This is a genomic window from Pseudarthrobacter polychromogenes (genome assembly GCF_014644495.1).
Classification (GTDB): domain Bacteria; phylum Actinomycetota; class Actinomycetes; order Actinomycetales; family Micrococcaceae; genus Arthrobacter; species Arthrobacter polychromogenes.
The window spans coordinates 228,444-277,442 of sequence record NZ_BMKU01000004.1 but is presented as its reverse complement, the minus strand read 5'-3'; the positions used below and the strand labels follow the sequence as shown (position 1 = coordinate 277,442).

General features: G+C 65.1%; 41 protein-coding genes and 1 pseudogene (1 of these 42 cut by a window edge). 23 read left to right on the top strand and 19 right to left on the bottom strand.

From position 1 onward, the window contains the following. The 5 genes and pseudogenes from IEX43_RS20235 to IEX43_RS08790 all read right to left on the bottom strand — a co-directional run. Positions 1-151, bottom strand: a pseudogene (locus IEX43_RS20235) (SDR family NAD(P)-dependent oxidoreductase); the annotation flags it as partial. A gap of 54 nt (positions 152-205) precedes the next feature. Beyond that, on the bottom strand, positions 206-2,071 hold the full coding sequence (locus IEX43_RS08805; RefSeq protein WP_188810245.1) for an IucA/IucC family protein: 1,866 nt from the start codon (positions 2,069-2,071) through the stop codon (positions 206-208). Continuing rightward, positions 2,068-2,658 (bottom strand): GNAT family N-acetyltransferase, encoded by a 591-nt coding sequence (locus IEX43_RS08800; RefSeq protein WP_188810243.1) that lies wholly within the window; start codon positions 2,656-2,658, stop codon positions 2,068-2,070. The genes IEX43_RS08805 and IEX43_RS08800 overlap by 4 nt, the downstream gene beginning before the upstream one ends. Then, positions 2,655-4,130 carry a lysine N(6)-hydroxylase/L-ornithine N(5)-oxygenase family protein gene (locus IEX43_RS08795; protein WP_188810241.1) on the bottom strand — a complete coding sequence of 492 codons (1,476 nt, stop codon included), beginning with the start codon at positions 4,128-4,130 and terminating at the stop codon, positions 2,655-2,657. The genes IEX43_RS08800 and IEX43_RS08795 overlap by 4 nt, the downstream gene beginning before the upstream one ends. Then, positions 4,127-5,728 (bottom strand): pyridoxal phosphate-dependent decarboxylase family protein, encoded by a 1,602-nt coding sequence (locus IEX43_RS08790; protein ID WP_188810425.1) that lies wholly within the window; start codon positions 5,726-5,728, stop codon positions 4,127-4,129. The genes IEX43_RS08795 and IEX43_RS08790 overlap by 4 nt, the downstream gene beginning before the upstream one ends. Before the next feature lie 283 nt (positions 5,729-6,011). Between IEX43_RS08790 and IEX43_RS08785 the strand changes: the two genes are divergently transcribed. Beyond that, positions 6,012-6,356, top strand: coding sequence for a hypothetical protein (locus IEX43_RS08785; protein ID WP_188810239.1), 345 nt, complete (start codon positions 6,012-6,014; stop codon positions 6,354-6,356). 195 nt (positions 6,357-6,551) lie between these two features. Then, positions 6,552-6,863 (top strand): hypothetical protein, encoded by a 312-nt coding sequence (locus tag IEX43_RS08780; protein WP_188810237.1) that lies wholly within the window; start codon positions 6,552-6,554, stop codon positions 6,861-6,863. Between the two features lie 88 nt (positions 6,864-6,951). Here IEX43_RS08780 and IEX43_RS08775 read toward each other — a convergent pair whose 3' ends face one another. The 6 genes from IEX43_RS08775 to IEX43_RS08750 all read right to left on the bottom strand — a co-directional run bounded on the left by IEX43_RS08775 (position 6,952) and on the right by IEX43_RS08750 (position 12,838). Next, entirely contained in the window at positions 6,952-7,281 is a 330-nt protein-coding gene (locus tag IEX43_RS08775) for a GNAT family N-acetyltransferase (RefSeq protein WP_104185583.1), read from the bottom strand. Positions 7,282-7,437: 156 nt separating this feature from the next. Further along, positions 7,438-7,842, bottom strand: a complete 405-nt coding sequence (locus IEX43_RS08770) for a DUF1304 domain-containing protein (RefSeq protein WP_188810235.1) — start codon at positions 7,840-7,842, stop codon at positions 7,438-7,440. 99 nt (positions 7,843-7,941) lie between these two features. After that, positions 7,942-8,793 (bottom strand): class II fructose-bisphosphate aldolase, encoded by an 852-nt coding sequence (locus IEX43_RS08765; protein WP_188810233.1) that lies wholly within the window; start codon positions 8,791-8,793, stop codon positions 7,942-7,944. Beyond that, complete coding sequence (locus tag IEX43_RS08760) at positions 8,793-10,211, bottom strand: GntP family transporter (protein ID WP_188810231.1); 1,419 nt, start codon at positions 10,209-10,211, stop codon at positions 8,793-8,795. The genes IEX43_RS08765 and IEX43_RS08760 overlap by 1 nt, the downstream gene beginning before the upstream one ends. A 211-nt stretch (positions 10,212-10,422) precedes the next feature. Next, a complete protein-coding gene (locus IEX43_RS08755; protein WP_188810229.1) occupies positions 10,423-11,322 on the bottom strand; it encodes an NAD(P)-dependent oxidoreductase in 900 nt (299 codons plus the stop codon). A gap of 40 nt (positions 11,323-11,362) precedes the next feature. Further along, complete coding sequence (locus tag IEX43_RS08750; RefSeq protein ID WP_188810228.1) at positions 11,363-12,838, bottom strand: four-carbon acid sugar kinase family protein; 1,476 nt, start codon at positions 12,836-12,838, stop codon at positions 11,363-11,365. 164 nt (positions 12,839-13,002) lie between these two features. Here IEX43_RS08750 and IEX43_RS08745 point away from each other — a divergent pair, with 164 nt between their 5' ends. After that, entirely contained in the window at positions 13,003-13,707 is a 705-nt protein-coding gene (locus IEX43_RS08745) for a FadR/GntR family transcriptional regulator (RefSeq protein ID WP_188810226.1), read from the top strand. A gap of 26 nt (positions 13,708-13,733) precedes the next feature. Here IEX43_RS08745 and IEX43_RS08740 read toward each other — a convergent pair whose 3' ends face one another. Genes IEX43_RS08740 through IEX43_RS08730 form a run of 3 tightly spaced genes read right to left on the bottom strand, consistent with a single transcriptional unit; the run spans position 13,734 to position 17,241 of the window. Further along, positions 13,734-14,750 (bottom strand): LacI family DNA-binding transcriptional regulator, encoded by a 1,017-nt coding sequence (locus IEX43_RS08740; RefSeq protein ID WP_229666374.1) that lies wholly within the window; start codon positions 14,748-14,750, stop codon positions 13,734-13,736. Between the two features lie 17 nt (positions 14,751-14,767). Beyond that, entirely contained in the window at positions 14,768-16,345 is a 1,578-nt protein-coding gene (locus tag IEX43_RS08735; protein ID WP_188810222.1) for a glycoside hydrolase family 43 protein, read from the bottom strand. Continuing rightward, the gene (locus IEX43_RS08730) at positions 16,342-17,241 is read right to left on the bottom strand and encodes a DUF6807 family protein (RefSeq protein WP_188810219.1); all 900 of its coding nucleotides are present in this window, start codon (positions 17,239-17,241) and stop codon (positions 16,342-16,344) included. The genes IEX43_RS08735 and IEX43_RS08730 overlap by 4 nt, the downstream gene beginning before the upstream one ends. Positions 17,242-17,545: 304 nt before the next feature. Here IEX43_RS08730 and IEX43_RS08725 point away from each other — a divergent pair, with 304 nt between their 5' ends. From IEX43_RS08725 to IEX43_RS08700, 6 genes are all read left to right on the top strand, one after another. Continuing rightward, on the top strand, positions 17,546-18,853 hold the full coding sequence (locus IEX43_RS08725) for an ABC transporter substrate-binding protein (protein WP_188810217.1): 1,308 nt from the start codon (positions 17,546-17,548) through the stop codon (positions 18,851-18,853). Between the two features lie 46 nt (positions 18,854-18,899). Next, the gene (locus IEX43_RS08720) at positions 18,900-19,850 is read left to right on the top strand and encodes a carbohydrate ABC transporter permease (RefSeq protein WP_188810215.1); all 951 of its coding nucleotides are present in this window, start codon (positions 18,900-18,902) and stop codon (positions 19,848-19,850) included. Between the two features lie 9 nt (positions 19,851-19,859). After that, positions 19,860-20,759: a carbohydrate ABC transporter permease gene (locus tag IEX43_RS08715; RefSeq protein ID WP_188810213.1), complete on the top strand. Its 900-nt coding sequence runs from the start codon at positions 19,860-19,862 to the stop codon at positions 20,757-20,759. Between the two features lie 112 nt (positions 20,760-20,871). Then, positions 20,872-22,890 carry a pectinesterase family protein gene (locus IEX43_RS08710; RefSeq protein WP_188810210.1) on the top strand — a complete coding sequence of 673 codons (2,019 nt, stop codon included), beginning with the start codon at positions 20,872-20,874 and terminating at the stop codon, positions 22,888-22,890. A 36-nt stretch (positions 22,891-22,926) separates the two neighbouring features. Beyond that, positions 22,927-24,213, top strand: a complete 1,287-nt coding sequence (locus tag IEX43_RS08705) for a pectate lyase family protein (RefSeq protein WP_229666373.1) — start codon at positions 22,927-22,929, stop codon at positions 24,211-24,213. Between the two features lie 124 nt (positions 24,214-24,337). Continuing rightward, the gene (locus tag IEX43_RS08700) at positions 24,338-24,547 is read left to right on the top strand and encodes a dodecin (protein ID WP_104185595.1); all 210 of its coding nucleotides are present in this window, start codon (positions 24,338-24,340) and stop codon (positions 24,545-24,547) included. An 81-nt stretch (positions 24,548-24,628) separates the two neighbouring features. On the opposite strand, the gene IEX43_RS08695 is transcribed toward IEX43_RS08700, so the two are convergent. Together IEX43_RS08695 and IEX43_RS08690 are read right to left on the bottom strand one after the other, a co-directional pair. After that, a complete protein-coding gene (locus IEX43_RS08695; RefSeq protein ID WP_188810208.1) occupies positions 24,629-24,844 on the bottom strand; it encodes a hypothetical protein in 216 nt (71 codons plus the stop codon). A gap of 127 nt (positions 24,845-24,971) precedes the next feature. Then, the gene (locus IEX43_RS08690; RefSeq protein WP_188810206.1) at positions 24,972-25,871 is read right to left on the bottom strand and encodes a helix-turn-helix domain-containing protein; all 900 of its coding nucleotides are present in this window, start codon (positions 25,869-25,871) and stop codon (positions 24,972-24,974) included. Between the two features lie 198 nt (positions 25,872-26,069). Here IEX43_RS08690 and IEX43_RS08685 point away from each other — a divergent pair, with 198 nt between their 5' ends. The 9 genes from IEX43_RS08685 to IEX43_RS08645 all read left to right on the top strand — a co-directional run bounded on the left by IEX43_RS08685 (position 26,070) and on the right by IEX43_RS08645 (position 36,988). Further along, a complete protein-coding gene (locus IEX43_RS08685) occupies positions 26,070-26,891 on the top strand; it encodes an aldo/keto reductase (protein ID WP_188810204.1) in 822 nt (273 codons plus the stop codon). A gap of 36 nt (positions 26,892-26,927) precedes the next feature. After that, entirely contained in the window at positions 26,928-27,899 is a 972-nt protein-coding gene (locus IEX43_RS08680) for an aldo/keto reductase (RefSeq protein WP_188810202.1), read from the top strand. Further along, positions 27,893-28,921 (top strand): NAD-dependent epimerase/dehydratase family protein, encoded by a 1,029-nt coding sequence (locus tag IEX43_RS08675; protein ID WP_188810200.1) that lies wholly within the window; start codon positions 27,893-27,895, stop codon positions 28,919-28,921. The genes IEX43_RS08680 and IEX43_RS08675 overlap by 7 nt, the downstream gene beginning before the upstream one ends. Positions 28,922-29,058: 137 nt before the next feature. Further along, positions 29,059-31,611: a rhamnogalacturonan lyase gene (locus tag IEX43_RS08670; RefSeq protein WP_188810198.1), complete on the top strand. Its 2,553-nt coding sequence runs from the start codon at positions 29,059-29,061 to the stop codon at positions 31,609-31,611. 29 nt (positions 31,612-31,640) lie between these two features. Continuing rightward, entirely contained in the window at positions 31,641-32,474 is an 834-nt protein-coding gene (locus IEX43_RS08665; protein WP_188810196.1) for an aldo/keto reductase, read from the top strand. 132 nt (positions 32,475-32,606) lie between these two features. Next, positions 32,607-32,873 (top strand): GlsB/YeaQ/YmgE family stress response membrane protein, encoded by a 267-nt coding sequence (locus IEX43_RS08660; protein ID WP_188810194.1) that lies wholly within the window; start codon positions 32,607-32,609, stop codon positions 32,871-32,873. A 111-nt stretch (positions 32,874-32,984) separates the two neighbouring features. Further along, the gene (locus IEX43_RS08655; protein ID WP_188810192.1) at positions 32,985-33,464 is read left to right on the top strand and encodes a YtxH domain-containing protein; all 480 of its coding nucleotides are present in this window, start codon (positions 32,985-32,987) and stop codon (positions 33,462-33,464) included. 557 nt (positions 33,465-34,021) lie between these two features. Continuing rightward, positions 34,022-36,112, top strand: a complete 2,091-nt coding sequence (locus IEX43_RS08650) for an HNH endonuclease signature motif containing protein (RefSeq protein ID WP_188810190.1) — start codon at positions 34,022-34,024, stop codon at positions 36,110-36,112. A 240-nt stretch (positions 36,113-36,352) separates the two neighbouring features. Continuing rightward, positions 36,353-36,988 carry a maleylpyruvate isomerase family mycothiol-dependent enzyme gene (locus IEX43_RS08645; RefSeq protein ID WP_188810188.1) on the top strand — a complete coding sequence of 212 codons (636 nt, stop codon included), beginning with the start codon at positions 36,353-36,355 and terminating at the stop codon, positions 36,986-36,988. Positions 36,989-37,031: 43 nt separating this feature from the next. On the opposite strand, the gene IEX43_RS08640 is transcribed toward IEX43_RS08645, so the two are convergent. Next, positions 37,032-37,898 (bottom strand): putative protein N(5)-glutamine methyltransferase, encoded by an 867-nt coding sequence (locus IEX43_RS08640; protein ID WP_308422214.1) that lies wholly within the window; start codon positions 37,896-37,898, stop codon positions 37,032-37,034. A 95-nt stretch (positions 37,899-37,993) separates the two neighbouring features. On the opposite strand from IEX43_RS08640, the gene IEX43_RS08635 reads away from it, so the two are divergent. Both IEX43_RS08635 and IEX43_RS08630 read left to right on the top strand, forming a co-directional pair. Continuing rightward, entirely contained in the window at positions 37,994-39,040 is a 1,047-nt protein-coding gene (locus tag IEX43_RS08635; protein ID WP_188810166.1) for a lactonase family protein, read from the top strand. 363 nt (positions 39,041-39,403) lie between these two features. Further along, a complete protein-coding gene (locus IEX43_RS08630) occupies positions 39,404-42,412 on the top strand; it encodes an alpha-amylase family glycosyl hydrolase (RefSeq protein WP_229666384.1) in 3,009 nt (1,002 codons plus the stop codon). A 68-nt stretch (positions 42,413-42,480) separates the two neighbouring features. On the opposite strand, the gene malQ is transcribed toward IEX43_RS08630, so the two are convergent. After that, positions 42,481-44,718, bottom strand: coding sequence for a 4-alpha-glucanotransferase (malQ, locus tag IEX43_RS08625; RefSeq protein ID WP_188810164.1), 2,238 nt, complete (start codon positions 44,716-44,718; stop codon positions 42,481-42,483). Positions 44,719-44,882: 164 nt separating this feature from the next. Beyond that, complete coding sequence (locus IEX43_RS08620) at positions 44,883-45,953, bottom strand: LacI family DNA-binding transcriptional regulator (RefSeq protein WP_188810162.1); 1,071 nt, start codon at positions 45,951-45,953, stop codon at positions 44,883-44,885. A 199-nt stretch (positions 45,954-46,152) separates the two neighbouring features. Here IEX43_RS08620 and IEX43_RS08615 point away from each other — a divergent pair, with 199 nt between their 5' ends. The 3 genes from IEX43_RS08615 to IEX43_RS08605 form a co-directional block, all read left to right on the top strand. Beyond that, complete coding sequence (locus tag IEX43_RS08615; protein WP_188810160.1) at positions 46,153-47,466, top strand: ABC transporter substrate-binding protein; 1,314 nt, start codon at positions 46,153-46,155, stop codon at positions 47,464-47,466. Between the two features lie 67 nt (positions 47,467-47,533). Continuing rightward, positions 47,534-48,463, top strand: coding sequence for a carbohydrate ABC transporter permease (locus IEX43_RS08610; protein WP_188810151.1), 930 nt, complete (start codon positions 47,534-47,536; stop codon positions 48,461-48,463). Next, positions 48,460-48,999 carry the 5' portion of a carbohydrate ABC transporter permease gene (locus IEX43_RS08605; RefSeq protein WP_188810149.1) on the top strand. Its footprint extends 291 nt past the window's final position, so only the first 540 of its 831 coding nucleotides appear in the window; its start codon is at positions 48,460-48,462; its stop codon lies off the right edge, out of view. The genes IEX43_RS08610 and IEX43_RS08605 overlap by 4 nt, the downstream gene beginning before the upstream one ends.

Here is a 48,999-nt window from a genome sequence, read left to right as displayed (position 1 = left end):
GTACTTCAGCCGTGACCCCGTAATGCCGCTCCAGCTCCGCCGCGGATTCCTCGAGGCGGGCCCGGTTCCGTGCCACCAGCACCACGTTGTGGCCCTGCGAGGCGAGCTGCCGGGCGAACTCGGCTCCCAGCCCGGCACTGGCTCCGGTGATGAGGGCGGTGGTCCTGGCTGTTACATCGGAAGTTTCTGGGGTCATGGGGAAAGCCTAGCCAGATCCCTCCTCCGTGGCCTGCGTTGCGCGGAACCTGGCAAGGGGGTTGGCCAGCCGGCCGGCCATCTGGAGCCCTCCGGAGGGGTCGGTGAGGTCCAGCATCTGCTGGTTGTTGCGGAGCTGGAGCCGGTTGAGGCAGGACAGTTCGAAGTCCGCCGCGAAAAGGTCATGGCGGGCGAACTGGGCTGCGAGTTCGGGATGCCGGGCCTGGTAGTCCTTGATGGCCTCCGCGGCCGTCCGCCAGAAGCCCTCCTGGGGCAGGATGCCCTCCTCTTCCAGGAGGGCAGCCAGGAAGCGGAAGATGCAGTCGAAGACATCCGTGAAGATGGCCAGGACCCTCTCGCCGTCCGGGATGTCCGCCTTGATCCGGGTAACGTCCCCTGGGAGGTCCACCCTGTCCCCCATCACCACGATCTCCTCGGCAATGTCCTTCATGATTGCCCTGATGGGGACTCCGTCCTCAAGCACCAGGATCACGTTTTCGCCGTGCGGCATGAAGGCCAGTTCGTACCGGTAGAGGCAGTGGACCAGCGGAACGAGGTAGGCCTCGAAGTAGCGGCGCAGCCACTCCTCCGGTCTGAGGCCGGAGCGCGCCACCAAGGCTGCCGCCATGGGCGTGCCGGCGGAGTCGGTGTGCAGGAGCGAGGCCATGGTGGCCAGCTGCTGCCCGTCCGCCAGAAGCGGCAGCGGGCTTTCGCGCCAGAGTGCGGAGAGCATCTTGCGGTAGGGGGACCCGGGCGCGGACCCGGCCTCGTAGTAACCGTTGTGGTAGCCGATGGCTGCCACCTCGCCGATCATGGTGAAGCCGCGCCGCTGCAGTGCGCCGTCCGCCTCGATCAGGTTCCGCAGCCACTCGTTGATGGCCGGCGTGGCTTTCATGTACTGCGGCGACAGGCCGCGCATGAAGCCCATGTTGAGCACTGACATTGCGGTCTTGACGTAGGTCCGCTCCGGCACAGTGACATTGAAGAACGTGCGGATGGACTGCTGTGCCTGGTAGCTGTCAGTCCCGGTTCCCACCTGCACAATGCGCTGCAGGGCAATCTCCGCGGCGAAGGTGACAGCCAGTTTGTTTTCCCACTGCCATGGGTGGACCGGCATCAGGAAGTACAGGTCCGGGTCCAGGCCCATCGCGTGGAGCCGGGCGTGGAAGGTGCCCAGGAGGGGGCCAAGTTCGGCGTCCAGGTGGGCCCGGTAGTCCAGTCCTTCGGCGGAGGTGAAGACGGCGCTGCTCCGGTGCACAGCGATCCATTTCAGCAGGACCGGGGCGCCGGTTTCCGGGGCGAAGGCGTGGTAGTCGCTGATGCCGAAGCCCAGGCGCCCGTTGTTGGCAACGAAGCACGGGTGGCCTTCCGTCATGCTGCGCTCGATGGCCTGGAAGTCTGCCGCCGGGTTGCGCCCGCCGGTGATGCCGGCCGCCAGTTCGGCCGACGACGGCTGGCCAGCCCATTGCTTGTACGCGTGGCTTGCCAGGGTGCTGCTGATCTCCTCCAGGTAGACGGGCAGCATCTGGATGTTGATGCCAAGGGTTTCATGGAACGCGGTGACGAACTCCAGCACGTCCAGCGGCGCTTCGGTGCCGTCCCGGAAATGCCTGATGGAATCAGCGTCGATGGACCAGTGCTCCAGTTCCAGGAGCCGGGCGTCGAAATGGTACTGGTGCGTGCCGTCGCCGCTGGCAAGCCGGTAGCTGCCGCGTCCGTTCACCGGTTCGGGGACGAGGATCCGCTCGTGGGAATACTCGGCGAGCGCCTTGCGCAACAGGTGCCGGTTCGCCCTGGCCCAGGCCTCTGCAGTGAGGTGCGGGACGGGCGCGGTGGCGGCGGCGGGCGTGGTGGTTGGTTCGAGCTGGACGGTCACAGTGATGCTCCCTGGGGGATCAGCGGGCGGGACGGGATGGCGGAAAAGGTGGTGCCCTGCAGGGCGGTGCGGGCGGCGAGGTAGTCGGACCTGCAGCAGAAGCTCAACAGCGCTTCCTTGTCCGGAAGGGGCACCACGCCTGCAGGCTGGAAGCCCAGCCGTTCGTTGAGGGCATGGATTTTGGTGTTCCGCGCATCCGGTTCCACCACGATGCGCTCCACCCCGGGCACGCTGAACAGGCGGGCCAGGACGGCATCCATCACCGCTGCGGTGTAGCCGGGTTCAGGACCTTCCGACGGCGGCGCCACCAGCAGGTGCATCCCCACGTCACCGGGCAGGACGGGATAAACGGCTGCCAGCGGCGAGGAGGCCGGCTGGTATTCCTCCATCAGGAAAGCGGGCGTGCCGCGGTCGAGCCCCAGCAGGGCGTGGTGGTGGCCGCTGGACTGGATCTTTGCGTACTCCAGGGCCACGTCTTCCACGGTGGCGGAGAGCATGCCCCAAAACGAGGCGTAGGGCCGGGCCACCCAGCTGTGCAGGAGTGCGGCGTCGGCTGCGGCATCGAGGCAGCGGAAGGAGAACCTCATGCCGGCACCCCCGCCCCGATGCCAGCGGCTGCGGTGCCGGAAACTGCCGTGCCGGAAACTGCGGTGCCGGAAACTGCGGTGCCGGAAACTGCGGTGTTCCCGGGCCTGCTGAGGGGATGCCCCACACTGCCGGCTCCCGGGTCCGCGGGTGCCCCGAACTGCTGGAAGGCGATGCTCTCCTCCACCGGGTACACCTCCCGCCCGGTGATTTCCCGGAGGATGCAGGAGTTCCGGTACGCGCCCATGCCCAGGTCCGGGGTGGCGAAGCCGTGGGTATGCAGTTCGGCGTTCTGCACGAAGATTTCCCCGGGCTGGACGCCGGTACTGTAGTTCCGGTCCACCGCGAACCTGCCGGCACTGTCCCGGGCAATGCGGTCCCGCACGCCTGCCAGGAATCCCGGCTCCCGGTAGCTGTAGCCCGTGGCGAGCACCACGGCGTCGGTGTCCAGGGTGTAGGAGCTGCCCTGTTCTTCGTGCATCAGGTGCAGCGTGTGGTTTCCTGCCGCGGGGTTCCACTGTGCGGCGGTCAGTGACGAATGGGTCAGGAGCCGCGTGTCCACCATGCCGGAGATGCTCCTGGTGTAGAGGAGGTCGTAGATGGCGTCGATCAGCTCCGAGTTGATGCCCTTGTAGAGGTTCTTCTGGGTCTTGTTCAGGTGGTCGCGCTGGTGCTCCGGCAGGCCGTGGAAGTAGTCAACATATTCCGGGGACGTCATTTCCAGGGTCAGCTTGGTGTATTCCAGGGGAAAGAACCGGCCGGATCGGGTGACCCAGTCCAACCGGTAGCCGTGGGCGTCCGCGTCCTGCAGCAGGTCATAGTAGATCTCCGCCGCGCTCTGGCCGCTGCCCAGGATGGTGATGCTGCGCTGCTGCTGCAGCTCAGCCTTCCGGGACAGGTAGTCGGCGTTGTGGAAGGCCACTCCCCCGCTGCCCGCGGCAGCCTCCGCAATGATGCCCGCGGCGGCCTCCGGTACGTAGGGAGAGGTGCCGGTGCCCAGCACCAGCCGCCGCGCGTACAGCACCTCCTGCCCGCCCGGACCGGAGACGGCCAGCCGGTACACGCCGTCGTCGTACGCCACATCCAGCACAGCCGTGCCAAAACGGACGGCGGGCAGCTGCCCGGCAACCCACTGGCAGTACTGGTTGTATTCGGCCCGCAGCGGGTAGAAGTTTTCGCGGATGTAGAAGCGGTACAGCCGCCCGGTCTGCTTAAGGAAGTTCAAGAAGGAGTAGGGCGAGGTGGGGTCCGCCAGGGTGACCAGGTCCGCCATGAAGGGCACCTGGAGGTGGGCCGGTTCCAGCATCATTCCGGGGTGCCAGTCAAAGGAGTCCCGCCGTTCCACGAAGATGCCGTCTAGGCCTTCCACCGGCGCGGCCAGTGCCGCGAGGCCCAGGTTGAAGGGCCCGACGCCGATCGCCGCGAAGTCATGGATCCTGCCGTTGCCTGCCTTTCGCTTGTAGGTGGTGCTCATGCGGATACCTCGCTCTGCAGCAGTCCGGCGCCGGTGGTGCGGAGGAGCCCGATGATTCCGGCGATGTCCTCCAGCGTGGCTTCTGCGTTGAGCAGGGTGAATTTCAGGTAGTGGCGGCCACCTACCTTTGTTCCCGCCACAACCGCCTCTCCGGAGGCGAAGACGGCGGCGCGGATGGCCGGGTTGAGGGCATCGGCAGCGTCCTCGGACAGCCGCTCCCCGCTTTCCAGGCGCGGCCGGTAGCGGAACACGAGGGTGCTGAGCTGCGGCGGTGCGGCCAGGTCAAAGTCGTCGTCGGCAGCGAGGAGCGAGCCCACGCGGGCGGCCAGGTCGATGGCTTCGTCAAACAGGGCGCCAATGGCGTCCGCTCCCATGATCCGCAGGGTGAGCCAGAGTTTCAGGGCGTCGAACCGGCGGGTGGTCTGGATGCTTTTGTCCACCTGGTTGGGGATCTCGGCCAGGGCTGCGCTTTCCGGGTTCAGGTAATCCGCGTAGTAGGTGATGTGGCGCAGCATGGCGCGGTCCCGAACCAGCAGCGCGCTGGAACTGACCGGCTGGAAGAAGGTCTTATGGAAGTCCACGGTGACCGAGTCCGCCAGCCGCGTCCCGTCGAGGAGGCGGCGGTACCGGCCGGAGACCATCAGCCCGCCCCCGTAGGCGGCGTCGATGTGGAACCACGCACCGTATGCCCTGGCGAGGGCGGCGGTTTCCGTGAGCGGGTCCACCGCGCCGAAGTCCGTGGTTCCGGCGGTGGCCACCACTGCCATGGGAACCAGGCCGGCGCCGCGTGCGTCCGCCATTGCCTCGGCGAGGGCCGCGGGATCCATCCGGTGGTCAGGCGTGCACCGCACGGAAATGACGGCGTCGAACCCCAGGCCCAGCATGGCGGCCGACTTTTGGATGCTGAAGTGGCTGTCCGCCGAGGTGAAGATCCGCAGGGAGTCCAGCAGCGCCGGCAGGCGGAGGCCCGCGCGTGCCGGGTCCTGCCGGAGGCCGGCCACTGCGTGGTTCCGGGCGATCAGCAGTGCCTGGAGGTTGGACTGGCTGCCGCCGGAGGTGAAGATGCCGTCCGCACCGCCGCCGAGGTGCAGCCGTTCGGCCGCCCAGTCGATGAGCCGGCGCTCGATCATGGTGGCGCCGGCACTTTGGTCCCACGTGTCCAGGGAGGAATTCACCGCCGACAGGACAGCCTCCCCCACCAGGGCCGGAATCACCACGGGGCAGTTCAGGTGCGCCGCGTACTTGGGATCGTGGAAGTAGATGGCATCGCGCAGGTACACGTCCTCGAGTTCCTGCAGCGCGGCTGCCGTGTCCGGCAGCGGGGCGTCCAGGTCTACGGCGCCCACCCGGGCCTTCATGCCGGCAGGGTCGACGCCGGTGAACGGCTGGGCGGTCCGCTCCAGTTTGGTGGCCACGGCCGTGACGCCCTGCAGCACCTGGGCGACATAGCGGGGTGCGTTGCGGGCGTTGAGGAGGTGGTTTGTGGCGGCCAGGGCCAGTTCAACGCGGGAGCCAAAGTCCTGGCCCGGCGCCAGTGGGCCCGGTCCTGCCGCGGGGTTGGCTGGCTTATCCAAATCTGTCTCGTCAAGGCGGGGCATCAGCGGCACTGGTCGTCCTTCTGTCGGGAATCACGGAAAATCACAAAGGACAGCCTTACTTAGGCAACCCTTTTAATCAAACTTCTGTGATGTATTTCCCCAAAATGTGGGACTGCGCCGTATTTTGCACCTCTGGAGCCGCCATTGACTGGCGGCGAGGGGTAAATCTGCTGCAAAATTGCCTGCCGTCGGTCCGGTCGCATGACAAGACGGGCATGACCCACCGGGCCTAGGCTTGGCACAGGGGCGGCCGGACCGGGCTGCGCGGCAATCAGGGGGAAGCATGGAGCAGGGACCAGCAGGCGCAATCGGCTTCAGGGAAGTGGACCGGGACGGGAACCCCGTCCGGGGTGAAGCCACCGATACGAGCGAGGAAGACTATGGCAGGGGCCGCAGCCTGGCCATCAACCCCTTCATTGCCGCCCTGTGGATCCTCACGATCGCCCTCATCGGCGGCGGCGCCTGGGTGTTCCTCAACGCGAACGCCATGGTGGGCCCCTCCGCGGGAGGAATGCCAACTTCTTTCCTTGTTTTCACCTTTGCCCCCTACGCGATTTTCGCAGGCCTTGCGGCGCTGATCTGCCTGTTGTTCTGGCATGCGCTGCAGTGGCAGCGCCGGCGTCACTAAGGGGCGCATTCACAACCGGCGGGACCCGCCAGTCCGGGCGCACCGAGCGGCAGCAGGATGCACTGGACCACACGCGGATTTGCCCGGATATTAGTAAGCATGCTTAGGTATTGGGGTAAATGAACCTCCGCAAGCAGTTCGCGGCGGGGCTGCCAACGCCGGCGGTTCCGTGAAGAAGCCCAAGGATGACCCATCATGACCACCGTTGCAGACCACCAGCTTACGGCGCCCGACGTGACTGGCGTACGGGCAGATATTCCGCTGGACGCCACCGCGCCCGCGGACATGGGGCTGCTGCTCACGCTTAGCTCCCGCATGCATTGCCGTGCTCCGATGCAGCGGGTGGATCCGGCAGAAATGCCTGTCCGGCTGCCCGTCCACGTGGACGGAACCACGGTGGGCCCGGTGGGTAGCGGCCCGGTGTCCGAGCACGTGGAGACCTACCGGTGCGCTTGTGGTTTCACCATCGACGCACCCGTCCTCAGCGGGCACGCCCTGGCCAGCTGACTGCTGCCATAGCAAGCCGCGGCAGGATCTATTGCCGCCACGTTCGGTGTGGGCAACTGCTCAGAAGGCTGCCTGTGCAGTCCGCGGGTCAGCTGTCCGGCCAGTCAACAAACTGTTCGTACCCCTCATGCTTCCGTAAGTACGCTGCGATGAAGGGGCAATGGGGAATGATCCGTTTGCCGGTGGCCACCACGTCGTCGAGGGCGAAGTGTGCAAGCACCTTCCCCAGGCCCTGCCCTTCGAACCCCTCCGTGGTTTCCGTGTGGCTGAAGTCGATGTGGCCGGGCTTGTCCTTGAAGAACGTCTGGACAGCCAGTTTCCCGTCCACCCGCAGCTCATACCGGTGGTCTGCATCGTTGCGTGCCAGTGAAACGTCAGGGCTGAACTGGTCTTCGGTGGACGTCATGTTCTCGGTCATGGTTCGACAGTGGCACTACTTCACTCGGCTGGCAATGCCTCTTCCCCCGCTGTCATTTAATGGCCGTGGAGCCGTCCGGGCGGAAGGGGCGCCGCACCCCCGCGCGGGAACGCCATGGGCGCAGGTTAGGGAGTGGTCCGGGAGGGCCCGTCGAGGCTAGACAGCGAGTGCAGCGGCCCCCAGCGCGACGGCGAGCAGCGGCGTGGCCCCCTGGGTTGCGGCAGCGCGGAGGTACTTCCTGCCGGTCAGGGCCAGGACAAGCGCGGCCAGCAGCATGGAGCCGCAGCAACTGAAGATTAGGGTCCAGCCTGCCGTTGCAAGGACCGGGTCCTCTGGTGCCAGCGCCACGAACCCTGCTCCCACAAAAGCTCCCAACGCCAGGAACAGATTATAGAAACCCTGGTTATAGGCAAGTGGCCTGGTGGTCTCCGCGTCGGCCTGGGTGGCCACACCGAAGCGCTTCCAGGTGGCTGGCCTGGTCCAGGTGACGGACTCCATGGTGAAGATATAGACGTGGAGGGCACCAGCCAGGAGGGCAAAAAAGAGGGAGGCCAGGATCATGGGTTTGATCCTAGCCTCCCTCTCCCGGAGTTTTTGTCCACGTATGCAGGCCTCAGGCGGGTTCAACCCTGCACAGCTGGACAAAAACTCGAGTGAACGTCAGCGCGTGAGCGTCGCCAGCGTTTTGGCGGCGAAGGTGCGGGCCGAGCTGTTCCAGTGGCCCAGGAGCCCCTGCAGGTTTTCACCGTCGGACCGGTGCCCCGGCAACTGGTCCTGCAGCGTGGCCAGCACCCCGGTGCGGAGCTCGGTGTTGAAGTTGACCTTGCCAACATTCATGGCCGCTGCCTTCACCAGCTCCTCCGCGGGAATCCCCGAGGCACCATGCAGCACCAGCGGAATGTGGGTCCGCACCGCGATGTCCTGCAGGACGTCCCAGCGCAGCTGCGGCTCCCCCTTGTACTTGCCATGCACGTTCCCCACCGCCACGGCGAGCAGTTCCGCGCCGGTCCGGGACACAAAGTCCTCCACCAGCGCCGAATCCGTCAGCCCGGCCACGGCCACACCGGACTGGTCCGCACCAAAGGCGCGGTCCTCGTCTCCGGCGAGGCCGCCAAGCTCGGCTTCAAGCACAACGTCCGGGCCCAGCAACGCCCGGGCACCACGGACCAGCGCGATGTTGTCCTCGTAAGGCAACGCGGAGCCGTCGGCGAGAACGGAGTCCGCCCCTGCCGCGACGGCGTCGGCCATCACCTGAAGGTCCGTTGCGTGGTCAAGCTGCACAGCCACGGGCACGGATGCAGCATCAGCGAGGCCACGGAGGGCTCCGATGAGGCGCAGGCCGTTGGGCGTGGCTGCAGTCTTGGGAGCCACCAGCAGGATGGCGCCGCGGCCCGCCTCCTCCGCTGCGGCCACCACTGCCATGGCCGTGGTGAAGTCGTAGCAGGTGAAGGCCGGGACGGCGGAGCCTCGCTGGAGGGCTGAGGTGACCAGGTGGTCGAGTCGGGTGCGCATCAGACGCCCAGGCCTCCCACGAGGATCCAGGCCAGGAAGGTCAGCGCGAATCCGGCCAGGCCCAGGATGGTGGTGAGCACGGTCCAGGTCTTCAGGCCGTCAGCCACGGACAGCCCCAGGTACCGGGTCACGATCCAGAAGCCGGAGTCGTTGACGTGGCTGAGTCCGAACGCGCCGAACCCGATGGCAATCAGGATCAGGGCCGTCTGGATGGGTGAGAACCCGCCGTCCGCAACGGATGCTGCCAGCAGGCCGGAGGTGGTGATGATCGCAACGGTGGCGGAACCCTGGGAAGCGCGCAGGATGGCGGCGAGGATGAACGCCATCACGATGACCGGAAGGCCTGCGGTCTGCAGCCCTTCGGCGAGGGCCTTGCCGATGCCGGAGACAGTAAGGACCTTGCCGAAGACGCCGCCCGCACCGGTGACAAGGATGACGATGGCGGTGGGAGCCAAGGCTGAGTCCATGACTTCACCGGTGTGCTGGGAGGACCAGCCGCGGCGGATTCCCAGGAAGTAGTACGCCAGGCCGAGGGCCGTGAGCAGGGCGATCAGCGGGGCGCCAACGAAGGCGGCGAGCTGGGCGGGGAAGGAGTCCTTGGGCAGGACGACCGCGCCGACGGTGCCAACCATGATCATCAGGATGGGCAGGACGATGAGCGTGATGATCATGGCCGGGCTGGGGGCCGTCTTCACCTGGTTCCTGACAGCCACGGAGGAGGTCCCCTGGGCGGCTTCCTGTTCAACCTGGGACGTGCCGGTGCCAAAGAGGCGGAACTGCTCGGCGGTGGCGGGAAGCATGGAGAAATCGCGGCGGTTCAGCCTGCGGGCAACGAAGTAGCCCAGGACGCCGACGGGAACGCACAGTACGAGGCCCAGGATGGTGGTCCAGCCGATATCCGCGCCGAGGATGCCGGCGCCGCCCACCACGCCGGGGTGTGGCGGGACAACAACGTGGATGGCGAGCATGATGGCGCCCACCGGAAGGCCGATCTTGACGGGGTTGACGCCGGCGGCCTTTGCGAAGCCGTAGATGATGGGAATCAGGATGATGAATCCGACGTCGAAGAAGACGGGGATGGCCAGCAGGAAGGCTGCGGCAGTCAATGCGGCGATGACCCGGCGGGGGCCGAGCAGCTGCGTGAACTTGCCCGCCAGCGACTGTGCGCCGCCGGAAATCTCGATCATCTTGCCGAGCATGGCTCCAAGGCCAACCAGGATGGCCACGGACCCAAGGGTTCCGCCCATGCCTTCCGTGACGGTTTTGATGATGTCCGGCAGCGGAATGCCCGCCACCAGGGCAACGGCGACGCTGACCACCAGAAGGGCGAGGAAGGCGGGGATTTTGAACTTGATGACGGCCACGAGCAACAGGGCGACGCCCGCTGCTGCTATGGCCAGGAGAGCTAATGCGCTCATCGTGTGTCTCCTTTGACATCGCCAGTTAAGACTGGCGAGCTGGTTTTTCTTGGGGGAATGCTAGGGGAATGCTGGGGAACGGCAGGGAGGGTGCGACGACGGCGGAGGGGGGACCGCCGCCGTCGCACGTTTGGGGAGTTTTTGTCCAGATATGCAGGCTCAAAAGGCCTTTAGGTCGGCTTATCTGGACAAAAACTCCAGGAAGGTGGGGCTACTTTGTGCGCTTGGTGGGTGCGACGACTTTGATGACGGCGGAGTCATCGGCAGCGGCGAGGCCCTGGGCCTGGCCCAGGAGGTAGAGCTGCTCGGCGGCGGCGGCCACCGGGGCTGCCAGGCCCGCGGCGCGGGTAGCCTTGCCCACGATGCCCATGTCCTTGACGAAGATGTCCAGGCGGGACAGGACCTCGGCGCCTTCCTCGGTGTACGCCTCAAGAATGCGGGGGCCGCGGTTGGAGAGCATGAACGAACCTGCGGCGCCGGCCTCGAGTGCGGCGAGGGTCTTGGCCTGGTCCAGTCCCAGCGCGTCGGCGAGGGCCATGGCTTCTGCGGCAGCGGCAATGTGGACGCCGCAGAGCAGCTGGTTGACGGTCTTGAGGGCCTGTCCGTCGCCGGGCTTGTCGCCCACCACGGTCAGGGTTGAGGCCAGCAGTTCCAGCGCGGGGGCCGCTTTTTGGCGGGCTTCCGGGGAAGCGCCGACGACGATCAGCAGGTCGCCTTCGCCGGCGCGCTTCGGGCCGCCGGACAGCGGTGCGTCAACAAGCTCGACGCCGTATTCGGCCAGCTTCGCGACCGTTGCGGGGATGGCTTCGGTGCCAACGGTGCTGCCGAGAATGACGACGGCGCCCGGCTCCAGTACCGAGGCCACGCCGTTCTGGCCGAACAGGACATCATTGAGCTGCTCGCCGTTGCGGACGGCCAGGAGGACGGCGTCAGCGCCCTTGGCGGCCTCGCGGGCGGTGGCGAACGTGGCGATGCCGGCTTCTTCGGCGAGCTTCAGGCGGGGTTCGGCGATGTCGAAGCCGTTGACGGTCAGCTGGGACGCCAGGCGGGTGGCCATGGGCAGGCCCATGGCGCCGAGGCCCAGGACGGTGACGGTGTAGTTGCTGGTCATGGTGTTCTCCATTGAAATTTCTGCGGGCTGGCGCTGGTGGTTAGAAAGTGTTGCTGAGTTTGCGGGTCACGTCAGCGAGGGACTGGTCGTCGCCCACGTTGCCAGCGAAGACGATGTACGGGATGCCCTTGGCGGGGCCATCCACGGGCTCCCAGAGGGAGACGATGCCCGGCAGCATGGGGCCGCGGACAATGGCGTGGCGGATCTCAAGGCCGTGGGCGGCCACGTCCGAGGAAGTGATGCCGCCCTTGGCGATGACGAACCGGGGCGGGAAGGTCTTGAGTGTCCGGTTGACCACGGCGACGACGGCGGCGGACACCGTGCGGGCGATCCGCAGGCTTTCGGCGGGGTCGTCTGCCTTGATCAGCAGGCGGCTGGTGTGGACAATGACGTCGCCGCCGCGGAGGGCTTCGACGACGGTGTCCACGGTCCGGTCCAGGTGCGCTTCGGCGTCGCCAGGGGCACCGAGGAGCTTTTCGACGTCGATCTCCACGATCCGTGCCGCGCTGTGCTGGTCGGTGAGGGCCTTGAGCTGGCGCGTGGTGACTCCCACGTGGGACCCGACAACGATCAGGCCCCCTGCCTCGGAGGGTGTGTTGCCTGCGTAGGCCTCGGCGCCGCTGAGTTCGGTGCGGATCTCCTGGCCGATCCGGGCACGACCGAACGGGGGGCCCACGCGGTAGAGGAGCTTCTTGCCGCGCCGTTCGGCTTCTTCGAGGCCGAGGGACAGGGCGCGGAGGTCGTTTTCGGTGACGATGTCCGCCACGATGGGGGTGGAATCGGTGGCCGCATCAATGGCGTCGGCGATGGCATTGGCAGTGGCTTGCGGATCGGTGGAGGCGCGGATGATGTTCAGGTCCAGGACGATCACGGAGCCGGCTGCGAAGCGGCCCTGCGACTTCTCTTCAACGTAGTCGGCCATGACGGAGGTGCTGAAGCCGAAGGTGGCGTCCTTGGCGAATTCCGTCTCGGACACGGGGGTGAGCGTGCCGGCCTCCGCGCCCGTGCCGCGCATGTAGTGGACGCCGCCGATGGTGACCCGTCCGGCGTCGGGGAAGGCTGGAACCAGGACCACGCCGTCGGTCTTTTCTCCGCTGACGTCCGCCACCGTTGCGGCGATAACGTCCGGCTCCAGGGGGTAGTGGCCGCGGAGGGTGGAATCGCTGCGGCTGACAAACCCGAGGCGCAGTTCCTGGGGTGACCCTGCTGCTGCCAGGGCGTTGCGCACCACTTCCTCATTGCGGGCGGCGGCCTCGGCCGGGTCCAGGCTGCGGGTGTTCGTGAGGACGTATACGGCAGGCTTGGACTGGCTGAAGGCCCAGATGAAGTCCGCTACTTCCCACTGGGTGAGCACGGGCAAATCCGAAACCGACTGGGTTCCGGTGGGGTCGTCGTCGAGCACTACCAGGACCCGCGGGGTCTCCGCATTGGAGGCGGCCAGGGTGCTGGCCACCAGTTCGGCGGGAATCCGGACCTCGGCCGGGTAGGCGGCCAGAACGTCTGCTTCAAGCGTCACGGTGCACTCCATTGTGTATGAATACGTTGTATGAATCCGGGGCGGCAGATCCCGGTAACTGTAAGATGTCAGACATCTTGCATTTCGATTAGTGTGGCACACCACATAGAGACGCGCAAGTAGACTTGTCCGACATATGCAGTGAAGGAATCAACGGGGGCACAATGGCGAGGCAATCACTGGTGGGCCAGGTGGCGGATGAACTGCTGGACCGCATCATCACCGGTGAGTTCCCGCCCGGCGCCACCGTGCCGGGAGAACACGAACTGAGTGCCCGGCACGAGGTCAGCCGGATGACGGTGCGCGAGGCCATGAAAACACTGCAGGCACAGCGGATCCTCAGTGTTGAACGCGGCCGCGGCACGTTCGTGAACCCCCTCAACCGCTGGGCGTCGCTTGAGGCGGTCCTGCGTGCGGCGTCGGAGGGGAAGAACGAGGCAGAGACCTCGGTCCAGCTCATCGAGCTCCGGCGGATGCTGGAAACAGGCGCCTGCGAACTGGCGGCCGGGCGGATACGCGATGAGGATATCCAGACGCTCCACAGGCACGTGGACAGCATGCGCGCCGCCCACGAGGTCAACGATGTTGCCGCCTTCGTGGAAGCGGACCTGGCATTCCACGACCTGATCCTGCATGCCTCCGAGAACGTCTTTGTGTCCGTCCTTTTCGAACCGCTGCACCAGGTGCTGCAGAAGCGCCGCACCCAGACGTCCGCTGTCCGGGAAATCCAGGAGCACGCAATCGGGCACCACCAGAAAATCGCCGAGGCGCTGGAATCCCGTGACCCCGTGCTGTCCCGGCAGGCCATGGATAACCACATGCAGCAGACCCTGGACGACCTCAAGAACCTTGTGCTCGAGGCGAAGTAAGCCGGCTTTTCCTTGGGATCAGGGCGTCAGCGCGCCGGCGGGGCGGTGGTTCCGCGGACAACCAGTTCCGTGGCAACTTCCAGGGCCGTGGGGACTGCCGCACCCGGCAGGTCCTGCTGCTCCGTGAGCATGCCCACCGCCATGGAGGCGAGCTGGGCCAGGGGCTGGCGGACCGTGGTGAGCGGCGGCGACGTCAACGCCGCCTGGGCAATGTCGTCAAACCCCACAATGCTCAGATCCTTCGGTACATGCAGCGAGCGCTGCCCGGCCGCGTTCATCACGCCCAGGGCCTGAAGGTCACTGCCCGTGAAGATCGCCGTGGGCGGCTCTGGCAGGTCAAGCAGTTCCCCGCCCAGCCGCATGCCGGATTCGATACTGAAATCGCCGTCCTTGACGAGCTCGGGCAGGACGGGCAGCCCTGCCTCGTGCAGCGCAGCGGCATAGGCGGCGTAACGGGCACGGCCATGTCCGGGGCTGTGCTTCCGGCCGGTGATGATAGCGATCCGGCGGTGGCCCTGGCCCAGCAGGTGGCTGACGGCGGCAAGGGCGCCGGAGAATGACGCCGGGCTCACGCTGGGAATTGGCAGCCCTTCGGTTCCTTCCGGGTCGATTGCGACGGCGGGAATCTTCAGGGTCCGCAACGTGGTCACCAGGCTTGAGCCCTTCCGCGGAGCCAGCAGCAGCACTCCGTCCAGCCGGTTCACCGAGGGTTCGCGCAGCTTTCGCCAACGTTCAACGGTGGCATGTTCTGCGCGCGCATAGGCCACGGCATAACCCAGCCGGTCCGCGGCCGCCTCAACTCCTGCCATGGTTTCCAGGACCCATGGTGAATCGAAGTTGTTGACCACCAGCTGCAGGAAGCCGGGCTGGCTGGCAGCAGCCGCCCGTTTGGAATAATCAAGCTCTTCGAGCGCCTGCTGGACCTTGGCGCGGGTGGCGGCGGACACGTGGATCCGGCCGTTGAGCACTTTGGACACCGTGGGCACGGATACGCCTGCCGCGGCCGCAACGTCAGCTATCTTGGGACGCGGAGTGGCGGTCACAGGGGCGGTCCTTGGGGTCATGTGGTTGCGGCGGCGAGGAGCGGTGCGGTGGGACGGCGCGCGGGCGCAACATCCACGCGCACGGGTCCCACGATAACACTGCCTCCTTCCTCCGAACCCAGGGGTGACGTGGCAAAGATCCCCAGCTCAGCTCCGATCCATTGCCCCTTCACCACCTCAAAGTTCCAGCCCTGCACCTCCCAGGGCTTCCCCGGCCCGGAACGCCACGCAAAGGTGGACCGGGGGGTTCCGTCGGTACGGATCTGCAGTTCTATGCGCGGCCCCGGCAGCGCCATTTTCCGGCCCAGCCGCTGCTCGTGCGGGACATCCCCGCCGGTCCCGTCGCCCAGGACATATCCTTCTTCTGTCCTGACGATGCCCAGCCACGCGTACTGCCGGCCTAATACCACCACGCCTGCCCGCGTCCCCACCGGCACATCCTGCAGCTCCACCGACGTGGTGAAGGTTGACGGGGTACCGGGCAGGACCTGCCCCAGCACATTGGGAAGTTCGCGAAGGTTTACCGGGTCATTGGCCTTCGGCGTGAGAACCAGGTGCCCTCCCCCGCACTGGTGTGCCCAGTCATCCCGGGGATTCGCCTGCCAATGCCACTGCGGTCCCAGCCGGGGCGAGGAGAAGTCGTCACTGGCCGGCAGGACCGCTTGGTCCGCGAAGGTACCCGCAGGATAGGAGTGGGTGGGCACCGGTGATCCCGGTCCCCCGTCGGCAGACTGGTGCCCCATCCAGGGCCAGCCATCCGCGGTCCAGCCCATCGGCTGCAGGTGGACCACGCGGCCATAGGGGCCGCGGTCCTGGAAGTGCAGGAACCAGTCCTCGCCACGCGGGCTTGTAACCCAGGCACCCTGGTGCGGACCATTGACCTGGGTGTTCCCCTGTTCCAGGACGCGCCGCTCCTCATATGGCCCGAACGGGGACTTGGACCGGAACACCGACTGCCAGCCTGTAGCCACCCCGCCGGCGGGTGCAAAGATCCAGTACCAGCCCTCCCTTTTGTAGAACTTCGGACCCTCCAGGGTTGTGTAACCCGGAAGGTCCGCTCCGTCGATCACGTGGGTTCCGCGGTCCAGGAGCCTGGTTGCATCCAGGCTCATCCGGTGGACCGTAAGCCGGTTCTTCACGCCGATCCTGCTCTTGGCCCAGCCGTGCACAAGGTAGGCCTGGCCGTCGTCGTCCCACAAAGGGCAGGGGTCGATGAGGCCGCGGCCGGGATACAAGAGGTGGGGAGCGGTCCACGGCCCCTCTGCCTTTTCCGCACTCAGCACAAAGATGCCGTGGTCAGGGTCAGGATAGAAAATCCAGAAACGCCCGTCGTGGTGCCGCAGCGAAGGAGCCCACACGCCGCTGCCGTGGCGCACCAGCGAGTAGTGGCTGCCCTGGGGCAGCGCACACAGCGCGTGGCCGGCGTGCTCCCAGTCCACCAGGTTCCGGGAGCGAAGGATAGGCAGTCCGGGGACGCGGTTGAAGCTTGAGGCAATGAGGTAATAGACGCCGTCCACCTGGACAGCGTCAGGGTCCGGCCAGTCGGCATTGAGGATGGGGTTCTGATAGACGGGGGCGGGAAGGCGGGTGGTCATGATGTCCTGTCGGGTGAACTGCGGCTGGCGAAGGGGTGCTGCTGGAGAAGCTCGAGTGCCTGGGCGGGCGTGGTAACCGCACCGTCATGGACGACTGCGTGGAGGGCCAGCCTCAGCGGATTGTTGTGGTCCACCACGGCCGGTTGCGTCCATGAAACTGCCGGGCCTGCGCCCAGGTAGTCTTCGGCCCTGATGAACCAGGGAAGCAGCTGGTCCGGCTCCTGGGCGAGGAGCACAGACACCGGCGCTTCGTCGATCACCATGCTGACCGAGAGCCAGGGTGACACCGAGCCGTGGGCGGCATCGGCGCCGCGTCCCGCCTCGGAAAGAACTACCGGCCGGCCGGTGACTTCGGGAAAGCGCCAAAATATGCCGCCGTATCCGGCACCTTTCCTGCCTTTGACGGCCGACGACGACACCTCCAGCCGCGGTATGCCCTCCGCCGGGACTATCACCGAGAACAGCGAAAGGGACCAGCTGGCAGGTTCGGGGTGGTGAAGGTATTCGATGCGCCGCTGTTCCGCTGCGAGGTACCCGCCGGATTGGGAAAGCCAGGAAACGCCCCCGCATTCGGCGTCCGGCGTTGACTGCCAGCCGTGCGCACGCTGAACTCCGTGATTGTCCAGGAGTACGGGTCCGCTGGCGGGCGTGTAGGTGGAACCACCCCAAAAGTTGGTTCCGTTGACATCCGGGAACGCTATGGACAGGCCCAGGTGGTGCCGATGGTCGGCCGGCACTGACTGGGTGGTCACGGTACCGGCGAGCGACCGCACCGGATGGAGATAGGGGCGGGGCGCAAGGGTGGCGGGCTGCCGCAGATCCGTGTTGTGGACAGCGAGGGGATGCCCCCCGCCGGAAACGCGCCCCCCGGCAGCAGGGATGGTGTGAGTAGCCAAACAAAACCTCCGGTGATGACACTTCCACAACGTGGGGATCAGCTTAGCCAGAACAGAAATAGATAGGCAACATCTACAGAAACTTTCTTTTAGAAATGCAACTCATCGTAAAAATATGTGTTGACAGTCACAAGCTATGTTTGCTAGAAATCGTTTACTCAGATTTTCAGTTCTGCGCCCTTGCTGCTTCGGTACCGCACCGAAGAGCGGTTCTACGAGCGTTTGGCACTCAGAAACTTTCTGTTCAAATTCCAACAATCCGCTGCACCGGACCGTGGAGCGCAACCCCGAGAGGCGTCATTCAATGAAGAAGACATTCAGCAGCCCCATCTCCCGCAGGCTGGTCCTGGGCGCAGCCGTCACCGCCGCGGGGCTGGCCCTGAGCGGCTGTGGCGGCGGGTCAGCACCTGCCGCCGGCGGCGGAAACGTGGAGCTGAACTTCGTCTACTGGGGAGATGCCACCAGGGCCAAGATGACCGACGCGGCAATCAAGATCTTCGAGGAAAAGAACCCAGGCATCACCGTCAAGAGCGAGTACCAGGACAGCGGCCCTTACGCGGACAAGCTGGCGACCCGCTTCGCCGGGGGGAATCCTCCGGACGTGCTGAACATGGCAAACCGCAGCCTGCTCGAATATGCGCAGCGCGGCACGCTCGCAGACCTCAGGTCCATGCAGGGACTCGACCTGGCGGACATCCCGGACACCATCCAAAGTCGGGGTGAAGTGGATGGCAAGCTCTACGGCCTGGCCACGGGCGTCACCACTATCGGCATGGTGGTCAACAAAACCATTACGGACCAGGCCGGCGTCACCATCCCGGACGACAAGACCTGGAGCTGGGAGGACTACGCCAAGTTTGCCACCGAAGTCACGCAGAAAACCGGGGGCAAGGTCTACGGGGCCGGTTACGACGTTGCCACCGAAACCGGTCCCATCCTGTTCGCCAGGCAGCGCGGCGAGGACTTCTACACCAAGGACAACAAGCTCGGCGTCAGCGAGGAGACCATCCGGGAGTGGTTCCAGTACAGCGTCGACCTGCGAACGAGCGGAGGCTATCCGCCGGCAGGCTTCTTCGAGCAGATCGGCGGCTCAGCCGCCCAGTCGTACCTCGCCAAGGGAACGGTTGCCTCGCAGATCATTCCGATCAACAACTACAAGGCCTACAACGAGGCTGCCGGCGGCAACGTGGTCCTGCTCCGGATGCCCGGTGAGACCACGGAGGAACGCCGCGGGTACTCAGCGGATCCCAGCATGCTCTGGTCCATTGCTGCCAAGTCGAAGCATCCCAAGGAAGCTGCACAACTGCTGAACTTCCTGATCAACGATGCAGACGGAGCCGCGGAAACGCTCACCCAGCGCGGGGTGCCCATCAATCCGGAAGTTGCTGACGCCATCAAGCCAAAACTCAGCAAGGACGACATTGCCTTCGTGGACATGGTGGCCGCCATCCAGGAAGACGACCTGGCCCCTGCGTATGTGTACCCCAAGGGTGCAAGCGTTGTGGCGGACACCCTCAAGCAGCTGGCAACGGAAGTCGAGTTTGGCCGCGTCACCCCCGCTGATGCTGCCACGACCTTCCTGGAGAAGAGCAATGCCGCCATCAACAAGTAGCCGGCGCGCGTCCAGTTATCCCCATATCCAGATAGGAGCCTGACGCATGTCAGTGCTGACCAAGCAAGCCCCCGGCGCGGCTGCCACCCTGGCCGCGCCGGGCGGGAAACCGGGCAGGGGCCGCCCCAAGCGCAAGAACCAGCGTTCGGGTTACCTTTTCCTGCTGCCATGGTTCCTCGGAATGCTGTTCACGATCATCCCGTTCTTCGCATCCCTCTACCTGGCGTTTACGGACTACAACCTCTTTACCGAACCGAACTTCGTGGGCTTGGCGAACTTCCAGGTGATGTTTGAGGATCCGCGCCTTCTGCAGTCCCTGAAGGTCACGTTCATCTACACCTTCGTCTCAGTCCCGATCTCGCTTGCCGTCGCGCTGCTGATCGCCATAGTGCTGAACCGCGGCCTGCAGGGCCTGGCAATCTACCGGTCCGTGTACTACCTGCCCTCCCTGCTGGGCGGCAGCGTCGCGATCGTCATGCTGTGGCGCTACATCTTCGGCAACGATGGCATCGTCAACAGTGCCCTGGGACTTCTGGGAATCCAGGGCCCGGCATGGGTAACGGACCCGGAGTTCGCATTGAGCACGCTGATCGTCCTGAATGTGTGGACGTTCGGCTCGCCCATGGTGATCTTCCTCGCCGGCCTGCGGCAGGTGCCCGCAATGTACTACGAGGCGGCGTCCATCGACGGAGCGTCCCGGTGGCGGCAGTTCCGCAGCATCACCCTGCCGCTGATCAGCCCCATCATCTTCTTCAACCTCATCATGCAGCTGATCGGGTCTTTCCAGACGTTCACCCAGGGCTATGTGATGAGCGGCGGCACCGGCGGGCCGGCTGATTCCACGCTGTTCTACAACCTGTACCTCTACCAGAAGGGCTTCACCGAGTTCGAGATGGGCTATGCCTCCGCCATGGCGTGGCTGCTGTTGATGATCATCGCGATTTTCACCGCCATCAACTTCATCGCATCCAAGTTCTGGGTCTTCTACGACAATTAAGGCACCGCTATGGCTCTCCTCGATCTACCCCTGAAAAACAAGCAAAAGAAGGAAGCACCGCCTGCCGAGGACGCGCTGACAGGCACCCCGGGCACCCGCTTCTCACGGCACCTGATCCTTTGCCTGGTGGGCCTGGTGATGCTGTATCCGCTGCTATGGCTGCTGTCCAGCTCGTTCAAGCCCAGCAACGACATCTTCCGGCAGCTGGGGCTGTGGCCAGAAAACTGGGACTTCAGCAACTATGCCCAGGGCTGGACCGCCCTGAACCAGCCCTTCCACGTCTACCTGGTCAATTCCCTGATCGTGGTGGTGTTCTCCATTGTGGGGAACATCTTCTCCTGTGCGCTGGCTGCCTATGCCTTCGCACGGATGGAGTTCACTGGCCGGAAACTGTTCTTTGCCTTGATGCTGGGAACGCTGATGCTCCCCGGCCATGTGCTCCTGGTGCCGCAGTACATCATCTTCTCGCAGCTGGGCTGGCTGGACACCTACCTGCCGCTGATCGTGCCCAACTTCATGGCCACCAACGCGTTCTTCATCTTCCTGATGGTCCAGTTCATGAAGGCACTGCCCCAGGAACTGGACGACGCCGCCCAGATCGACGGCTGCGGCCCGTTCCGGACGTTCCTGCGGGTCATCATGCCCCTCTGCGTTCCGGCGATGGCCACCACGGCCATCTTCACGTTCATCTCCACCTGGAACGAGTTCTTCGGTCCCCTGCTCTACATCCAGAACCAGGACCTCTACACCGTGCCCCTTGCGCTGCGGGCCTTCATGGATTCAGAAGGCCAAAGCATGTGGGGTCCCATGTTCGCCATGTCCGTGGTGTCCATTGCGCCCATCATCGGCTTTTTCATCGCAGGCCAGAAGTACCTCATCAACGGCATCGCCACAACAGGACTGAAGTAGCCCAGCCCTAAACAGGGCCCGCACGCTCCGTCACGCATCACCAACTCAACCCAACCCAGAATGCCCGTGCCCGGGCTGGAGGCTGCCCGGGCACGCAACAAAGGAGTTTTGCATGAGTTTGCGACGTCTACTTGGCGCGGCCACCGCCGTCGTCATGCTGGGAAGCCTGGCGGCAGTCCCGGCCGCAACAGCCGCCCCCGCCGGGACCACCGGGCAGGCCGCCGCAGCGCCTGCCACCTTGGCACCGACAGCGGACAACACCCCGGAAGCAATGTGGAAGCAAACGCCTGACGGCTTCGCATCCCTCCCGGGGTACGGTCTGGCCGGAACCACCGGCGGCCAGGCGGGCCGGACGGTCACCGCGTCCACCATCGGGGAACTTAAGGACTATGCGGCAGCCACGGAACCGCTCGTGATCTTCATCCGGGGCAGCCTGGCCGCCACGGACTATGTCAAAATCCCCGTCGCCGCCAACAAGAGCTTCATCGGCACGGGAGCCGGTGCCGAGGTGGTGAACGCAGGCTTCAAGCTCATCAATACCTCCAATGTCATTTTCCGGAACTTCACCATCCGGGACTCCTACATCCCGGGCGACTGGGACGGAAAGCGCCCGGATAACGACCGCGACGGCATCCAGCTGGATACCACGCACCACGTCTGGGTGGACCACATGAAGATCCAGCGCATGGGCGACGGCCTGATAGACACCCGCAAGGACTCAGACCTCGTTACCTACTCCTGGAACATCTTTGCGGACAACAACAAGGCCCTGGGCGTGGGCTGGACCTCCAACGCCGTGACCAGGATGACCATCCACCACAACTGGATCCGCAACACCACCCAGCGAAACTTCAGCCTGGACAACACCGCAGCCGCACACGTCTACAACAACTACCTGCAGGACGTGGGGCAGTACGGCATGATGGGCCGCAACGCCGCCAAGGTGGTGCTGGAGGGCAACACCTTCACAGCCGTGCAGGACCCTATTGTCGCCAAGGACCCCGGCACCGAGGTGGTTAGCCGGGACAACGTTTTCAACGGCACCCGCGGCCGCAGGGATAACGTGGGCGCCGCGTTTGACCCCGCCCAGAACTACGCCTACCAGAAAGACGACGCCGCCCGCGTTCCGGACATCGTTGCCGCCGGGGCCGGCCCCAGGGAGAACAGCGCGCCCAACAACGCCACCCGGATCACCGTGGCCCTCGACGGCACAGGCGACTTCGGCAGCCTGCAAGCTGCAATCGGATCCATCCCCAGCGGCAGCACCATGCCCCGAACCATCACCGTCAAGCCCGGCACCTACCGCGAATCCGTAAACGTCTGGGCGGACCGCCCGAACCTCACCATTCAGGGCGCAACAGCCAACCCGGCCGACGTCGTCATCAGCTACGACCTGCCGGCCAACGGCGCAAAGTTCTACGGCGGAACGTGGGGAGCGGGCGGAAGCGCCACCCTCAACGTCCTGGCTGAAGGAACCACCGTGCGGAACCTCACCGTGGAAAACGCCTACGACGAAGCCGCGAACGGCGGCAGCCAGGCGCTCGCTGTCCGGTCCGTGGGAGATAAGGTGGCCTTCGACGGCACCCGCTTCCTGGGCAACCAGGACACCTACCTCGCGGACACCACCGGCCGCGACGCCACCGCCCGTACCTACCTCAAGAACTGCTACATCGAAGGCGACGTGGACTTCATCTACGGCCGGGGCACCGCTGTCCTGGACGGCTGCACCATCCATTCCCTGGACCGCGGCAGCGCAACCAACAACGGCTACGTCGTTGCCCCCAGCACCAAGAACTCCAACCCGTACGGCTTCCTGATCGTGGACAGCAAGCTCACCTCCGACGCTGCTCCAGGAACGGTGAGCCTGGGCCGGCCCTGGTTCGCCAGCAGCGATCCTGATGCGCACCCGATGGCCGTCATCCGCGACTCCACCCTGGGCAGCCATATCGCGGTCCGCGGCTGGGCAGACATGAGCGGCCACGCGTGGAGCGAAGGCAGGTTCGCCGAATACAACAACAGCGGACCGGGCGCCTATGTGAACGAGTTCCATCCCCAGCTCACGGCGGCAGATGCTCCGAAGTTCACCAAGGAAGCGTTCCTTGGCGACTGGACCCCGGCAGGACGTGGTTGAGATGGCCGGCAACCAACACTCCAAGGAGAGCCAAGGATGATGTCCATACCCCTGTCCATCGTAATGGCCACTGGTCTTGCCCTCACGGCGTCAGTTCCCGCACCAGCGCCGCAAGGTGCTGAAGGCATCCCGGTATCCACGGACCTGGGGAGGCAGGTCCTTGCCGTGGGCGACGGATGGGCGTCTGCTGATGGCGGAACAACCGGCGGCACCAGTGCAATACCGGAAGACGTGCACGAGGTTTCATCGAGGGATGAACTCGCCGCCGCAGTGGCCGGAAGCGAGCCCAAGATCGTGTACGTGAAGCAGCACATCGACGCAAATACCGCCTCCGACGGCACTCCGATCGCCTGCGAAGACTACGCGGTGGACGGCTACTCCCTGGACGCTTACCTCGCGGCATTCGACCCGGCGCACTGGACGGGGCAGGCATCCGGCCCCCTTGAAGATGCCCGCAAGGCGTCAAGCGCGAACCAGCGGAAGCAAATCCGGATCGACGTCGGCGCCAACACCACCATCGTTGGCTTGGGTGACGTCCAGCTCACGGGCTTTACGTTGAACATTGATCGGGTGGACAACGTGATTGTCCGCAATCTCCGCCTCTCCGATGCCTATGACTGCTTCCCCGGCTGGAACGGGGACACGTGGAAAACCGAGTGGGACAACCTGGTGGTGTCGGGATCCACCCATGTGTGGCTGGACCACCTGACACTTGATGACGGCGGGACAGTCGACGCCGAACAGCCCAAGTATTTCGGCCAGCCCTTCCTGCGGCACGACGGCCTCTTGGACGTCGTGCGCCAGGCGGACCTGGTGACCATCTCGTGGAGCAGGATGGTGGGGCATGACAAATCCCTGCTGTGGGGCAATGGAGACGGTGTCACAGCGGATCGGGGGCGGCTTCGCGTAACGCTGCACCACAACGAATTGGTTGATCTTGAGCAACGCGCGCCCCGGGTCCGGTTCGGGCAGGCACACGTCTATAACAACCTGTACCGGGTGAGCAACCCCGATCACTACCAGTACTCCTGGGGCGTTGGCGTGGAGTCCAGCATCATCGCAAGGAACAACACCTTTGAGCTGGCGCCGGGCATCTTCCCTGCTCAAATCATCGGAGACTTTGGCGGCACAGGAATCGATGAAGAGGGAACCTGGGTCAACGGACGGCGCGCCAGCGTACTGGACGCCTACAACTCGGCTAATCCGGACCAGGCCCTGGCCCCGGAAGTATCCGGCACGCCCGGCCCCCATTTGCGCATTGAACCTGCTCCGGCCGCAGCGGAACGGGTTGAGCGGGGAGCAGGCTCAGGCCTGCTGAACTGATCCGGCTCAACGGCACGTCCGTATAGGGCTGGGCGGATAAGGTCTGGCCAATGCTCCGGGGGTGCTACTAGTCTTCAAGAACGGCCCGCAACCGGGAGCCCCAAGGCGATCACTAGGAGCGAAGTTGTCCAACCACACGTACAGCATTTCGGAAATTGTCGGCACGTCGGACCAGGGTGTGGACGAAGCCGTCCGCAATGGCATCGCGAAGGCCTCACAGACCCTCCGCAACCTGGACTGGTTCGAGGTGAAGGAAATCCGGGGCCACCTGGAAGAGGGCAAGATCGCCGACTGGCAGGTCACCATCAAGATCGGTTTCCGCCTCGAAGAGTAGCGGCACAAACCCAAGCTGGCCCGCACCTACGTCGAAAAAACCCGTTTGGGGGACGTCAGGTGCGGGCCAGTTTGGCTTTAACTAGTTTGCCGAGACGGTACCGGCTGAGCGCCGCCGCCATACTGTTGGAACGCCGTCGAACGCGGGGAACACGTGGCCTTCGAAGAAGGACAGCACGGTGTGCGGGTCATGGTCCGGACTCCAGAGACCGGACACCGGGCAGTGTGAGCCCGTGGCAGTGGAAGGAACGCCGGCCGTGGCACCCTTGCGTTCCTTGAGCAGTGCGATGCGTTTCATCGTTGAGACCATCCTTGGTGGAGAAAGCGTGTAGCTCCAGCCTAGGAAGCGCGCCGTTCTTCCCCAATGGGCTCGTGGCCAGAATCGCCCGCCCCGACTGGCCAAAAGCACAATGTTTCCGGCTGCTTTACTCCCGGTTCTCTGCAACAGCCGGAGCGGCGTCGCGGGTCGCAGGCTCCGGGGCGGGTTCAGCGGCACCCAGGCTCCCCAGCAGCGCAAGGGCATCGGCCGACGGCGAGCCCGCCTTGGCGGAATACACCCGGAGCGTCTGGTCGGGATCGTCCGGGAGGACCAGGTTTTCAAAGTTCAGTTCCAGGTCCCCGACGGCGGGATGATGCAGCCGAACGCTGCCCGCCGACCGCGTGGCCACCCGGTGCCCTGCCCACCACTGCCGGAAGTGCTCGCTGTGGACCGCCAGTTCGCCCACCAGCTGGTTGGCCTGGGCGTCGTTGGGATGCCGGCCGACGTCCACCCGCAGGGCGCCTGCCGCTTCTGCCGCAACGGTTTTCCAGTCCCGGAAAAGCTCCCGGGCCCCGGGATCAAGAATGAGCCAGCGGGTCAGGTTCCGTTCGGCGGCCGGCAGCGCAGGAAAGTCCGTGAACAGCAGGAAGGCCATCCGGTTTCCGGCAAGGACATCACTGCGCCGCCCCAGCACCATGGCCGGCACGTCCCCCACAGCCTCAAGGAGTTGGCGAAGCCCGGGGCGGACACCCTGGGCGGCCGGGACGCTGGACCGGGCGGACCCGGCGCAGTTTTCCAGCAGGTCCAGCATGTGCGCATGCTCGCCGGTGTCCAGCCTGAGGGCGCGCGACACTGCGTCCAGGACAGTGCGCGAAGGGTGGATGTTCCGGCCCTGCTCAAGGCGGACGTAGTAGTCAGTGCTGACTCCGGCCAGGCGGGCGACTTCCTCGCGGCGCAAGCCGGGAACCCTGCGGGCACCGGAAGCCGGCCCCGCACCGGCGTCCTCAGGGCTCAGGCGGGACCGCATGGCTTTGAGGAATTTTCCGAACTCGGCGCTTTGACCCATGCAGACCATTGTGCCCGGCACGCTGGTTCTGTTCTACAACGAAGGTAGGACTGGCAGTCCTAGGAAAAACAGAATCAGGCAGTCCTGCTGACTTACCGGCGAAAAGTGCATAGGCTCAGGAGGGAGCCAGCGGAAACCGCTTTCTTCCTGTCGAGCCCACGGCATCCCACTACCGCACCAGCGCATCAAGGAGCCCCCATGTCAGAGCTGACACTGAACAACGGCGTAACTATCCCCCAGCTTGGCCTCGGCGTTTTCCAGGTCCCGCCCGAAGACACGCAGCGGATTGTGGAGGACGCCTTCGAGGCCGGCTACCGCCACATCGATACCGCAGCCGGGTACCGCAACGAGGCCGGAGTGGGCGCGGCGATTGCAGCCACGGGGATTCCGCGCGAGGACATCTTCGTCACCACCAAGCTCCGGAACGGCGAACAGGGCCGCGCGCAGGAAGCCTTCCAGAACAGCCGCAAAGCACTGGGGCTGGAGTTTGTGGACCTCTACCTGATCCACTGGCCGGCCCCCTCCCAGGGGCTCTACGTCCAGGCCTGGAAGGAGATGGAGCGGCTGTACGAGAACAAGCAGATCCGCGCCATCGGCGTCTCCAACTTCCTGGCCGAACACCTGGACAACCTGCTGGAGTCTGCGGAGATCGTTCCCGCCGTCAACCAGATCGAGCTCCACCCCAGCTACCAGCAGGCGGCCCTCGCGGCCAAGTGCCGGGACCTGGGCATCGGCGTCGAGGCCTACAGCCCGCTCGGCCAGGGCGGCGACCTGAACGGAAACGCCGTCACCGCCATCGCCAATGCCCACAGCGCCACCACGGCACAAGTGGTGCTCGCCTGGCACCTGGCAACAGGCAACATCGTGATCCCCAAGTCCGTGGATCCGGGACGCATGCGGGAGAACTTCGCCGCGTCCTCCCTGAAGCTCACGGAGGACGAACTGTCCGCCATCACCGCCCTGGAGTCCGGCGCCCGGATCGGGTCAGATCCCGCCGTCGCCGCCTTCACCCAGCTGTAGGCCGACTCCCTGAACCCGTCCCCGAAAGGACAACCCATGCAGTACACCCACTTGGGCCGCTCCGGCCTCTCAGTCTCCCGCCTCTGCCTCGGCACCATGAACTTCGGTCCGCAGACGGAAGAAGCGGATGCCCACTTCATCATGGATTCGGCACATGAGCAGGGCATCAACTTCTTCGACACCGCCAACGTCTACGGCGGCGCCGGCCACCGCGGCTGGACGGAAGAGATCATTGGCCGCTGGTTCGCGAAGGGCGGCGAGCGCCGCGAACACACGGTGCTGGCCACCAAGCTGTACGGCACCATGACGGACCGGCCCAACGAATCCAAGCTCTCCGCTTTGAACATCCGCCGGGCCCTGGACGCCAGCCTGAAACGCCTGCAGACCGACTACATTGACGTCTACCAGTTCCACCACATTGACCGTGACACCCCGTGGGACGAAATCTGGCAGGCCATCGAGGTGGCCGTCCAGCAGGGCAAGATCCTGTACTCCGGCAGCAGCAACTTCGCCGGCTGGCACATTGCCCAGGCGCAGGAAGCGGCCCGCCGCCGCAACTACACCGGCCTGGTGAGCGAGCAGTCCATCTACAACCTCTTCATGCGCCAGGTGGAGCTGGAGGTCATTCCGGCCGCACAGCAGTACGGGCTGGGCCTCATCCCCTGGTCGCCTTTGCAGGGCGGGCTCCTGGGCGGGGTATTGAAGAAGGAGCGCGACGGCGTCCGGCGCACCGAGGGCCGTGCGGCGGAAACGCTCAAGAAGCACGAGGACCAGATCCGCCAGTATGAGGATTTCGCGGATGAGCTCGGCCACGAGCCCGGCGACGTTGCCCTTGCCTGGCTCCTGCACCAGCCCGCCGTCACGGCACCCATCGTGGGACCGCGGACCCAGGAACAGCTCGACGCGGCCGTGCGTGCCCTCGACGTCACCCTGGACGCCGATGCCCTCAAGCGGCTGGATGACATCTTCCCAGGGCACCGCACTGCGCCGGAAGACTACGCGTGGTGAACCCACTAAACCCTGACGCCGACACTGTGGCGCCGAGAAACATCCTTTTCATCGGCGGCACCGGAGTCATCAGTGCGGCGGCGGCAGAACGCGCCGTCGCGCTGGGACACCGGCTCACCATCCTCAACCGGGGCCGGTCCACAAGGCCGGTCCCGGAGGGGGCGGAAATCCTCACGGCCGACGTTCGCGACGCATCCTCGGTCCGTGCGGCGCTCGCCGGGCGCGAGTTCGACGCCGTGGCGGACTTTATTACCTTTACGGCAGACCAGGCGCAGGCCGGCCTGGACCTGTTCGCCGGCCGCACCGGGCAGTACGTGTTCATCAGCTCCGCGTCCGCCTACCAGAAGCCGCCCACCAGGCTGCCAATCCTCGAGTCCACTCCGCTGAAGAATCCGTTCTGGCAGTACTCCCGGGACAAGATTGCCTGTGAGGAACTGTTCTACAAGGCATACCGCGAGCAGGACTTCCCACTGACCGTGGTCCGCCCTTCGCACACCTATGACCGCACCAAGATCGCCATGGTGGGCGGCTGGACGGACATCCACCGGATGCGCTCGGGACTGCCGGTCATGGTGCACGGCGACGGGACGTCGCTGTGGACCCTGACCCACAGCCAGGACTTTGCCAAAGCCTTCGTGGGCCTGCTGGGCCGGCCGCAGGCGGTGGGCGAAAGCTACACCATCACGTCGGACGAGTACTTGCCGTGGAACCAGATCTACCAGCTGTTCGCGCGGGCCGCGGGCGTTCCGGAGCCGGAACTGGTCCACGTGTCGTCGGAAACCATCGCCGCCCACAGCGCCGAGCTCGGAGCCAACCTCCTGGGCGACCGCTCACACTCTGTGGTCTTCGACAACACCAAGATCAAGTCCCTGGTACCCGGCTACCGCGCCACCATTCCGTTCGCTGACGGCGCCCGGCAAATCGTGCAGTGGTTTGACGCGAACCCGCAGCTGCAGACTGTGGACCAGGACTACATGGCCCTCAGCGACCGGCTCATCGCCTGGGTGCGCAGCGGCGCCTGAGGCCGTGCCTTCCGAATTTTCTACAACGTTCTAAATAACTTCCTTGCGGCCAGGTGGCAAGGCTTGTTTTCTGCAGCACTCCCCCACTAGGTTATCGGGGAAGCGTTTTCCCATTCTCGAATTGAAAGGATTCACTGATGAGTCCGAACCGTACTCCCGCACGCCTCCTGTCCGTCGCCGCCGTCGGCATTGCCCTCACTGTAGGCTGCCTCGCCGGCCCCGCGTCCGCCGTCGAACGTTCCCCCAAGTCCCTCACGCCGGACGTCCAGCTGGACCACCTTGACCGCGGCCTTGTGGCCGCCAAGACGTCCGAAGGCGTCTTCCTGAGCTGGCGGTTCCTGGGCCACGAAGCCTCCGGCTCCTCCGCCACCGGCCTTACCGGGACGGACTTCAACGTCTACCGGGACGGCGAGAAACTGGCCACGGTCACAGACAGCACCAACTTCCAGGACGCCGGCGGGACCGCCGCCTCCGGGTACCAGGTGCGGGCCGTCGTCGGAGGCGTGGAGGTGGACAGCAGCGCAACCGCAACGCCGTGGGGTGGCAACTTCAAGGACATCCCGCTGAAGAAGCCGGCGGACGGCGTCACCCCAACCGGGCAGGCCTTCACCTACGCCGCGAATGACGCGTCCGTGGGGGACGTCGACGGCGACGGGCAGTACGAGTTCATCGTGAAGTGGGACCCTAACAACTCCAAGGACGTCTCCCAGGTGGGCTACACCGGCAACACCTTCGTGGACACCTACAAATCGGACGGCACGCTGCTGCACCGCATCGACCTGGGCGTCAACATCCGCTCGGGCGCCCATTACACTCAGATGCTGGTCAACGATTTCGACGGCGACGGCCGTGCCGAGATGATGATGAAGACGGCCCCGGGAACCAAGAGCACCAGCTTCAAGGCCGACGGCAGCGTCGCTTCCGAAAACTTCATCCCGCTGCTGCAGCAGGACATCGAAGCAGGCTACTCCAACTCGGACGACTACCGCATGAGCGCCGCGGACTACTACCGGCACATGGTGCAGACGTTCCAGGGCTGGACGGAACATCCGGAGGTCAAGGCCGGCAACTGGCCCGCCACGCTGGAGGAAGCGTTTGGTACCGCGCCGAAGTACCAGTACCCCCTGTCCCAGACTGACGCGGAGGCACTGGCCGACTACTTCATGGACGTGTACGCCCCTTCGCGCAGCGCCAGGAATAACCTGCGGGCCTTCGAGGGCTTCATCGTGTCCGGCCCCGAATACCTGACGGTGTTCGAAGGTGCCACGGGCAAGGAACTGAAGACCGTCGCCTATGAGCCGGGAAGGCACGACGACGGACTCATGTGGGGCGATTACGCCATGGCCCGCATCGAGCCGGGCAACAGGGTGGACCGGTTCCTTGCCGGCGTCGCCTACCTTGACGGCAAGAGGCCGGCTGCCGTGTTCGCCCGCGGCTACTACACCCGAAGCACGCTGGCCGCCTACACCTGGGACGGGTCAAACCTCGCGCCCGTGTGGAACGTCGACTCCGGCTGGACGCCCATGACCAACCCGTTCAACGACGGTCCCCACGGCCGGGACGGCACCGACCCGGAGTTCGGCACGCTCACGACGCAGGGATTCCACTCGCTCAGTGCGTCCGACGTGGACGGCGACGGCAAACAGGAGATCGTGTACGGCTCCGCCACCATCGACGACGACGGCTCCCTGCTGTACAGCTCCTTCGACACGATGCCTGACGGCAGCGCCACACCGGGCGAGGAAGCGCGCCTCGGCCACGGCGACGCCATGCACGTGACGGACATCGACCCCGCCCGTCCGGGCAAGGAAATCTTTACGGTGCATGAGGGCGGCACCTACGCGCCATATGGGTACGCCATGCGCGACGCCGCCACCGGCGAAGTGATCTTCGGCGCCTACTCCGGCAAGGACACCGGACGCGGCATGATCGGCGACGTGGACCCCTCCGTCCCCGGCATCGAGAACTGGGCCATCGGGATGCAGTCGGCCGACGGCGACAAGCTGTCCACCGCCACTCCCGGCACCAACATGAGCATCAAGTGGGCCGCGGACATGACCACGCAGATCGTTAATGGCGCAGGCGAGCAGACGCCCACCATTGACGACTGGAAGCGGGGCCGGCTGCTGACCGCTGAAGGCACCCGCACCAACAACGGCACCAAGGGCACACCCAGCCTGGTGGCAGACGTAGTGGGTGACTGGCGCGAGGAAATGCTGGTGCGGACGGCCGACAGCTCGGCGCTGCGCATGTACCTGAGCACCGAGGTGACCAACCACAAGCTCTACTCCCTGATGCACGATCCCCAGTACCGTGCCGAGGTTGCCCGGCAGAACACCACCTACAACCAGCCGTCCTACACGGACTTCTACTTTGCCTCAGACATGGACTTCGCCGGAGTGCCCCTGCGCGCAGCCTGGCTCCCCGGCAACGTGAAGGCCCTGCAGCACGTGCTTGAAGACCTGGTGGAGTCCGGGGACGTGTCCGGACCCGTGGCCAGCCAGCTGGCAGCCAGCATCAAGCAGGCCGCGGCTGCTGTTGAAGACGGCGACGCCGCGAAGGCCGCGAAGTCCATCCAGCGCCTTGTGGACTTCCTGTCGCAGCAGAAGGGACCTGATGCTGTATCCGATACCGCCCGCGTGTCCCTCCAGTACAACGCCGACAATATTCTTCGGGCGTTCAAGGGCTAGGACAGAACAATCCGGGAGAGACTGTTCCAATGACACGTGCACCGCTGATCACACTCAATGACGGCCACTCCATTCCGCAGGTGGGTCTCGGCACCTGGCCGCTGGACGATGACCAGGCGGCCACCGCCGTCGTACAAGCCCTGGAAGCCGGGTACCGGCACATCGACACGGCCGTGAAGTATGGCAACGAGCAGGGTGTGGGCAACGGCATCCGGGCCAGCGGCGTGGACCGCGATGAGCTCTTCATCACCACCAAGCTGGACGGCCAGTTCCAGGGCAAGGACAGGGCGGTGGAAGGACTGGAGGGGTCGCTGGAACGGCTGGGGCTGGATCATGTGGACCTGCTGTTGATCCACTGGCCCCTGCCGGCGCGGGACGAGTACATCTCCACCTGGAGGACCTTTGAACGCCTCCAGGCGGAGGGGAAAGTGCGATCCATCGGGGTCTCCAACTTCAAGCCTTCCCACCTGGAGCGGCTGATGGCTGAAACGGACATTGTTCCGGCCCTCAACCAGATCCAACTGTCCCCGGCAATAACGCGCGCCACTGAGCGGGAATTCCATGAAAAGCACGGCATCGTCACGGAGTCCTACAGCCCGCTGGGCGGCTCCGGGGCGGGTCTGCTCGCAGCACCCATCCTCTCCCAGCTCGGTGAAAAGTACGGCAAAACGCCCGGCCAACTGGTCCTTCGGTGGCACGTTCAGCACGGAATTGTAACGATTCCTAAAACAGCCAATCCGGAGCGGATGAGGGAAAACCTGGATATCTTCGATTTCGCCCTGGACCCGCAGGATCTAGCGGAATTGGCTATCCTTGACGAAGGGCCCGGCGCGGGCAACGATTCCGACGTCACAGGGCACTAAATGGCCCTGAAATGGGCTTTTTCTTCAATCCGGGGTTGGCAAATAGATAGTAAGCATGATTACTATTGAGGCAGAAGGATGAAGTGCCCCCGGGATCCGGAGGCCTCCTTTACTTAGGAAGAGGAACAAAAAATGGGATTCATTGCATTTCTAATTCTCGGCCTTATTGCTGGCGCGATCGCCAAGGCGATCCTCCCGGGCCGTCAGGACGGCGGCTGGATCATCACCCTGGTCCTGGGCGTCGTCGGAGCACTCCTCGGCGGCTGGCTCGGTGGAATGATCTTCGGCACAGGACTGCAGGAGTTCTTCTCACTGCAGACGTGGCTGCTGGCCATCGGCGGCGCACTTATCGTGCTGCTGGTATACGGCATGATCACCAAGCGTGGCGCACGCAGCTAACTGCCGCGCCAGCCAGGGAAACCGGCCTGGGGACAACATCCCCAGGCCGGTTTTCCTATCTCCCGGCCTCTCTGGCCGGAACTGAATCTTTTCAGGGAGCAGGATTTCATTATGAAAAACAAACTTCTTTTGGGCGTAGGAATTGCCGCCGGATACGTACTCGGATCGCGGTCGGGCCGGGCAGCGTACGACAAACTCAAGGCCCGGGCCGCCGGCATCTGGGACAGCAAGCCTGTGCAGGACAAGGTTGCCGTAGCTACGGAGACCATCAAGGAAAAGGCTCCTGAAGTCGCGGACCAGTTGAGTGAGGCCGCCCGCCGGGCAGGCACGGTCATCGGCTCGGCGATGCACCGCGAGGGCGCCCCGGGTGAGAAGAAGTCACCAACGTCCGACGACGCCACCCCAGCCGGCGCTTCCGGCACCAGCGCTGCGGGTACTTCGGGCGGAGTCGGCGCTGCTGGAACTACCGGCACTCGTGTTGCCGGTACCCCGGGCGACGACGACCTTGGCGAGGGCCACATCCCCGCGCACAGTACGCACCCGGAAACCCAGAACCTCGGCACCTCGGACGAAACTGATTCGAAGTCCTAAACAGGCAGCTCCGGCGGCTTGCGGCAGAGCGGATTCCGCTTGACAACGCAATAGACGCCTGCCTGTGCTACAACTGAATGGCTTTGCTGGCCGTCGCGATCCTTGGGGGACGCGGCGGCCAGCGGCGTCTTGACCACTGAAGCGGGTATTCACCTCGACAGCTACTTGCCAGACGGCTCCGCGGCTATGTGGATAACCCGCTCAAGCTGGTACCGGCTTCGCGGGTTATCCACATAGCCGCTTTGGCCGACCATTTTGTCAGTGGTCGTTGGCAGAGTTGTCCCATGAAGGTGATGGGAATCCAGCTTGCAGAGTCCGGCGGTTATGCCGCCCTGCTCCGCAATGCATGTTCCTTACCTCCACCTGCGTCAGGCACCCGGCCTGTGATCCCGGGCCACCTCTCTGCAGTGGCTGGCAAAAGTGCAGCAAAAACTGCTGCCGGGACTGATTCGCTCCCGGCATTGGCTGTTGATGGCGCCTCCGGACGTGCCGGGGAAGCAGCTGGGCAGCCACAAGCCGGGCTGGCAGGAATTGGGGACCTCCTCAATGCTGCGGCGATGGCTGCCCCGGATACCCTTGCGGCGGCCGGCTACGTCCAGGCTTCCGACTTCGCCGGCCAGGTTGAGGACCTCGCCCGGAGTATTGAATGCCTGCAGCTACTCGCTGCCGGGGCTGTGGACCGGACCCGAAGCGAAGCGATCATCGCAGCGGCTGCCGCCCGGTCCACCCGGTCCCGGGGCTGGGTCACCGGGTGGGACAACGGCGTTGAAACACTCAAGGAGACAGACGCCGACTGGCCGCGCAGGGCCACAACGGGCGACGCGGACCCCAGCGACTCGAAATCTAACCGCCCCGCACCCAGCGACCCGACGCCCAGGGCAGCCACTGCGGCTGGAGGTATAGCCGTTCCCGCTGCGGAAACCGGGACCAGTGGCGTAGTGCCGGTCGTGACTTCGCCGGCCGACGACGGGTGCAGGAACACTGCGGAGTTCCTCCGTCTCAGGCTCCGGATCCCCCTGCGCGAGGCCCGCCGCCGCCTCGCACTCGCTGACCAGGCCCTGCCCGGGACCAGCCTCACGGGCGAACCCCTCCCACCGGCCCGGCCACACCTCGCAAGCGCCCTTTCCCCGGCAGCCACCCCACTCACGGCCGGGCCAGCCGATGGCGCAGCAACTCCTGAGGAAACAGGCGCGGATACGGGCAAAGACGCGAACGAAGGTACGGACGAGGGCCTGAAGGGGGTCTCGCCGGAGCGGGCTTCAGCACCAGCGGTGTCCTCTTACGCCGGGACAATCATCACCGCTGCGCTGGACCGGATCCGGCATCACACCACTCCGGATGTCCTGGACCGGATTGAACACGATCTCACCGCCGCCGCGGCCGCCGCCGATCCCGACTTCGTAGCCCGGTTGGCCCAGCGCTGGACCGAGACTATCGATGCCGACGGCACCGAACCCACCGAGGAAGCCCTCCGCCACACCCAGGGCGCGTTCATCCGCAAACCCCGCCACGGCCTGCACCGCCTCGAAATCTTCGCCACCACCGACCAGTACGAACACCTCCTCACGGTCATGAACGCCGCCACAAACCCCCGCACGTCCGTCCCCAACGGCGCCGGCGTACCCAACGGCGCTTGCGCCGACACCAACGCCGGTTCCGGTACAGGGACCGGGACAGACTCCGACGCCGGCGGCGGCAGGGGCAGGGCAAGTTGCAGTACAAGGGACATAGTCATCGGCGCCGTTAGCGGAGACGGAAGTGGGTCCGCGCAGGACTCTGCCTGGCACGACGCCGGCTCTGGGTCCGGCTGGGACCTGGAACGCCGCACCCGCCCCCAAAAACAACTGGATGGCATTATCAGCGCCGTCAAAGCAGGGCTCACCACCAATGCCCTGCCAATCACCGGCGGCAACCGGCCCCAGATCATTGCCACCATCAACTACAAGGACCTTTTCCCCCACCGCCGCGACCCCTCCGGCGGTCTGGAATCAGGCCCGCGCGGCGCAGGCGAGGGTAGCGCAGGCACCGGCACCGGCAGCGTTATGGACCCAAGCATGGACGCAGGCGCGGGCACCGGTATGAACCCAGGCGCACGCGCAGCCACCGGTATCGACGCAAGCATGCACACAGTTGCGGGCGTCGGCAGCGGCACTGGGACCCGCACGGACCTAAACACTGCGACCGGAACAGCACCCGGTTCCGCGTCGGGGAACTTCGTCTTTACCGGGCCAGTGGCCGTCGCTACCCTGCGCAAAATGGCCTGCGACGCCGACATCATCCCCGCTGTCCTGGGCAGCCACGGAGAAATCCTGGACCTCGGACGCAAAACCCGCCTCTTTACCCCGGCCCAGCGGCTCGCCCTCACTGCCCGCGACCAAGGTTGCACCTTCCCCAACTGCACCATTCCCGCACCGTGGTGCGAAGCCCACCACATCACCTACTGGTCAGACGGCGGACCCACATCCACCAGCAACGGCGCACTTCTCTGCTCAGCGCACCACCACCTCATCCACAAAGAACAATGGACCATCACCACCCGCCACGGCACACCCTGGTACACACCCCCGAAACACATCGACCCCCACCAAAAGGCCCAACAAAACGACTACTTCAGGCCACCCCCGCCCCCGCGAACACAGCGGGAGTGAGAAGACTCCAAGCCATGATTTGTTCTATACGCCAGGCGGCGAAGATGCGTGATTCCCGATATTGTCTTTCTCGGTATTCCTCCCAACGACACACTCAGCGCCTTCACGGAGGTTGCCGGGTTCACGCGCACGCCGCCGAAAGAGACTCGACGGCAGCGGCGCCTCCCGTCTCATCCGGGCAGCCGCTGGCACGTCGGCTTCGTATGAGCGCCACCAATTCACGCCGGCCGAAAGGGTTCCATGACGACACCGACGAGCGAGCACTTGTGGGCGCTGGCCCACACTGAGCGGGCCGCGCTGGCAAAAGACCTCTCTGGGCTCAGCCCGGAGCAATGGCAGCATCGCAGTCTCTGTGGGCAGTGGGACGTTGAGCAGGTTCTCGCCCATCTCACGGCCGCAGCCAGCCTGAACCAGTGGCAGTGGTTCCGCAGCATACTGGGCGCGCGTTTCCGGCCCGATGTCCACAACCAGCGCAGGCTGGCCGAGCACCGCGGCAGGACACCTGCCGAGACCCTCGAGCGCTTCCGCGCGGTAATCGGAAGTACCACGGCGCCCTCAAGCCACACTGCGGCCTACCTCGGCGAAGTCGTCGTGCATGCCCAAGACATCCGCCAACCGCTGGGGCTTCCCCGGAGGCCGAGCGTTGAGGCTTTGACCGTCGTGGCCGATTTTTTTGCTGGACGAAACTTCACCGTGGAAAGCGGCACAATTGCGGCCGGCCTGCAGTTACGCGCTGATGATGGATCGTTCGCCGCGGGCTCCGGCCCGATGGTCACCGGTTCAACCCTCGCCCTGGTAATGGGCATGGCCGGCCGCAAGCCTTACCTGGACGAGCTTGCCGGCCCCGGCTTGCCCATCCTCCGGTCGCGGGTCTAAGGCGGCGCAACTCGGCCTGCCACCGGCTAAGGACCTGGATTGATCAGTAAGACGGCGCACGGCGCCCTGGAACCCACCGGGAGCGTTTGCCACAAAGCGGCGCACCAACCACCACGGTCCCGTCCAGCCCATCAGAATGAACGGTACGGACGGTGAACCCTGCCCCAGCCACAATCCCGGCTGTCCGCCCGGACTGCTGTCCACTGGTCTCGATCAGCAGGTGCCCTTCAGGCAAGAGCCATTTGAGTGCCTCTGCTGCCACACGGCGATGGAAGTCCAACCCATCGTCGCCACCGTCCAGCGCTGCCCGTGATTCATAGAGGCGCGCTTCGGGCGGCATTGTTTTTATCGCCTCGGTGGGGACATAAGGCGCGTTGACGGCGAGGATCCGCACCCGTCCTTGAAGTCCCGGCGGCAGTGCTGCGAACAGGTCACCCTGATACACGCGGCCACCCACCGCGTCCACATTGCGGCGGGCACAGTTCACGGCGGCAGGATCAATATCGGCTGAGTGCAGTTCCGCCTCCGGGTACAGCCGGGCAATAACCGTACCCACCGCGCCCGACCCGCAGCAAAGGTCCACAACAATCGGGGGCGGTGAAGATACCCGGTCCGGCAGCAGGCATATTGCCTGGTGAACCAGCAGTTCTGTCCTGCGCCGTGGCACAAAAACTCCCGGGTCCACGGCGATCCGTTCCCCGCAGAAGTCCGCCCACCCAAGAATGTGTTCCAGTGGCATGCCGGAAACGCGGAGGTCCACCCATTCGGCGAGCGCTTCGGAGTCCGGCGCCTCGGCTACCAGCAACTGCGCTTCGTCTTCCGCGAAAACGCAGCCCGCTGCCCGCAGGGCGGACACAATGGGAGCAAGGGTATGGGGCACGGCAGTCGCATCGTAAGTTCGCATCATCATCCCTTCTCAAGGGCCTGCAGCCAATGGCGTGGCTGGAGGCCCATGTTAGTGGGCAAGTGCACCGCAAAGCATCCATTTGTTGGCAGGATGGACCCATGACTTTGCCTGCCCAGCACCCCGTTATTTGGACCGGTACCTACACCCCCGACGGAGGAGGCCGTGCTGACGGAATCGGCGCCCTGGCCGCTAACCCTGACGGACGCCTCGGATGGCTGGGGACTGCGACGAAGACGGACTCGCCGTCGTTCGTTGCCGTTCATCCCACCCTGCCTGTGGTGTACGCAGTGGCCGAACAGCGCAAAATGGTCCGGGCTTTCCGCCGCTCAGGCGACTTCGGGCTGGAGCCCCTGGGCGATCCGCAACCTGCCGGAGAAGCAACGTGCCATGTCGCTGTGGACCGGCAGGGCCGGTTCGTCACGGTAGCCTGCTGGGGCGACGGCCACGTCCTGCTCTTCGAATTGGATGCCGACGGCGGGATGACCGGCCGTTTCCCTGCTGCGCCGTCGGCGGATCCCCACGCAAGCCTGAATCCGGGTGAGCCCCGGCAGAGCCGCGCCCACGCAAGCCTGATGCTGGCAGACGGGCGCATCATGACGACGGATCTGGGCCACGACACCCTTCGGGTGTGGAACTACGTGCCGGGGACGGGCCTGGTGGCCGACCACGAAGTTGCCCTCCCCTTCGGCAGTGGCCCCCGGCACCTGGTGCAGCACCATGACGGAAACGTGTTCGTGGTGTCCGAGTACTCCGTTGAAGTGTTCATCGTGAGGCCGGAGGCGGGGACATTCGAGCTGGTCTTCCGCGGTCCGGCAACCTCGGGCGGCAGCCTCCCGGACGACTCCGGAGCGGAAATCTGCCTCGGCTTCCAAGGTTCCTATGCGTATGTGGGCGTGCGTGGCTCCAACATCATCAGCGTGCTCGAGGTTGGTGCCGGCGGGACGGAACTGGTTCCCGTCAAGGACACACCCAGCGGTGGAAACTGGCCGCGTCACCACCTGGTGAGGGGTAACTGGCTCCATGTGGCCCATGAGCGGTCCGACAACGTGGCCACCTTTGCGCTGGATGCCCTCACGGGCTGCCCGGGAGAAGTAGTCCACGATCTCCAGACCCCCTCGCCCACCGCCCTGGTGCCTGCAGGCTAGGGCCCCGGGCAGGCGGCTGCCAAGCGCTGCCGCATTCCGGGCGGGTCGGCGGGGGGCCGGCGTGCGCGGGCGGGAGAAGTACCATCTGGGCTGGGATGGTCCCGCACAATCGCTGGAGTTATTCGGTGCAAGCGCTTACAGTTGTGACGTGCCTCACGGAAAGGCTGGCTTTCCTGTGAACCGCACTCCTCCTTGCCGCCTGTTTTCCCTCGGCAAGCCTGAACAGCAGCGACGCTCCCAGGAAGGTCTCACACCTTGTCACTCCGCACCCATCCCAGCGTGTCCGCGCGCCCCCGCCAATCCGCTCCTCCACCGGCTGCCCGCACTTCCCTTCAGACCACCGCCTTCCGTTCAGCCGCCGGGCTGCTGGCCGCCGCCGTCGCCGTTGCAGCGGCAGTCCTCCCCGCCCACGCCGCACCTGGCCCCAAGGACCCCGGCACGGCGTCGGCCTTCCATTCACTTCGCGCTCCCGTCACGGACGAGAACTTCTACTTCGTCATGGCTGACCGCTTCAGCAACGGGACCACCGCAAATGACGACGGCGGACTGGGCGGCGACCCCATGGTTTCCGGCTTCGACCCCACCAAAAAGGGGTTCTACAACGGCGGAGACCTGGCCGGCCTGCTGGACAAAATCGACTACATCCAGGGGCTGGGAACCACGTCCATCTGGCTCACCCCCAGCTTTAAGAACAAGGCGGTCCAGCCCGAGGATAAGTCGGCCGGGTACCACGGGTACTGGATCACCGACTTCACCCAAATCGATCCGCACCTCGGCACCAATGATGAGCTGAAGGCCCTCATCGACGAGGCCCACTCCCGTGGCATGAAGGTCTACTTCGACATCATCACCAACCACACGGCGGATGTCATCGGCTATAAGGACAGCGAGGGGAAAGACGTCCGCAAGGGATACACCTCCAAGGACGAGGTGCCGTACAGGACCGCGGACGGCGAGGTGTTCGACGACCGCGACTACGCCGGCTCTGAGAGCTTTCCGGAACTCGACCCGGAGACCTCCTTCCCCTACATCCCGGTCCTGGAGGACGGCGAGGCGGACCTGAAGGTTCCCGCCTGGCTGAACGACCCCACGCTGTACCACAACCGGGGCGACACAACCTTCGTCGGCGAGGACGCATACTACGGCGACTTCTTCGGCCTGGACGACCTGTTCACCGAACACCCCACCGTGGTGGACGGCATGAAGGACATCTACAAGACCTGGATCGGCGACTTCGGCGTTGACGGTTTCCGCATCGACACCATGAAGCACGTCAACAACGAGTTCTGGCAGGAGTTCGGCCCGGACGTCCTCAGTTACGCCAAAGCCCAGGGCAAGGACGAGTTCTTCATGTTCGGCGAGGTCTTCGACACCACCAAGAGCTTCACCTCCCAGTACACAACCCGGAACCAGATGCAGGCCGTCCTGGACTTCCCCTTCCAGGACGCCGCCCGCAGCTTCGCCTCCAAGAGCCAGGACGCCCGCACGCTGGAGACGTTCTTCGCCGGAGACGACTGGTACACGGACGCGGACTCGAACGTCTACCAGTTGCCAACGTTCCTCGGGAACCACGACATGGGCCGCATCGGCAGCTTTATCGCCGCGGACAACCCCGGATCGTCCGACGCCGAACAGGTGGCCCGCGACCAGCTCGCCCACGAGCTGATGTACTTCTCCCGCGGCAACCCGGTCATCTACTACGGTGACGAGCAGGGCTTCACCGGCCCCGGCGGGGACCAGGACGCCCGCCAGACGCTGTTCGCCAGCCAGGTGCCGGAGTACCTCGACGACGACCTTCTGGGCACGGATGCCACGCACGCCACCGACAACTTCAACACCGCGCACCCGCTGTACCGCAAGATCAGCGAGCTGGCCGCCCTCACCAGGGAGCACCCGGCCCTGCGCGACGGCGCACACCAGCACCGGTACGCCTCCGAAGGCCCGGGTATCTACGCCTTCTCCCGAACGGACGCCGGGGACCAGCGCGAGTACGTGGTGGCCCTGAACAACAGCGAACAGGCGCAGACCGCGGAGGTGCCCACCTACATCGGCAAGCGCAACTACACCCGCATCTACGGCGAGGCGGCGGCTGAAACCAAGACGTCGGAGTCCGGCACGCTGACGGTTACGGTCCCGCCGCTCTCCGCCGTGGTCTACCAGTCCTCCGGACGGATCCCGCACTCCAAGGCCGCGCCCGCCGTCGTCCTCCAGGACCCGGCAGCGGCTCCCGGTGACAACGGGCGCCTTAAGGTGACGGCCGACGTCGGCGGTTCTTCGTTCTACGAGGTCACCTTTGAGGCCAGGACAGCAGGCGGCGGGTGGGTGCCCATCGGCACTGACGACACCGCCCCGTACCAGGTGTTCCATGACGTGGCCGCGCTGGACGCCGGCACGCCCGTGGAGTACCGCGCCACCGTGCTGGACAATGGCGGGCACACCGCCACCTCGCAGCCACGCACGGCGAGCGTGGCGGCTCCCATCGTGACGCTGGATAAGCCTGCGGAGGGCAGCAGCGCCGAAGGCGAGGTGGAGCTGAGTGCCACCGTGGACCCCGAGAAGGCAAGCCACACAGTTACCTTCGAACGGAGCGTGGCGGACGCCGCCTGGACCGAGGTGGCCACGGATGATTCCTCGCCCGTGTACTCGGCAAAGGACGACGTCTCCGGGCTCGATGACGGCACCAGGGTGGCCTACCGGGCCTCCTTGAGCGGCCCCGGCTTCAGCGTGGTTAGCGAAACCCGGACCGTGACGGTGGGCGAAGCACCGCAGCCCGATTCCGTGACGGTGGCCGGTTCCCTGAACCAGGCAATGGGTTGCGCCGAACCCTGGGACCCGGCATGTTCCCAGGCAATGATGGCACTCGACCCCGCGGACAAGATCTGGCGGCTCACGGTGGATCTTCCTGAGGGACAGTACGAATACAAGGCAGCGCTGAACGGCGGCTGGGAAGAAAACTACGGTTCCGGCGGTGCGCTCGACGGGCCGAACATCACGCTGGACCATCCCGGCGGCCCGGTGACGTTCCGCTATGACAACAGCACCCGCCTTCTCAGCGCCGTCTACGCCTCCCAGCAGCCCGGTGCCGTAGCGGCTGCCGGGAGCATGAACAGTGAGCTTGGCTGCGCCACCGACTGGGAGCCGGCCTGCGACCAGGCACAGCTCGTGCTTGATCCGGCTGACCTCGTGTGGAAGCTGTCCGCACCGGCCCTGCCCGCCGGCACCTATGAATTCAAGGCCGCCCTGGACCGGTCCTGGAATGTCAGCTACGGCGCGGGCGGTGCGTCGCCGGGTGCCAACATCGTGTTCGAGCACGACGGCGGTCCGGCCACCTTCCGCTACGACCACTTCACCCACGTGATCACGGCCGGTTAGCGGAACCCGTTTCACGAACAGCCAATGCGGCAACAAGCTGTGTGCGGCAACAGGCTGCTGGCGGACAGTTAGCTGCGCAGGGCCCCTTCAACCGCTGCCAACAGCGTGTTGAAGCGCTGGTTGCCGGGAAGGTCGTCAAGGAACACCGGTTTACCGTCCGGCCCGCCCAGCGGGACCTGCCAGTTTGGATACAGCGCTTCGGTGGTGCCGGGCTGGTTCTGGACCCGCCGCTCCCCCACCGCGTCCACGAGGGCAACACCCAGGAGGACCGACGGCGTCTGGGTGAGCAGGAGGTGCAGCGCCTCGATGGTCTGCTCTTCCGTCTCCGCTTGCCCGCCCGCGGTTGTCCCGGGCAGGTAGCCACGTTCCCGGACCAGGGCGAGCATCTTCTCCAGGGACGCGTTGTGATCCGCGCGTTCCTCCGCCTCGGACCGCTCCAGCAAACCCAGGCCGCTGCGCAGCGCCACATGGTCCCCGGCGAGGTAACCGGCTGTAGGCGGAAGGTCGTGGGTGTTGACGCTGGCGAGGGCCTGCGTCCGGTACTTTTCGGGCGCAAGGGGGGAGTCGCCGTCGTACTCGAACCAGAGGATGGACGTGCCCAGGATGCCGCGGGCAGCGAGGTAGTCCCGCACCCATGGCTCGAAGGTGCCCAGGTCCTCGCCGATCACTACGGCCCCGGCACGCTGTGCCTCCAGGGCGAGGATGCCGATCAGCGCCTCATGGTCGTAGCGCACGTACGCGCCGTCGCCCGGAGCATTACCCACCGGGATCCACCAGAGCCGGAACAGGCCCAGGATGTGGTCCACCCGGATCCCGCCCGCATGCCGCAGGACCGTCGCCAGCATGTTCCGGAACGGGATGTAGCCGGCCTCGGCCAGGCGCGCCGGATGCCATGGGGGCTGTCCCCAGTCCTGGCCCTGCTGGTTGTACATGTCCGGCGGGGCGCCCACGCTGGTGGCGGGAGCCAGCACGCCGCGCAGTGTCCAGGCGTCGGCGCTGCTGTGGTCCACGCCTACGGCGAGGTCGTGAACCACCCCAAGCCTCATGCCGGAACGCAGCGCAGCCCTCTGGGCCTCTTCGAGCTGCTCGTCGCAGATCCACTGCAGCCACCGGTGGAATCCGATCCGGTCCCCCAGCTTTTCCCGCAGCGCCTCGGCCTCCGGGGTGCCCAGCGCGCAGGCGGGATCGGTCCACAGTGGGTCATCCGGCGCGAGGTCCTCCCGGATGGCGGACCACAGCGCGAAATCGTCCAGTCCCTGCCCGGAGATCCGGCAGAACTCATCGAAGGCAGCCTGCCGGGCCGGGGAGCGGCGAGCGTGGTAGAGCATCTCCAGGGCCTGGAGTTTGGCCGCGTAGACGGCGTTCCGGTCCAGCCGCGCGCCATCCTTGTTCAGCCCGGACACTTCCTCCCGGAGCTTCTCCACCGCGGCGCGCCGGCGCGGCTTCAGGTACGCCAGCTCGGGAACAGCTTCGATGCGGATGTAGAGCGGGTTGAAGAACCGGCGCGTGGACGGCGAGTACGGCGACGGCTGCACCGGCGGCACGGGTTCGGCTGCGTGCAGCGGGTTGACCAGCACATAGTCGGCCCCGCGTTGGCCGCTGATGGCGGCAAGATCGGCGAGGTCGGTGAAGTCACCGATCCCCCAGGAGCGCCTGGACCGGACGGAGTACAGCTGTGTGGCCAGCCCCCAGCCACGGCGCTGTTCGAGCGGCTGCGCGGTGGTGAGCTGGCGCGGCGTCACCACCAGGGTCGCCGACGCGCTGGCGCCGCCGGCCTGGGCGTTCAGGGTATGCCAGCCGAAGGGCAGGTCCTGCGGGAGGGCGAAGGTCATGCGGCGGGTGGCCACGCCGTCGACATCCCGCGGCTGTTCCCGGACGTCTTCCTGGACCGCGTCAACAAAGCCGGCCCCGCCTTCCAGGGCGATGCCCAGCTGCACTGCGGCGCCATCGCGCACATGGACCGGGACCAGCGCGGGCTCACCCTGCTGGATGACGACGGCGGGAGGCAGCATACGCCGCCAGGGCGCCAGTTCGGCTTCCGCCAATGCGGCCTCGATGGCCTGGTTCGTGTCCGCCCGCACCCCCAAGGCCGCCAGGACCTTGACCAGCGTCCCTTCCGCCACACTGTGCGGCAGTCCGTCCCAGCCCTGGAACGAGGTGCCCACGCCATGCGCATCGGCCAGTTTCTGGAGCAAATGGGGGTCCACGGCCACGCCGGTAGCAGCCCCGCCCGCCGCGGGCGAAAGCCCCGGAGGGTCTGTTGGCATCCCTGTGCGCTGTGGGTGCTGCTGGTCTGAAGCCGTCATGCGGGTCCGCCTCGTCTGGTGTGATGTCGCCCGAACTTACAGTGCTGCCTGTTGCACCGGGCGCCTGCACCCCCGCGCACAACCGATTGGTTCAGATTATTGCAGGGCGGCGCAGAGACGAAACCAAGGCCTGGATTATGGCCTGGTCACATGCGGGGACCGCCTTACCCTTGCGCCACGTTTCGTAGGAGTTCGGGCTTCACTCGGCTCCCAGCCGGTACGGGGCCGGTGGTATTGCGGACCATCAATGTGGGCTTGACCAGGGTGGAAACGGGTTCCATGCGGCCCTCGATGCGCTCCACCAACAGCCGCGAAGCCAGCGAGCCCATTTCGAACCCCGACTGGTCCACAGTGGTGAGGGAAATCTGAGGAAGCGAAGCCGCAAACGCGTTGTCATAGCCCACCACGGAGAAAGCCTCCGGCACCGGAACCGCCAACTCATGGAATCGGGAGAGCACGCCAAAGCCGGCCATGTCCGTTCCGGTGTGTACGGCGGTAGGAGGGAGATCCCGATCCAGCATGAGGTCGACAGCGTCCGCACCACCCTGGTGGTTCCACCTGGTTTCGATGACGTCGATCTCATCATCCAAGCCATGGTGGACCATGGCCTTGACGTATCCGTCAGCACGGACAACCTGGGGCATAGTTGCTTCGTTTTTCTCTGTGCCCACGTGCTTCAGGTGCGAAATCCGCCGGTGCCCCAAGGACACCAGATGATCGACAATCAGGGCGCTGCCCGCCAAATCATCGCTGGCTACGGTGTCATAATCCTGTCCCGGCCCGTGACGCCCAAGGACGACCGTGGGCGTGATCCGCCCGATCTTCTCCAACTCCTCGTCCGGGCCGAACGGCGCAATGAGGACCAGGCCGTCCATTTTCCGGTCAATCATGGCCTCGATCATCTGCTTCTGCTGCGCGAGACCCATGTTCGCCTCGCCGATGAACACTTGATAACCGCGGCTGCCCGCCTCTGCCCGGATTCCCTCGATCAGCACAGTAACGAATGTGTTCGAAAGGTCCACCACAAACACCCCGAGGGTGAAACTCCTGCCGCGCATGCCCCGCGCCAGGGCCGAGGGGCGGTACCCAAGGACGTCCATGGAGGCCTCGACCCGCGCCTTCATGATGTCGCTAACGCCGTATGCCCCGCGAAGTACTTTTGACACCGCCGCGCGCGAGACTCCTGCGTGTTCCGCGACGTCGCTGATGGTCGTCCTCTTCGGATGTTTGTTCACATCCCCAGCCTCTCTGGTTGCCCCAGAAGTAATTGTAGACTGATCTACAGAAAATCCTTGATTCCTATTGTGAGTTCCCTTACAGTAAAAACGTAGACCGATCTACATAAGCCACTTTCCGCGATTCCCCTCCCGGAAAAATTCGCTTTGAAACGTTCCACAGGACCATTAGGACCTGCGGCTTTACGAGGAGGTAAAGATGATATTCACCCCCAAGCGGCGCTGGCCGGCCATCGCCGGAAGCGTTACCGCAGCGGCATTGGTCCTCACCGGATGCTCCGCCGGAGGAGGCGGGAACAGTGACGCGAAGACCATCACGTGGCTCGTCGACAACACTGAAAACACCATCACCTACGCCGAGAAGCTCGCCGAGGACTTCAACGCGGCGAACCCTGACATCAGAGTTGAAATCGAAACCCGCCCACAGGGCGGCGACGGGGACAATATCGTGAAGACGAGGCTGGCAACCGGAGACATGGCGGACGTGTTCTCCTACAACACCGGATCGCTCTTCCAGCAGATCAACCCGGAGCAGAACCTCGTTCCGCTCACCGGCGAGCCCTACATGGACAACGTCTCCGACTCCTTCAAGCCCGTAGTGGCTGCCGGCGACGATGTGTACGGCGTGCCCGTCGGAACGGGTTCGGCCGGGGCCGTCCTCTACAACAAGAAGGTGTTCGAGGAACTCGGCCTCTCAGTCCCCAAGACGTGGGAGGAGTTCATGGAGAACAGCCGCAAGATCAAGGATTCCGGTACTGCAGCGATCATCCAGTCGTACCAGACCACGTGGACCTCGCAGCTCTTCGTCCTGGGCGACTTTGCAAACGTGGCCGCCGCCAACCCCACGTTCGCTGAGGACTACACCGCCAACAAGGTCAAGTACGCCACGGACCCCGCAGCCATCAAGGGCTTCGAGCACCTTGAAGAGGCTTACAAAGCCGGCCTGTTCAACGAGGATTTCGCCTCCACTACATACCCGCAGGCTTTGGAGAAGCTGGCCAACGGCGATGGTGCGCAGTACCCCATCCTCAGCTTCGCCCTGCCGGAGCTGAAGGTGAGCTACCCGGACCAGCTCAACGACATCGGACTCTTCCCGCTGCCGGGCGATGACCCGGCGAAGAACCCGCTGACCATCTGGCTGCCCGGCGGCGTGTACCTGCCCAAATCCACGGAAAACGTCGAGGAGGCCAAGAAGTTCCTGGCCTTCATCGCGAGCACTGAAGGCTGCGATTCCCAGACCGAAGCCGTGGGAGCCAACGGCCCCTACCTCGTGGAAGGCTGCGACCTCCCCGACGACGTTCCCACCGCGGTGAAGGACATGCTGCCGTTCTTCGATGACGAAACCAGGAACAGCCCCGCGCTCGAGTTCCTCTCCCCCGTCAAGGGCCCGGCGCTCGAACAGATCACTGTTGAGGTGGGCTCCGGCATCCGCTCCGCAAAGGACGGCGCCGCCCTCTACGACGCTGACGTCACCAAACAGGCCAAGCAGCTGAACCTGCCCGGCTGGAACTGACCTCCGAAACCATCCGCCGTCCGGGCCGGGCCCTGCCAGGCCCGGGCGGCATCCTGGAGCCACTGACATGACCACGAATACCACCACAGCACCCACGCGGGCTGCCCGCCGTACCGACCCGGCAAAGCCAAAACGCCGCTCCGGCCAGTCCGCCTACCCCTACTGGTTCTACCTTCCGGCCGCCCTGATTTACGCAACGCTGTTCCTGGTTCCCACCTTCGCGTCGTTCTTCTTCAGCTTCACCCGCTGGAACCTCACAGAGTTCACGTGGATAGGCATGGACAACTTCGTCCAGTTCTTCTCCGAGGAAGCCCTGCTCAAAGGCCTGACCAACACGTTTATCTACGGCGTCGTTACCTCGGTCCTCAAGGTAGTCCTCGGCATGCTGCTCGCGGTGCTGCTGACCTCCCAGATCATCGCCCGCGGATACCTGCGCTCCATCATCTTCTTCCCGGTACTGCTCAGCAGCATCGGCGTAGGCATCGTCTTCACCGTCCTGATGGACCCTTCCACAGGACTCATCAACAAAGCCCTGGCCGTCGTCGGCATCGACGGCCCTGCCTGGCTGACCGACCCCGCCTGGGCACTGATGTCCGTCGCTTTCGTCGACGTGTGGAAGGGCGTGGGACTGGCCACCGTCATCTTTATCGCAGGGATCGTCTCCATCCCCTCCGAGTACTTCGAGGCAGCCAAGATGGACGGCGCCAGCCCGGTCAAGTGCTTCTTCAACATCACCCTCCCGCTCGCACGCCCCGCTACCGCAACCGTCATCATCCTCTCCCTCATTGGCGGGCTACGGTCCTTCGATCTGATCTGGGCGATGACCAAGGGCGGTCCGGGCTTCACCTCGGATGTGATCGCCTCGGTCATCTTCAAGCAGTACCAGGCCGGCTTCTACGGCCTTTCAACAGCAGGCAACGTCGTCCTTTTCCTGATCGTCACCGCCGTCATCGTGCCCCTGTCCATGTTCCTGAACCGCAAGGAAGTTGAAGCATGACCGCCGCCATCAAACGCTATGGTGTGGGAATCCTGGCCATAGCCGTCACCTTCGTTGTCTTCGTGGTCCCGCTTCTCTTCATGGCCCTCATCGCCGTGAAGGACCGCCGCGAAGCGAACCGGCTGGAATTCTCCTGGCCCACCAATTTCTCCTTCGTCGAGAATTTCCAGGAAGTCCTCTCGGCCAGGAAGTTCATGCTGGTCACGGCCTTCATCAACAGCACAATCCTCACGGTAGTCAGCGTGGCCATCCTGGTGATCCTCGCCGCCATGGTCGCCTGGGTGCTGCAGCGCCGCCGCAGCCGCTGGAATCCGCTGATCAACTTCCTCATCCTCGCCGGCCTGATCATCCCGCCGGCGGTCATCCCCACCATCTGGGTGCTCCAGGGCCTGGGCTTGTTCAAGACCCTCACCGGACTGATCTTCATCGAAGTCGCCTTCGGCATTTCCTTCTGCATCCTGCTTTTCCGGGCCTTCATCTCCTCCATCCCGAAAGAGCTCGACGAAGCCGCGGTCATCGACGGGTGCGGACCCATC

Coding starts and splice junctions, on each gene's coding strand:
- IEX43_RS08800 (WP_188810243.1), bottom strand. CDS start 2,658: ATGAGGTTCTCCTTCCGCTGCCTCGATGCCGCAGCCGACGCCGCACTC.
- IEX43_RS08795 (WP_188810241.1), bottom strand. CDS start 4,130: ATGAGCACCACCTACAAGCGAAAGGCAGGCAACGGCAGGATCCATGAC.
- IEX43_RS08790 (WP_188810425.1), bottom strand. CDS start 5,728: ATGCCCCGCCTTGACGAGACAGATTTGGATAAGCCAGCCAACCCCGCG.
- IEX43_RS08785 (WP_188810239.1), top strand. CDS start 6,012: ATGGAGCAGGGACCAGCAGGCGCAATCGGCTTCAGGGAAGTGGACCGG.
- IEX43_RS08780 (WP_188810237.1), top strand. CDS start 6,552: ATGACCACCGTTGCAGACCACCAGCTTACGGCGCCCGACGTGACTGGC.
- IEX43_RS08775 (WP_104185583.1), bottom strand. CDS start 7,281: ATGACCGAGAACATGACGTCCACCGAAGACCAGTTCAGCCCTGACGTT.
- IEX43_RS08770 (WP_188810235.1), bottom strand. CDS start 7,842: ATGATCCTGGCCTCCCTCTTTTTTGCCCTCCTGGCTGGTGCCCTCCAC.
- IEX43_RS08765 (WP_188810233.1), bottom strand. CDS start 8,793: ATGCGCACCCGACTCGACCACCTGGTCACCTCAGCCCTCCAGCGAGGC.
- IEX43_RS08760 (WP_188810231.1), bottom strand. CDS start 10,211: ATGAGCGCATTAGCTCTCCTGGCCATAGCAGCAGCGGGCGTCGCCCTG.
- IEX43_RS08755 (WP_188810229.1), bottom strand. CDS start 11,322: ATGACCAGCAACTACACCGTCACCGTCCTGGGCCTCGGCGCCATGGGC.
- IEX43_RS08745 (WP_188810226.1), top strand. CDS start 13,003: ATGGCGAGGCAATCACTGGTGGGCCAGGTGGCGGATGAACTGCTGGAC.
- IEX43_RS08735 (WP_188810222.1), bottom strand. CDS start 16,345: ATGACCACCCGCCTTCCCGCCCCCGTCTATCAGAACCCCATCCTCAAT.
- IEX43_RS08725 (WP_188810217.1), top strand. CDS start 17,546: ATGAAGAAGACATTCAGCAGCCCCATCTCCCGCAGGCTGGTCCTGGGC.
- IEX43_RS08720 (WP_188810215.1), top strand. CDS start 18,900: ATGTCAGTGCTGACCAAGCAAGCCCCCGGCGCGGCTGCCACCCTGGCC.
- IEX43_RS08715 (WP_188810213.1), top strand. CDS start 19,860: ATGGCTCTCCTCGATCTACCCCTGAAAAACAAGCAAAAGAAGGAAGCA.
- IEX43_RS08710 (WP_188810210.1), top strand. CDS start 20,872: ATGAGTTTGCGACGTCTACTTGGCGCGGCCACCGCCGTCGTCATGCTG.
- IEX43_RS08705 (WP_229666373.1), top strand. CDS start 22,927: ATGATGTCCATACCCCTGTCCATCGTAATGGCCACTGGTCTTGCCCTC.
- IEX43_RS08695 (WP_188810208.1), bottom strand. CDS start 24,844: ATGAAACGCATCGCACTGCTCAAGGAACGCAAGGGTGCCACGGCCGGC.
- IEX43_RS08690 (WP_188810206.1), bottom strand. CDS start 25,871: ATGGGTCAAAGCGCCGAGTTCGGAAAATTCCTCAAAGCCATGCGGTCC.
- IEX43_RS08685 (WP_188810204.1), top strand. CDS start 26,070: ATGTCAGAGCTGACACTGAACAACGGCGTAACTATCCCCCAGCTTGGC.
- IEX43_RS08680 (WP_188810202.1), top strand. CDS start 26,928: ATGCAGTACACCCACTTGGGCCGCTCCGGCCTCTCAGTCTCCCGCCTC.
- IEX43_RS08670 (WP_188810198.1), top strand. CDS start 29,059: ATGAGTCCGAACCGTACTCCCGCACGCCTCCTGTCCGTCGCCGCCGTC.
- IEX43_RS08665 (WP_188810196.1), top strand. CDS start 31,641: ATGACACGTGCACCGCTGATCACACTCAATGACGGCCACTCCATTCCG.
- IEX43_RS08660 (WP_188810194.1), top strand. CDS start 32,607: ATGGGATTCATTGCATTTCTAATTCTCGGCCTTATTGCTGGCGCGATC.
- IEX43_RS08655 (WP_188810192.1), top strand. CDS start 32,985: ATGAAAAACAAACTTCTTTTGGGCGTAGGAATTGCCGCCGGATACGTA.
- IEX43_RS08650 (WP_188810190.1), top strand. CDS start 34,022: ATGGCTGCCCCGGATACCCTTGCGGCGGCCGGCTACGTCCAGGCTTCC.
- IEX43_RS08645 (WP_188810188.1), top strand. CDS start 36,353: ATGACGACACCGACGAGCGAGCACTTGTGGGCGCTGGCCCACACTGAG.
- IEX43_RS08640 (WP_308422214.1), bottom strand. CDS start 37,898: ATGATGATGCGAACTTACGATGCGACTGCCGTGCCCCATACCCTTGCT.
- IEX43_RS08635 (WP_188810166.1), top strand. CDS start 37,994: ATGACTTTGCCTGCCCAGCACCCCGTTATTTGGACCGGTACCTACACC.
- malQ (WP_188810164.1), bottom strand. CDS start 44,718: ATGACGGCTTCAGACCAGCAGCACCCACAGCGCACAGGGATGCCAACA.
- IEX43_RS08615 (WP_188810160.1), top strand. CDS start 46,153: ATGATATTCACCCCCAAGCGGCGCTGGCCGGCCATCGCCGGAAGCGTT.
- IEX43_RS08610 (WP_188810151.1), top strand. CDS start 47,534: ATGACCACGAATACCACCACAGCACCCACGCGGGCTGCCCGCCGTACC.